Raw genomic sequence first — 57671 nt, forward strand, 5'->3', positions numbered from 1 at the left:
TTATCGGTACATCCCTATCTATTCTCCCCTCCACGTTTTACTAACTTGCCTTACATAACAATGCGATAATCGTCACTCATCACAGCATCCTTACATGTCGATAAAGTAAGAATTTTATCCTCTGGACTTAAATCAACATCCATCTGAATAGCAGACCGCTCCTGTTCATAGCCCTCATATAAGGTATCGAGGTATAGGATTGGATGTTTATCCACATAGCCTTGCTTAAAGTAATTTTTAAGATTACCAAACATTGTATTATTCTTCATAGCATGTCCATATAAAACCGTGTTTTTGTCCATACTCAGTATATTATTTCGGTAATCCATAAACACACTTCCAGCCCGACTCTCCTGATCTTTAAAGTTTTAAATAATAGTCATTGGTATCAGCTTGTAATATCGGATTATTAAGTTTTGTCCCATCCACTAAAATCCACCCAACAATATGAGGGTGCGAAACGTTTCCCTATAAATGCGTACGCATGAAATGGGAGGGCTGTCATAACAGTCACAACTGATTAACTGAAATTCGGAATGAAAGCCGTCATGTTGAGCTGAAACGAATTATCTGATACTCCTACATGCATGAACTGGTAATAGACAAGACATGTATGAAGCTAGGTGAAGTCGACTGAAGATTACCTAAGTTGCTCAGAAAGAATAGGGTTCTTGATAGGTCGGGATGCTACAAAATGTCTAAGGTGAGAATGCCCTTCAGGGCTGACAAACTTGCGAACGTACGGGTCTAAAATTGTATTATTTCTGAAAAGGATAAACTGCACAAGCAGGGTTCATTATCGAAGAGTACAAATCCTCATTAGGAAATTCGAGATACTCGACAATGAGAGTATAAATGAACAGGTTCATAGTAAGCACCTAAGGATATATGTACAGCTAGGTTAATCGGAACGTTGTAAGCAAGGAACATCCATTCAAACGCCTATTATCGGGATGGTGGACATAAGGCATATGCCGAAATTTCTTTATCCTTGTGAAAGTAGGGGTACAGTACCGATGAAGCGAGTAACGACCGTAGAGGGATAGCCCCAAGTCTTGTTCTTTGAAAACTAAAACAACTAAATGAAACTCACAAGGTCGAGTAAGATGATGGGACTTTTCTTATGAAAGGGGCGACACACCATCGGTGAGTACAACACTACGACATGCAGAATATTATGATATGCAATGTATATATGACGACCTTTACGAAAGAAGTAAGAATAATGCAACTAAAGGTTTAAATTTATACGAACATATCATATCCAAAAATAATATTCTATTAGCCTATCGCAATATCAAGGCTAACACAGGCTCAAAAACTTCTGGTACAGATGGTATCACCATTGAGCAATATAAAATAGAAGATGTTGAAACTTTTGTTGATGAAATAAGAAAAGCATTAAAAAACTATAAACCTCAAACGGTTAAAAGAGTAGAAATACCAAAACCAAATGGGAAAACTAGACCATTAGGTATCCCAACCATGAGAGATAGATTAATACAACAAATGTTTAAACAAATACTAGAACCCATCTGTGAGGCTAGGTTCTATAATCATTCGTATGGTTTTAGACCAAATAGGTCAACTCATCATGCAATGGCAAGATGCCAACACCTTGCTAATCTTACAAACAATCATCACGTAGTAGACATAGATATTCAAGGTTTCTTTGACAATGTAAGCCACTCAAAGCTGTTAAAACAAATGTACAGTATAGGAATTTGTGACAAAAGGGTACTAAATGTAGTGTCAAAAATGCTTAAAGCCCCAATAAAAGGTATAGGAATACCAACCAAGGGGACTCCGCAAGGAGGGATTCTTTCACCTCTCCTATCCAATATTGTATTAAATGAATTAGATTGGTGGATTAGTAACCAATGGGAAAATATGAAGACCAAATTCAAATATAAAGAAAAAAAAATCAAAGTTAGAATGATTAAGAAAACAACCACCTTAAAGGAAATGTATATTGTGAGATATGCAGATGACTTCAAGATATTCACAAATTCCCATAAAAACGCCATCAAAATCTATCATGCAGTTAAGGGTTATCTCAAGTATCAATTACATCTTGACATATCAAATGAAAAATCACAGATTACTAATTTAAGAAAAAAGGCATCCGATTTCCTAGGATTCTCCATCAAAGTAGTAAGGAAGCGAAAGAAATATGTAGCTAACACGCATGTTATGGATAATAAAATGAAAACAATTCTACAAAAAGCTAGAAAGTTAATTCATGAAATCCAAAAAAGTCCAACAGCTAAAACGGCTACAAGTTATAACGTATATATTCTCGGTATTAAAAACTATTACAAGTTTGCAACGCATGTGAACATTGACTTTACAAAGATAGCCTATCGGCTCTCTCGAACCTTATACAATCGAATCAAATCTATTGGAAAATACGGAATACCTATACGACCGTCAGAAACATTTAAAAGGTTTAACAAAGGTAATTTCAAGACATTTGAAATTGCTGGTATCCACCTTTTTCCTTTAGCGGACATAAAATCTGTGAACTGTAAAAATTTTAGTCAAGATTTATGCAACTATACGAAAGAAGGAAGGTTAAAGCTACATAAACAGTTAAAGAACGATGTAGTTATTCAAATAAATAGACTGTTAAAAACAATCTTCTATAACGATAACCTTGAATACGCTGATAACCGAATTTCAAGATACTCCATGCAATCAGGGAAATGTGCGATAACAGGAGAATTCTTAGTAGCTGAAGAAGTCCATTGTCATCACAGAATCCCTCGCCATATGGGAGGTTCAGATGAATTCAAGAATCTCGTAATAGTGCATAGGAATGTTCATAAACTAATCCATGCTACAGAAACAGAAACGATTGAACGATATAAGAGCCTTCTCCAATTGGATGGTAAACAATTGGAGAAATTAAACCAATTTCGTAAGAAATGTAATTTAGTTGCTTTAGTCTAAAAGGATAAGATGGAACGCCTAATGCGGTGAAAGCTGCACGTTGGGTGTGGAGCAGGGGAAAAGATGGAGATAACTTCAAAATTTTACCTATTGCTATATTAATCGCTAATAAATCATGAAATTGTGGTCGTATAGGTTCCTCTACCAGTGTATGTCAACACTAATCCAAATTCGACCTCAATATGTCAAATTTCCCTCCTAACAAAAAGAATATCACCAAAATTTGGTGATATTTAGCACAGCATATATTATTTTGCAAAAATCTCAAAAATACCAATCATAATTAGTAGCCATCCTGATATTGCAGTAGAATGCCTGCCAATAAACGTTTTTCCTAGTAAAGAGCCACATCTACTTCCCACCCCAACTGTGATAAAGGAAAATACCCCGATGGAAATAACTGTCCAAAGGGCCGAGATGCCATTTGCGCCTATTGCAATACCCCCTGCTAAACAGTTCGCTGACAATACGAAGCCTAGTGCCATTGCTTCTCTTGTTGAAATCACTAGATTTTTATCTTCATCAAATAATTCAGGATTTCTTGCTATCCGCTGATTAGAAAGATTATTGGACATCAAAGTCCATAGACCAATTACACACAGTAGTAAACTCCCTAATAAATTGGCAGTATGCGGTGAAATATACTCAACAACTGTGCTACCTGCTGTTACTGCGACATATGTGACAATCATCGACATAATCGCAATCACAGCATTCGATAAAATCGGGATTTTAACTTGTTTGACGCCATAAGCTAGGCCAATCCCCAAGTTATCTAAATTCGCAGCAATTCCTATTAGAATAATTGTAATCCAATGCATACTAAGCCTCCTCAAATCTCCATCTCTCCATTTTCACCTATCGTATGTCACCAATAAAAAAATTTATGGGCACAGGAAAGTTTAGTTGACTATTTACCATCTTTTTCGACTGTTTGAATAAACCATCAATTTGACAAAAGTAACAACTTGTTTATAAAATTAAGTTGTTACTTGTAAATATATTTACTTATATGTAAGAAATAATAGAAAGGAGATGTAATATGAGAATCATAAAATTATTGAAAATAGGTATAGTATTTATATGCATTTTAGTGTTAACTGCATGTGGTTCAGAAAAAGAGGATACAAAGAATAATGATAAAGGTGAAATCAATTTAGCATATGTTGAATGGGATACTGAGGTTGCTTCTACACATGTAGTAGGACAAGTATTAGAGGAATTAGGATATAAGGTAACATTGACGCCTTTAGACAATGGGATCATGTGGGAGGCACTTGCAAACGGAGAGGTAGACGGTATGGTATCTGCCTGGTTACCGCAAACACATGCCCCACAAGTAGAGAAATACAAAGATAAAATAGAGAATTTAGGTGAAAATCTAACGGGTGCTAAGATTGGTTTAGTCGTTCCAAGTTATATGGATGTCGATTCTATTGAAGATTTAACAAACCAAGCTAATCAAACCATTACTGGGATAGAACCAGGAGCCAATATGATGGCTACGACTGAAAATGCCTATAAGGAATATAAGAATCTGGAAGGTTGGAATGTATTGACCTCGTCTGCTGGTGCAATGACCGCAGCCCTTAGCCAAGCCATTTCCAATAATGAAGAAATCATCATTACAGGCTGGTCACCACACTGGATCTTTAATGCCTATGATTTAAAGTATTTAGATGACCCGAAAGGCTTATATGGAGCAGAAGAATATATTGGCACTTTTGCGCGAAATGGTTTAAAAGAGGATGCCCCTGAAGCCTATCGTGTCCTTGACCGTTTCAACTGGAGTGCCGACGATATAGAAAGTGTAATGTTTGATATTATGGAAGGTATGAGTGCCACAGAAGCTGCGAAAAAATGGATTGATAACAATCCAGATAAAGTAGCCGAATGGACGAAAGATGTGGATGCATAAAAAGAGAATCCATTTACTACTCATTAGTAAATGGATTCAGACTGTAGACGGCTCATTCTATAATAGAATGAGCCGTCTACAATTTTTAACGTTCCCAAAAATGAGGAGGTTCAGGAGCGTAATTATGAACTAGCACCCCAACATTAGATTTTTAATTCCAATATTTTGAGTGTACGGCTTATCGGACGCCCTCTCACCTTGTCAAAAGTTTCTGCGAATGAAATCGTCATATTTCAACATAGAAGCTACTGCCTAGCAGCTATTAAAAAATTATCCTTTAAAAAGCGTATAGTAAAGGGGTAGATTATTGAACTACTTCAGGATGGAAACCATCGTTTTGGAAGTAGTCATCATGTGACCAAATATTTAATTTTGCATTCTGAGCTTTTTGTTGAATAGCTCTAAAGGCATCTTCGAATGTGTTGTTTGGCTTATGAATATAACGTACAACTGCAAGTCCTTCGTTTAATAAAGATTCTTGCAATAATACATCATCTACAAACACATAGGCTAGAAGACGATCATAATTGTCTGTTTCTGGTCCAACATCATAGACCGCTTCAATTTTTTTAGCCTTTTCCATTAAATTGATCGTATACTCTTTTGCTTGTTCAGCATATGGTTGGGCGCCACCTTTGTTGTAATTCATTTCAGGTGTATCCACCATTAACAGACGAATTTTTCGTTTCTCACCATTAATTGTCGCCTGAATCGTATCTCCATCATATGCTTTAATATAGTCTAGCTCAAAGCGTTTATTTCCTGTTTTTTCTTCCACCTGTTCAATGGATATAGTACCTTGCTGATCTGTAACTGATTTAGTATCTTGATCTTCCGCAGGTGATCTGCCAAATATCATGTACAATGCTACAGCCAAAATAATCGTACCACTTGTTATTAATGTTTTTATATCTTGCATTTTCATGTAGTAGGCCCCTCACAACTAATCATCATTTCTTATACGAGCGGTTCGTATAAGGTGTGTACCTCATTATCACGAAGATAACAAGTTACACGATGTTTCTATTGTAAAATATCAAGCTACTACATTCAAGCTATCATCGAGTCACAGCTACCCAATGATTAGGAGAAACCTCTACTAGTTGACTATTTTCTACCTCATAACGTATTTTCACATCTTCTGCATGTTCAGCCTCACTATACTTCTGTTTCTCTATTGCAGGATCTGGAATAGGAATGGAGCGTAATAATGCACGTGTATATGGATGTTGTGGGTTAGCATATAGCTCTTCACTTTCTGCCAGTTCTACAATTTTCCCACCATACATGACGGCTACACGATCGCTGATATGCTTCACCATGGATAAATCATGAGCAATAAATAAATACGTCAATCCAAGCTTTTGTTGTAATTCTTTTAATAAATCAACAATCTGCCTTTGAATGGAAACATCCAGTGCTGATAATGGTTCATCACAAACAATAAAGTTTGGCTCAACTGCTAACGCTCTCGCAATACCTATTCGTTGACGCTGACCTCCTGAAAATTCATGAGGATACCGCATGGCATGCTCTTTCTTCAAACCGACAAGTTCAAGCAATTCCTCTACCCGTTGTCGCCTCTCTTCATGTGTCTTCACCAGACCATGAATATCAAGAGCCTCGCCAATAATGTCTAAGATTTTTTTGCGAGGATTTAACGATGAATAGGGATCTTGGAAAATAATTTGCATATGGCGACGCATTGCCTTTAGCTGTTTTTTCGATAACCTTGTTACAGGTATTCCTTGATATAGTACCTCTCCATTTGTAGGCTGATGAAGCTGAAGAATCGTCCTACCTGTAGTCGATTTACCTGAACCAGATTCACCAACCAAGCCCAATGTTTCACCAGGATATATATAGAATGATAAATCGTTCACTGCTTTCAACGTTTGACCACGGCCTAATGGAAATTCTTTGGACAGATTGGTTACTTCGATTAACGGCTTATGTCGATCGATACCTGGCTGAATTGTAGCAATCTCTTTTGGTTGCTTTTTCTCATGCAGCTTTGGTAACGCATTTAATAATTTCTTGGTATACGGATGCTGGGCATTTGCAAAAATTTCTTCTGTTGTGCCCTGTTCAACTATTTCTCCTTCTTTCATCACGATGATGCGATCACACATACCTGCAACTACACCTAAATCGTGTGTAATTAAAATAATAGACGTTCCCATTTTCTTTTGCATATCGCGCATTAATTTTAGGATTTGAGCTTGAATCGTAACGTCCAATGCTGTTGTTGGTTCATCTGCAATAAGCAGCGAGGGATTACAAGCAAGCGCCATTGCAATCATTACGCGTTGACGCATACCACCTGAAAATTCATGAGGGTATTGTCGATACCGTTCTTCTGCGTCTCTAATACCTACCAGTTTTAATAATTCTATTGTTTGTTGATAAGCCTCAGTTTTTGACATTGACTGATGCTTGATTAAACTTTCAGCCACTTGATCACCTATTCGTATAGTAGGGTTTGTGGATGTCATTGGATCTTGGAAAATCATACTAATATCTTGTCCACGTATCCCTTCCATTTGTTTTTCACTAAATTCAGTGAGTTCTTGCCCTTTAAACACAATAGTGCCAGATTTCAAAAATGAAGGTGGCGATGGTAATAAACGCATAATGGAGCGAGCCGTTACACTTTTCCCGCTACCAGACTCTCCTACAATTCCGAGTGTTTCACCTTTATTTAGATGGAAGCTAACGTCCTTAACTGCTTCAAATTCTGTCTCCCCTGTGATAAAGGATACGCGAAGATTATTGATTTCTAAAAGCTTTTCACTCATTCGACCCATCCTTTTTAAAATTTGTGATTGACTTACTTTCAAGTATAATCCATACTTTACAATACTGATAGGAATTATACAATATGATGCTGAATATTTTATTTACGTTTGGAGGAAATGCATGGTTACTTCAAAAATTTATTTAAAACCCGAGAAATTTATTTTCTTTTCTACGGTTTATCAAAAACTAGTGCATCAAAAGCCTTATCATCTACTTCTTTTTCTTTTTAGTATTTTAGTCCACCCTTTTACATACTTTATCTATCGGAAAAGAAATCATTCAAACACTTATGATCAGGCTTTTGCATTGCGTAGTCAGTACTATATAGAGCATGGATTGGTAGCCCAATGGCAAAAGGAATTTGGGCAACAAGAAATTGCAAAAGCTACATTTTTTAAAGAGGCTGTATTGGAGTCACAAATTCAGTCCACAGCCAAGCAATTAGCTCAAAGAAAACTCCAACAGCAAGTGGATCAGGATTTACAAAAAGAGGGCATACAACAACTATCCTATGACCAATTTTTTAATCAGCAATTAACTAACAAACGTTTTGTGGCTCTTACCTTTCTACCAGCTGTTTTATTTTATGTAGTACTTATCTTATTTGCGAATCCATTTCTGCAATTTATCATTGAACGTATTTTACAAAGCTTTATTGTGATTGTTGGTGTGGCTACATTAGTGTTTACCATTTTATATTTATCACCATTTGATCCAGCAAGAAATCTACTCGGAGTTGAAGCAACACCCGAGCAAATAGTGAACTTTAATCGCATTCATGGTTTAGATCAACCTTATTTATCACAACTATGGAACGCATTATCTGGCCTATTTACATTTGATTTAGGTACATCCTTTGCAGGTAAAGAAGATATCACACACAGCATTGCTACTAAATTTCCTGTCACTCTTGAAATCGCCGTATTGTCGTTGCTAATGGCTATTGCTATTGCCATTCCAGTCGGTATTATTTCAGCTGTTCGTCCAAATTCATATTTGGATTATACATTTATGTTTATTGCTTTAATCGGTTTATCCATTCCGAGCTTTTGGCAAGGTTTAATTTTTATTTTGACATTTGCTTTAAAGCTACAATGGTTTCCAGCTACCTATAACCCTCATAATTGGCTATCGCTCATCATGCCAATTGTCGTTTTGGGAACATCCATTACGGCATCTATTGCTAGGATGACAAGGTCAAGTATGCTTGAGGTGATTCATGAGGATTACATTATTACAGCAAAAGCAAAGGGCTTAAATGAATTCAAAGTGATTTCAAAACATGCCATTCGCAATGCTATGATTCCGATTATTACGGTGATTGGACTTCTTTTTGGAGGTATGTTGGGAGGCGCATCTGTAACAGAAAAGGTATTCAACATTAGTGGGATAGGTAGCTATATCGTCGATAAACAATTTATCCCTGATATTCCGGCCATTCTTGGGGGCGTTGTTTATATCGCCATCACCATTTCAATTGTCAATTTATTCATTGATATCATGTATGCCTTTTTTGATCCACGCATTCGCTCGAAAATGAAGAAGTCTTAAAGGAGGATCGCCTGTGAAAAACATCTTACATGTCAAACTACTCTTGAAGATTACACAGGAATATGTCAATTCTCATTTTACCTTTGTCTTTTCCTTACTGTTTTCTTTACTATTTCTAGCCTATAGCTATAATTTTTCCAGCAATAGCTGGCGACCTGTTGTTCTGCTCTTTTTTATTATTTATGCCATTACCACGGCATATGTTGCCTTCGTGAATTTGCGAATTAAAAAGGATTTAGCCAAGTATGGTGACATTCAAAAAAGCACTCGAATGTTTGGCTATCCCCTTTTAATAACGATACTGTCAGGCAATATTTTTTCGACATCCTTTGCATTTATGCTTGTGTCAAAAAGAAAGACTGCAGAATATACTTTTGCTGCCTATGCCTTTATAACACAACTATTCATCTTAGGTATTGCAGCATTAAATTTATTTAAGCCATATGTAACAGATACCTTTTTACTGGCAATGGGCGTTTTCTTAGTACTCTCACTTCTTTATATCGTGATGGCCATTTTATGTACAAAATACGTCACAGCAACTGAGGCACCTAAATGGATGCTCATTCCAGGTATTGTCCTACTATTGGCGACTTTCACTGGTAATCTATTTGCGACTTTACTAGGATATAGCCTTATTCAAAAGGCTCGAAAGGCAAATCCATCTTCTATTGAGAAATGGCAAAAAATATGGGAGAAGATTTTACGCAATACGATGGCTGTATTCGGTTTATTCTTTATCATTTTCATGTTCTCATTGTCCGTTACAAGCTCTTGGACTTTCGACTATGATTTCGCTACGGAAAATAATTATGGAGCATTGCTACAAACACCGACATTAGAATACCCATTAGGTACAGATAATTATGGCCGAGACTTATTTTCTCGTATAGTATTCGGGGCACAAATATCGTTAATCGTCGGATTTTTCTCCACGATTATCCCCGCAGTTATTGGCGGGGCATTAGGAGCTTTTTCAGGCTATTACGGTAAGTCCACTGATAATATCATCATGCGAAGTCTCGATATTTTATATGCCATTCCTGGAATATTGTTAGCCATTGCTATTATCGCCGCATTTGGTGCTAATACTGTGAATCTTATTATTGCACTTAGTGTTGGAGCAATTCCAACCTATGCCCGTACAATGCGGGCAAATGTTATGCAGCTTGCTAATTATGAGTTTGTAGAATCGGCTAGAGCTTTAGGTGCATCTGATGCAGCTATTATTTTCAAGCACATTGTCCCCAATTCTTTAGCACCAATGATTGTGAAAGCAACATTAACGATTGGTGGAGCTGTTATTTCAACGAGTAGTTTAAGTTTTTTAGGGCTTGGTATTGAGCCGCATATTCCCGAATGGGGCAATATTTTAAAAGTTGGTAGTACGTACCTGGAAACACATTCATATGTCGCAATTTTCCCAGGTCTTTGTATTATGCTTCTTGTCCTCTCCTTTAACTTCTTAGGAGATGGTTTACGAGATGCTTTAGATCCAAAAACAAATTAATCGGAGGTAACTATGAAGAAATTACTTGTATTTTTATTCGTTGCAGTACTAGCTTTGGCTGGCTGTGTACAAACAAAAACTGACGTAGAAGGCAGTAAAGATTCAAAAGATAGTGACAAGAGCAATGGCAAGATTGCCATTGAAGTATTAGGCATGGCAGCTTCTGAAGAAGACATGAACATTGTACGTGACCAATTAGTGAAAAATGGTTTTGATGTAAAACTTAACATTCAACCAGATTACGGTTCTTTCTCTGCTCAAAAAGAAGCAGGTAACTATGATCTTGCTCTTTCAAGTTGGACGACAGTTACAGGGAACCCTGACTATGCTGTTCGTGGTTTATTTAAAACTGGCGGTGACTACAGTGTGGTGGCAGATTCAAAACTAGATGCGTTGATTGATGAAGCGAGCACATTGACTGGTGAAGAAGCTGCAGCTAAATATAAAGATTTAGAGCAATTATTAGTATTCGATCAGGCTTATATTGCGCCTTTATATATTTCCAATAAGTATCAAGGTATCTACTCTGAACTTGTTAACCCTAAAACAGTTCTTTTACCAAAATCTCGTGCACAAGTATGGGAAAAAATCGAATTTAATGATCCATCTAAAAATGCAACAGAACCTTTAATTTTGCACCAAACAATCAATTCTCTTACTTCACTTGATCCGATTAAAGGGAATGATGGTTCAATCAACACATTAAACACGAATATGTATGTTCGTCTTGTTAACTTAACAGACACAGATGAAGTTGTGTCAGATGGTTCATTATCTTATAACCATGTAATGGCTGAAGGTAATCAAGAATATTACTTCATTTTACGCGATGATATCAATTTTGCTGCTGTGAAAGATGGTGCAGCTGTTGATACAGGTGAATTAGTATCGGCTGAGGATGTAGTCTTCTCACTAAACCGTGCAAAAGATGCTAATTCAGTACCGGATCATCGTACTTACAGCATTCATGAAAATATTGAAACAGTCGAAATCGTTTCTGATTTATCCGAATTACAAAATAAAAAAGTAGCAGGCTCTGAGCAATCCGTTTTAGAAGCATTATCACAAAACCTACCTGCTTCTGTAGCGCAATTAGCAAAAGATAAAGGTGCTGTTAATAATGCATCAGGTGCATACCAAGTTGTTAAAATTACAACACCTACACCTTTCCCACAAGTATTAAATTACTTAGCACACCAATCTGGTGGTATCGTATCTGAAAAACAAGTAACAAGTATTAATACGTATGATGTAGCTAGTTATAATCCTGACAAAGACATTGCCTATGGTGATCAAGCTACTGTAACGGAAGGTTCAGCAACATTCAATAACCAGCTATATGCAAGTGGTCCTTACATTTTGGTGAAAAAAAATGATTATGAAGCACAGTTTGTGAAAAACCCTGCATATCGTTCTGGCAGCGAATACGAGCCGAAAATTGCTAAAATCAATGTTCGTTTTATCTCTGATGTTGATAGTGCCCTATCTGCATTACGTAATGGTGAAATTCATGTTCTTCAAACAGTACCAGAAACGAAACTGGATATTGTCAAATCAGATACGAAATTAACATTAAATACGGCAGATAGTAATGCTGTGTCCTACCTACAAATGAATACATCTGGCCGTGCAGTTTCTGATTCAGCAGATTTACGTAAAGCAATTCTATACTCTATTAACCAAGATGAATTCATTAGCTATTATCAAGGCAATAAAAAACCAGCTGTATCTACAGTCTCTCCATTAATTGATACTGGTTTAAAACTTCAAGCAGATAGCGAAAAAGTAAAAGAATTTGTAAAAGCATATAACGATAAAAAGTAAAATAAATTAGAGCCTTCTCAAAATTTGAGAAGGCTCTATTAGTATTGAAAAACAAAACATTCAATTGAAAGAATTGGATTTCCGTTGCAGGCTACTTGCTTTCCTGTGGGCTAGCTATTCCATGAGAGTCAAGTAGCCTTCTACTCCAACCTACAAAAGTGTTACCTTTTTAGCAAAGGTCTTCACTACTTTTTATGGAGAGGTGTTGTCACGCATCACTTCTCCATATTGAAAATAAAAATCCCATCCCCCTAAGAATACAGATATTGGACTATTTGATTGCTATGCTAGCATGAGAAAAGTAAAGACATTTTGGTTGGAGTGGAGTTAGGTCACTCCAAGGGGATTTAGCGTCACAGATGAGACCCTGGAGCGAACGGAAGTGAGTGAAGCGGCTCATCGGACGCCCCCTGGAAAGGACGCTGGCGGAACGGAAATCAACCCCTCACCTTGCAAAGTTGCTTTTTCTTCCTTTGACATTATCTTTTTTCAACAACATGAGAGCCTTCTCAAAATTTGAGAAGGCTCTTTTTAATAGAAGAAACTCATTTTATATTTCATTATGTGATTTTGGTTTTGGTCCTAGCTCTTCAGGTTCGATATCAGCGAATGTTTCGCCTTCTTCTTCTAGGTCACGCATACGATGTGCAATACGTGAAGCCGCTGAAGCTGCTATACTACCAACCAAATCATCTAAGAACGTGTTGACATGATGTCCGGGTTCCGTATCCAGTTTTTTTATAATCCCTATTTTTTGCTTGTCTAAGTGACCAAAAGTAGTAACGGCAATGCTGCCATATGTAAATACAGATCCTAGTGCGATTGTTTCGTCTACGCCGAATAAACCTTCATCTGATTCGATAATTTGTTGTAGTGGTGAAGATAATAATTTTTTCTCTGCTAATTCATCTAATTCAATTCCTACTAATAAAGCATGTTGCACTTCTCGCTTACGCAATACACGTTCAACAGAATGAACACAATGCTCTAGTGTCAAACCTTCATTATAGGTTTTTTGCATTTCGTAAACAATTTGCGCGATATCCTCTATCGCTACACCTCTACGAATTAACGCGGCTTGAGCTGCCTTTGCTACTTCGTCAGAGTGCACACGAATACTTTTATTATGCATAATTAACCCTCATTTCGATTTTTATTGCTAGTATAATGCTAGCCCAACCTATTATACCTTTACTTACGTAATATGGTACAATTTTGTTACAAACACAAGAAGGAGTGTCATCATTGGATAAGGGAACAGTACAGGATTTAACATTTTACAGTGAGTCATTACAGGAAGAATTACAGCTTTATATTTATGTTCCTGCAAATTATTCTCCACTATATAAATACAACATTTTGATCGCATCAGATGGTAAAGATTATTTCCAACTTGGCGGTATTACAAAGCTAGCTGATGAACTGATTGATGATTATGAAATCGAAAATTTAATTATTGCATTTGTTCCTTACAAAGACATAAAAGATCGACGTCATAAATATATTCCGAGCGGTGAGCAACATGAAGCCTATCTTCGCTTTTTAGCACATGAGCTAGTACCGTATTTAGATCGTGAGTATGCCACTTACCAAATGGGTATGAGTCGTGGGGTAATTGGTGACTCTATGGCTGCTACTGCTTCCTTAATGGCTGCTTTAAAGTACCCAAGCATCTTTGGCAAAGTCATTCTACAATCACCTTATGTAGATGCTGATGTATTAAAGGCCGTGGAAAATTTTAAAGATCCAGGATCTATTTCTATTTACCATATCGTAGGCAAAGGCGAGGATCGGGTTGTGACAATGGATAAAACCATCAAAGATTTTTTAACACCTAATCGTCAATTGCATGATCTCATGATAAATAAAGGGTTTACTACATTTTATGACGAGTTCGATGGTAATCATACATGGAAATATTGGAAACCAGACCTTCGACGTGCATTAATTGAAAATTTCAATTAATATGAAGCGATTCAAATTACGAAAACTGAAATTTCTGTTATACTTAATTAGAAAAATTGTTTATTTTCGGGAGGTAATGGACTATGAAGTACGGTATTGTGGCATTTCCATCAAAAAAATTGCAAGATTTAGCGAATACTTATCGTAAACGATACGATCCTCATTATGCAAAGATTACACCGCATATGACATTAAAGGACAGCTTCGATGCGTCTGAAGAAGAGATTCAAACCATCGTCAAGCAATTAGATGAACTTGCTGCCAAATATGCACCTTTAAACATTCATGCATCTCGCATTAGTTCGTTTTTCCCTACAACAAATGCGATTTACTTCCGCATTGAACCAACAGAACAATTAGCAGCATTCCAACATGAGCTTCAAGAAAAAATCCCTCATGGGGAAATGAAACATGTATTTGTTCCACATATTACAATCGCTCAAAAAATGACAGACTCAGAGCATGATGACATTTTTGGTCAATTACGCATGACGGGCGTTGATGAAAAAGATACAATTGATCGCATTCATCTTTTATATCAATTAGAAGATGGTTCATGGACAACATACGAAACATTCCGTTTGTCTGGAGCTGAGTGATTGTTGTATACCGTTAAAATTGTTGAAACAAAGCAAGAACACGATGATGCCTTTGCCATTCGCAAAAAAGTATTTGTTGAAGAGCAAGGTGTTCCGCTTCATCTAGAATGTGATGCTGAAGATGCAACTGCAACACATTTTATTATGTATGATAACGATGAGCCTGTTGGAGCAGCACGTTTACGCAGTATTGACAACAATACAGCTAAAATTGAGCGTGTTTGTATTTTACAATCCCAACGTGGCAAAAAGTTAGGCGCATTAATCATGAAGGAAATGGAGAAGCACGCTATTTCCATTAATAAAAAAACCTTAAAACTTCATGCACAAAGCTATGCTATTCCCTTCTACGAAAAGCTAGGCTTTACAGTTACCTCACCCGAGTTTATGGATGCAGGTATTCCACACCGTGCTATGGAGAAGAACATTTAATGAAAGGGTGTTACGATATTTATAATGTCGTAACACCCCTTTTTTATGAGACGAATTCGCTTGCCACCATTTATCTACTCTATCGTAACAAGCTGCATTGCCAAGTAGATATGCCATGCGCTACTTCATCATTCTAGTGATTTTATCGAAATCTAGTGATGCTCCATCTTGAATAATAGATTGTACTAATTTATCTTCTAACTCTTGCGTAATCGATCTGTTAGATATTTTAGCAACTCGTCGTACAATTTTTCTTACTTGCTTTTCACTGGTAAAATCCGCATGTTGAATGGCATTGGCTAATGCGAAGATTTCATCCATCGATACACCTGTTTTTTGCTCAATCGAATTAAAAAACGAGCGATGCATGTTTTCCCTCCTATCATTAAAACTCAAAATGACCTTGCGTCTTGCACGAAACATTTCGCAAATGGTGGAGGCCTTAACTTTATTTAGATTTTCCTAAATAAAAGCTAAAGCCTTTATTATGTTCATCAAATTAGATGTAAGTAGCGCCAACAATAATTAATAAAATGAATAGTACAACAATTAGAACAAATGTAGAACCATAACCATAGTTGTTGCCTCCAGAGTAACCTCCGCAGTAGCTATTGTTCCACCCACCAACGTTATTTCCATACGGTTGTGAGCCCCAGCCTTGGTATCCCATAAAAGCACCCCTCCCTTCTACAACCTATAATATGTTTCGGTCGTAAAAATGGGAGGGGTATTCGTCTAGTCAATATTTCCTTTTGGTCTAAATATTAATGCACCAATAAAGCCGAACACAATAGCAGCACTGATTCCTGAGCTTGTTACCTCGAACATGCCTGTTAATACGCCTACAAGTCCATGTTTTTCTGCCTCTGCCAGAGCACCATGTGTTAATGAATTCCCGAAGGATGTAATGGGTACTGTCGCACCTGCTCCAGCAAAATTAATTAATGGCTCATATAAGCCCATACCATCCAATATAGCGCCTACAACTACTAACGTACTTAATGTATGTGCTGGTGTTAAATTGCCAACGTCCATTAATAATTGGCCTATGACGCAAATAATGCCTCCAACAATAAATGCAAATATAAAAGTCATAACCATGTTTTTTGCCTCATTTCATCGTAATTTCTATTGCATGTGCCGTACATGGAATCGTCTCGCCTTGCTGATAGGATAGCGGGGATAATAGCGCCCCCGTTGCTACTAGTAATACTCGCTTATAGCTCCCTGCACGCATTTGTTGAATAACATAACTAAAAAAAACAGCTGCCGAACAGCCTGCTCCACTTGCACCAGATTGGAATGCTTCATCCTGTCCATAAAATTCAGCACCTGCATCACGTAATAACGTGAGCTCTTCATTTTTCACGCCATTTTCTACAAGCATTCCTTTTAATAGCTTTAAGCCAAGCTGGCCCAAATCGCCTGTTAAAATTAAATCATAATGATAAATTTTTTGGTTTCTCTGTTGTAAATGAGATTGAATCGTCTGAAAAGCTGCAGGTGCCATTGCAGCACCCATATGGAAAGGATCATCCATACCATAGTCAACGGACTTCCCAATTGTTGCTGCTTCTATAGATGGATACTCCTCGCGATGTTTCCCAATTAGCGCATAACCAGCAGCAGTTACAGTCCATTGAGCTGTTTGTGGTTTTTGTGCTCCATAATTGATCGGGTAACGAAACTGGCGTTCAATTGCATTATGTTGACTAGAGGCACCTGCTAATGAAAAATTAGCAGCACCTAACTCTGTTAATAGGCATGCAATAATTACTGAAGAAACGGAAGTGGCACATGCAGAAAATAGTCCAATAAAAGGAATTTCTAAATCTCTAGCAGCAAAATTAGTCGGTGTCATTTGATTGACTAAATCTCCGCCCATCAAATAATCGATATCACCTTTTTGTACACCCATTTTTTTCATAGCATATTCACAGGCCTCTTCAATCATTTTGCGATGACCCTGTTCATTTGTTTTCATTTGCCAACGTTCATCATCATAAACGGAGTCAAAATACTGACTAAAAACACTCCGATTCTCTAAAGGACCCGCTACCACTCCACCAGCTAAAAGAGAGGGCTTCGTTTGAAATAAAATTACCATGAAACCACTCCTATCGTTACGAGGATATACTTAATGAGTGCTACAAAAAACGCAGACACTACACCAAATAATACAACCGATCCTGCTAATTTAAATAAATTTCCGCCGACTCCCAATACTAACCCTTCAGAACGATGCTCAATAGCTGCCGAAACAACAGCATTACCAAAGCCTGTTACTGGTACTGCCGATCCAGCCCCAGCAAATTGACCAATTCTTTTATAAAGGCCAAGACCTGTTAAAATCATGGAAAAAAACACCACTGTTGCAACAGTTGGATTTCCTGCTGTCGCCTCTGTAAAATTGAAGAAAATAATATAAAAAAGAGACACAGCTTGACCAATTGCACAAATAAAACCACCAACGAAAAAGGCCTTTGCTACATTCTTTAAATAAGGGGGCTTTGGTGTAACATTTTGCTCTAACTGTTGATATTGCTCTTTTTCCATTTATGTCTCCTCCTTTGCAAGTTCTTTTAGTTCTGTAATTTTATCGCTTAATTTAGTATCTTCCATCTGATCCTTTTTTATTTTATTGGCTTCATAAAAAATTTTGTAATCAGCGGAGACAAACACATCCTTGTTTGGATATTTCTTTTCAAATTTCTGTTGCAACTTTTTCTCTAACTTAGTTTTTTTCCACTTCTCCCATGGTTTAATTTGTACTGCAACAAGCATACTATCGTCATATTGGATAACCGTTGAACGATCAACATAGTCTTCTTCTTTTATAAGGGCTTCGACTTCACTTTCATTTTGTGTAGACCCATAGACGATAAATTTTTCCTTTTCAGCACAACCATTTAACAGCGATAAAACAACTAAGAGAGGTAACGTCATTCCTAATAGCCTCAAGTTTTACCCTCCTTTTCTTTACAGTTTCTCCACACATAAAAAAACTATTCATTCAAAGAAATACACAAAAGCCCGAGTCCAGTTTTCTAAAGTACATATTGTAGAAGTAGTAACAAGGAAAGGGGGTGACAATATGGGTTGTGGTAAGCCAACAAATCCTATTGGACCAATCCATTCAGCAGGCTGCGTTTGTGACGTAGTTCGCGCTATTTTAGATATTCAAAATCAAGCGGTGCGAGATGAGTGTTCTCCATGTACAGCAAACTGTTTCTTAGAACCACTAGGCGGGATTGTTAGTCCTGCACGCTCACAAGCAGATACACGTGTCTTCATGTTAATTACAAAAGATGGTACTCCTTTCAAAGCATTCTTTAACTCTCCAACAGCAGATCCTTGTATTTGTACATCCGTATTCTTCCGTGTAGAAGATATGTTTGATGAATGCTGTGCTACTTTACGTGTTTTAGAGCCATTATGTACATTTGACTCTAGTGAAAGTACAGTAGACTTACTAAGCAAAGATGGTTGTTGTATCAACATGAAGAAAATCTGTAAAGTAGATGACTGGAGCTCAACAGATAGCTGTATTACTGTGGATTTATCTTGCTTCTGCGCTGTACAATGTATCGCTGATGTTGACTTAGGGATTTGTGACTAATTCTTTCACCTTTGACACACACACATAAAAAAAGTGTACAGCATCCTCTGCTGTACACTTTTTTTATAATGTTGGCAATTTTCTTCCACGCCAAAGTATTTGCTGTATATCTTCAAAATGAATAGTTTCCTGTATTTTTAATTCTAATGATGTAAGCATTAAGGAATCACTCTGTACGTCTGAAGCTGTCCCAGTTAATTTTCTACCATCCTTTAAACAAACTAATAGTGGCTGATAGGCTCTCTGACGAAATGGTTTTTCTAAAAATTGGAGCTGTTTCAGTAAATAAGGATCTATTTGTACATCATCTATTGGATCATTTTTTTCTTCAGCTATTTGCTCATCGAACATATTGTCCTTTACATAGACAGATGTACTTTCATCCAAATCAAGTTCATGTAACACCTTAGAAATATTTAAAAAATAAGATGGTGATTTTATAAACAAGCGTGGTTCTTGATCCACTTTACTCACTTCCCTTTTTTCCATACAATATGCGAAAGTAAGCAAATTGGTTCTTAGCCTATTTGGCTTAAGAAAACTGTCGCTAAGCCCAAATAAATTAAAATACTTGTAATATCATTTAATGTAGTAATAAAGGGTCCTGATGCAACAGCAGGGTCAATTTTTAGTCGATGCATTAACAATGGAATAAATGAACCAGCTAATGTTGCCACTAAAATAGAACCACAAAGCGCTGCCCCTACTAACATACCTAGGACAAGTTCATGTTTCCAAAAATAAACGATCCCAATAACAATTAATCCACAAACAATGCCTGACATTAAGCCAGTACCTGCTTCACGTAATAGTAACTTGAATTTACTATGTTCTTCTACATCGCCTGTTGCAATCCCTCGAATCGCCACGGCTAATGCCTGTGTTCCACTATTCCCTGACGTTCCAGAAATTAATGGAATAAAGACGGCTAGTAAGGCTACCTTATCTAAAGTATCTTCAAATTGCCCCATTAGGTTAGCTGTTAACATACCTAAAAACAGTAGAACCACTAGCCAAGGCAAACGTTTTCTAGCCGCTTGGAATGGTGTTACATCAAATTTATCCATATCCGAAATACCAGCTAATTTAGAGTAATCCTCAGAAGCCTCTTCATCAATAACATCAATAATATCGTCAACCGTGATAATACCAAGTAATTCTCCTTTATCATCAATAACAGGTGTCGCTAAGAAATTATAATCCTTCATAATTTGTGCGACTTCTTCTTGGTCATCCCCTACATGTACCATCACGACACGTTCATTCATAATTGAACGAATAAGTGTATCCTCGTCAGCAATGATTAAATCTCGTAAAGATATAACACCCGTCAGACGATGTTCTTCATCCACTACAAAAATATAATAAACAGTTTCTGCATCTGGTGCCTCTTTACGCAAAATGGCCATTGCTGAACGTACTGTTGAATTTTCTGGTATAGCGACATATTCAGTTGTCATGATAGAACCGGCTGTATATTCATCGTATCTTAGTAGCTCATTAATATCTTCAGCCGCTTCTTCATCCATCATTTCTAAATAGCTTTCACGCTGTGCCGTATCCAGTTCATTTAAGACATCTGCCGCATCATCCGCATACATATGAGAAAGCATTTCTGCACCATATGATGGATCCATTTCAGCAAGATATGCTTTATATTCATCATCTTCAATATCGATTGCCTCAAAAATATCAGCCATTTCTGTCGGAGACAAGAACGAATAGATGATTTTCCTTATATCAGGTTCCACCTTTTCATAAAACGTTGCCTGATCATATGGATGAAGTTCTAAAAACTCATCACGGAATGCGTCAATATTATGTGCTTCTAGCATTTCTCGTAGATGTGCCTCATCAAATTGCACATCATCCTTTTCATTTCTTTCCTCTATCATGCTTGTCCCCTCCTTCCGAGCTTTCAATCATTTTACGGGCAATGCCGTAAATCTACCTTCTATATAATAGAGTGTATTGTACCTTTTCTGCAAACTCTTTTTTAAGTTATTTTTATGAGTAGTTGAGCAGATTTTTATAAAATTCAATATTACGCCTAAAATCATGACGATTCTATTTTACTATACCTTACCTTTGTCACTTTGTTATGAATAAGGTGTAAAAATAATCTACTTCTCTAACATACCCCCTGGTTAATGGTCGTTAACGCGCAGAAAAACAATACGTTTTCATGCATACGATCTGGAATAGCTGTTAACAATCGCCCTCCAGAAGAATTCGCCAGTTTAACCTTAATCAAAAAATGATAAGGAGATGCTCGTTTGTGCGAACATCTCCTTCTAAAATTTATGCAGAAGATTCCTTCAGTAACCTTTGCATGTCTTCATTTAGCATACTTGTAAAATGTAATGGCACACTTGTTAAAGGATGTTCCATACTTAAAGATACACAATGGAGTGCTTGTCGATCAATCTGAAGACGGCTACCCCCATAAAGGTCATCACCAACAAGTGGATGTCCGAGATGCGACATGTGCACACGAATTTGATGTGTACGCCCTGTATGCAGTTGAAGTCGTACATGTGTCATTGGTTCAGCACCTAGTAAAAAGCGCTTCAGAACCTTTACATCTGTATGTGCATATTGCCCATCTTCTCGTACTTCTCTTTCAATAATACTAGCTTCTTTACGACCAATCGGCGCTATAATCGATTGAAAATTTTGTTCGATATGTCCATGTACAATGGCTTCATATTGTCTTGAAATCTCCCTACTACGCTGAGCAAGCCCTGTTAAATGATGAATATGAGCATGCTTAGCTATACAGAGTAAACCTGATGTATCACGGTCCAGCCTTGTAACAATATGAGCCGTAGAATCCAATCCTTGTTGCTGGAAATAGCCACAAACTAAATTAGCAATGCTGTTCGTTGGATGCTCTCGTGAGGGGATCGTGCTTTGGTGAGCTGGTTTGTTGAGCACTAAGATGGCATCGTCTTCGTAGACAATGGTCAAATCGCCATGCTCGATAGCAAGCCCTTCACTTTTTTCTTCAGGAGGAAACGTTACTTTCACACAATCACCAGCTTGCAGGATATGCCTTACATTACGTTCGACATCATTCACAGTCAACATACCACCATCGAATTTAATAGCGGTTAGAGCTCGCTTAGAAATACGCCACTCTTGAAGGGCTTCTCGTAATAGTTGGCCATTTTTCTTCGCCACAAATTGCAATGTAAATCGTGTATCCATATTATTCATTTGCAACAAAGGATTCATGCACTCGCTCCCAAAATGGGAATGGTCGGAAACGGGCAAAACGTACTTTTTCATTTGCTACATTAAACGCTATCGCTTTGACATCACCTTGTGTAATTTGCAAGTGATCAACAGTCATATTAAAATTTTGTTCATTTACAGGACGCAATACACAATGATGGTGCGCTGGCAAAATTAATGGTGATCCTACTGTTCTGAACACACGGTTATTAATTGAGGCAATTTCAGTAACTTGAAGTGCTGCAAGTGTAGGATGTATGATGGCCCCACCTAGTGCTTTATTATAAGCCGTACTACCCGACGGAGTGGATACACAGAGGCCATCTCCACGGAAACGTTCAAACTGATTGCCATTTAACTCAACATCCATTACAAGTGTAACATCTGGCGATTTGACTGTTGCTTCATTTAAAGCTAGATACGTATTTGATTCTGCATTATGATGCTCTACCTTTACTTCCAGCAGTGGATATTCCACAACATTAAAATCCTTTTTAGCAATGGATAAAACTAATTTTTCTAATTCAGATGGTTTCCAATCCGCATAAAATCCTAAATGCCCAGTATGGATACCAACGAATGCTACTTGGTCTAATAAATGAGCGTATCGATGAAAGGCATGCAATAGCGTGCCATCTCCTCCAATTGAAACAACAATTTCTGGCGTCTCTTCATCATAGGTTAAGCCAAAATCCTGTAAATAGGTTTTTGCAAGTTCCATCAGCTCATTGGATTGTGCATCTCTACGTGATTGAATCGAAAATTTCATTGTGCGTCACGCTCCTTCTCCGTTAGTAAATTAGGATTCGATGCTTCTTTATATTCGCTAAAGTAGGCCTGTGCCTCTTGAATTTCACTACGAATGGATGACATTTCCTCATCCAACCGAAATGCCGCCTCGGCAGCACTTTGCAAGCGATTCTTAATTTCTTCTGGGAACATGCCTTTATATTTATAATTTAAAGAATGCTCTATTGAAGCCCAGAAATTCATGGCCAGTGTACGGATTTGTATTTCCGCTAATACTACTTTTTTTCCTTGAATAGTTTCAACAGGATACTCCACAATCATATGGTAGGAGCGATAACCACTAGGCTTATTATGTGTAATATAATCGCGTTCTTCCACTACACGCATATCTTTTCGCTGTCGAATAAGCTCAGTTACCGTTGAGATATCATCAACAAATTGACACATAATCCGAAGGCCAGCAATATCGCCAAGTTCATCACCAAGTTGTTTAGAAGGCTCAAAAGCTAATCCTTTTTCTAACGTTTTGTCATATATACTTGCTAAAGGCTTGACACGTCCTGTGACAAATTCAATTGGCGAATTGGCATTTACAATACCAAATTGCGAACGCATGCCCTTTAATTTTACTTTTAATTCGTCTACTGCTTGTTTATAAGGACTTAAAAATATTTCCCATTGTCCCATTGTAAAAACCTCCCGACAATCGGTATCGAACACCACCGTCTGTTCGTTTTGTCTTTCTATTCAGCGAGAATAGCCTTGAAGTGTTGCTCCACTGCTTGGACAAATTCTGCCCCATAATTGTAATTTCCTTCAATATTATACACGAGCATTTCCAATTCCTCGTAGAAATTTGTCAGCTCAATCACTTCTTCACCTATTCGTAGCAATGGATTTTTCCCTTTTTGTAAAATATGTACAAGATTCTCCCAACTACTCGGTGGAAAACGCAAGTAATGATAGTCGTCACCTGCATCAAGTAAATAAATAAATGCAAAATCATCTGAATCTGCAATGAGTTGTCCAGCAGGTTTTAACTGTAAATTTACTTCATTGTCGTTTAAACTAAAATGAAGTTGATCTTGTTCAAAATTCGATGTATCTATTGTATAAATTTTACGCACATGCGGTTCCCCTTTTCGTTGTACTCTTCCTCTTATTTTAGCACACAGGGTAAATAGTTGCAGTGTGTAAATATTAATTCGAGCGAAACAACGGATGAAAAATAAAAAATAATTAGGTGATAATAAATGACACAAGAAATTGAGATTGAATTTAAAAATCTATTAACAAAACAACAATACGAGCAATTATTACAAGAGTTCCACATTAGCCAAAATGCTATTCATCGTCAAACAAATCATTATTTTGACACACCTAATCAAGCAATTCGCAAACTACAAAGTGGTCTTCGTATTAGACAAATTGGTAATTATTACGAATGTACGCTCAAAGAGAAAAATGCTGAGCATGCTCACCTTGAAACAACGGATAAGATAACAGCAATAGAGGCGCAACAAATGTTAGATGGCAAAGGATTTTATGCCCAAGAGGTAGCTAAAAGATTAGCTCTCCATCATATTCCTTTAGAACAATTGCATGTATTTGGTTCGCTCACTACAGATCGTGTCGAAATTCCATACAAAGAGGGACTTCTTGTTTTCGATCATTCTTTCTATTTGCAGTGCGACGATTATGAGGTAGAATATGAAGCAAAAGATGCAATAAAAGGAAATATAATATTCGACAGTTTTTTACAACAATATGGTATTGATAAGCGACCAACTGATAAAAAAATCGCCCGTTTTATGAAAGCACTAAAAGCACAAAATTTATAAAATTATAAAAAGGAAGGTGTCTGACTCCTTGGATATTCAATCAATAAAATCTTTACTAGAAATTCAGGCATTGCAAACACTTGGATCTAGCGAAAGTTCATCCACAGACAATGAGTCTATTTTTTCAGACATGATTAACGAATTATTAGGAGAAACGTCGACAGCAAGGAATGCTAAATTATCAAGCTTGCTTGCTACAGGCACATCAAATAATTCAAATTTCATCAATCAGCTGGCTACTTCTGAGCAAAGTCCATTAGAATCATTTCTTTACAAAGGCTCTAATGCCGTGTTCATACCTGAATCAGTCAAACAAGCTTTAGCAAACACATATGCTACTAACAAACTTGAATCCTATGTTTCAGACGATGTAATAGGTTCTACAGCATATGCCAATTCACTAGCAGGAGCAAATGAATATACGGCCATTATTGAAAAAGCGGCCGCTACTTATCAGATACCTGCAAAGCTTATTGCAGCAGTTATTAAACAAGAATCTAATTTTAATCCAACTGTAGTAAGCCATGCAGGGGCGCAAGGTTTAATGCAACTTATGCCCACAACAGCACAATATTTAGGTGTGACTAACGCTTTTGATCCAGAGCAGAATATTATGGCTGGAGCAAAATATTTGCGTCAAATGCTGGATAAGTTTAATAATGACCCTACATTAGCATTAGCAGCCTATAATGCTGGCGCATCTCGTGTTACAAAATATGGAGGAATTCCTCCTTTTAAAGAAACACAGAATTATGTCAAAAAAGTGATGAATTACTTTACAGTGTAATCGCATTTTTCCCGTTTTCTATGTCATTTCCAACAAATTTCACCCATAGTGGTGAAATTTGTGCTTTTATAGCGAACAGCAATTCGAAAGAGCTCTTTGTTTGTGTTAACGAAAAGACGTTGATAGAATGAAGGTAGTCACAAGAATTTCACATTTTGATGAGGATGAAGTATACAATATGGTACTTTACGATATAAAGAATTAAAGGAGCATATAACTTATGAGTCGAAAATACACTGTTCCTTATGAGGAGCTGGGAGCTGAAAAACTGTCAGAACTCATTCATGCGTTCTATAAAAGAGTTGCTCAGCATCCTGATCTTATTCCAATCTTTCCAAAGGATTTAACAGAAACAGCCCGTAAACAAATTCAATTTCAAACACAGTATTTAGGGGGTCCAAATCTTTTTACTGAAGAACATGGTCATCCAATGATGCGTGCACGTCACATGAATTTTCCTATTACACCTGACCGCGCTCAAGCTTGGCTAGAGTGTATGTCAGAAGCAATGGATGAGGTAGGTTTGGAAGGGAAGTTCCGTGAAACTTATTATCAACGTTTAGTATTAACAGCTCATCACATGGTTAATACGCCAAATGACGATGAGGGGGAATTGTTACGTGAATAATATTCAAATGTTGCAAGAGCCAACGCCAACGATTTCTACTGCAAACAAGCCAATTGAATTGTATATTTTCGTAGATCCACTTTGCCCTGAAGCTTTCAGCATGCAAGCAACTCTTCGTAAATTACAGCTTGAATACAACCATTACTTCACATGGCGCTTTGTTTTAAGCACAGAACTTACTTCTTTAAACTGCTTAAGTAAACGTGTCAAAGGTTGTATTTCAGGAATCGAACTTGATATTAATCACCCTGTTTTACCTTCTATCGCTATTAAAGCCGCTGAATTACAGGGGAAGCGTGCAGGTGCACGTTATTTATCAAAACTACAAGAATATGTATTATTAAGTCATCAAGATGTAAACTCCTATGCAACGCTTTTAAAAATAGCTGAGGATGTTCAACTCGATATGAATGAGTTTACTGTTGACTTTGGTTCTAAGGAGGCAGCACGTGCTTTCCAATGCGATTTATATATTAAACGCGAAATGGAAGTGGAAGAAGTACCAAGTATCGTATTTTTCAATGAATGTATTGAAGATGAGGGACTAAAAGTTAGTGGTAGCTATTCCTATGAAGTTTATGAACATATTTTACAAGAAATGCTGAATGAACAGCTTGTTCGTCAGCCATTACCATCAATAGAGGACTTATTTTCTAAATTCCATACTCTTTCTACTAATGAAATAGCTTTTATCTATTCATTAACAGAGCAAGCAGCAGAGCGTGAACTAAAGAAACGTATGCTGCAACAAAAGATCGAACGAATCCAGACTACTCACGCTACGTTATGGCGTCTTAAATAATACAATAAACCAAAGGGACTCCAGTCATCATGATGGAGTCCCTTTTTAAGATAACGCAAAATACAAAGAAGCGCCTCTATCCTCGACCGATAGAGACGCTTCTTTTTCACAAAGGGGATGGGAGAAATGTTCACGTTCAAACAAAGGGGTGTATGTTTGTTTTGTGATTTATTTCACAAGAATTACTCTATCACGGAATAATATATTTAGCAATGAAACCAATACTAGATTCACAAATTTGTCAAATAGAAAGCGATTACAAACAGTATTTTTCCAAGATGCACACTTTAAACCTATTTATAAATCAAAAAAAATCATTATTCTTTCCTTTTCAATTATGCTGTTATAAAAAAAACGGGCTATAGGAACATTCCTATAGCCCAATCAATTAGTTATTCAACAATAATTTCTCCAGTTCGTTTAAACGTTCTTCAAATACTTTACATGCATCTTCGATTGGCTTAGCCTCGTTCATATCAACGCCTGCTGCCTTTAATACTTCAATAGGGAAATCAGAGCATCCTGCTTTTAAGAAGTTATTAATATAACGTTCTACAGCTGGTGCACCCTCCTCTAAAATTTGTTTACTCAATGCTGTAGCGGCGGATTTACCCGTCGCATACTGATAAACATAGTAATTATAGTAGAAGTGTGGGATACGAGCCCATTCTAAGCCAATTTCCTCATCCACTACCATATCATCACCGAAGTACTTTTTGTTTAATTCATAATAAACTTCTGTTAAACGATCTGCTGTCAACGACTCACCGTTCTTATCCATTTCATGAATAAGATGTTCAAACTCTGCAAACATTGTTTGTCTGAATACCGTACTTCTAAAACCATCTAACCAATGATTTAATAAGTAGATCTTTTGTTGTGGGTCATCAATTGTTTTCAGTAAATAGTCATTTAATAACTCTTCATTACAAGTAGACGCTACCTCTGCCACAAAAATAGAATAATCTCCATAAACAAATGGCTGGTTGTTTCGTGAATAATAACTATGAACACTGTGGCCGAATTCATGTGCTAATGTAAATAAATTGTTCACATTGTCTTGCCAATTCATTAAAATATACGGATTCGTACCATATGCGCCTGATGAATAGGCTCCACTACGCTTCCCTTTATTTTCTAAAACATCGACCCAACGGTTATCCAGTCCGTTTTGAACGATGCTTTGATATTCCTCCCCTAATGGAGCTAAAGCTTTTACTAAAATATCTTTCGCCTCATCATAGGAAACCTTCATTTCCACCTCTTTAACAAGTGGCGCAAATAAATCCCACATATGCAATTCGTCTACGCCCAATAATTTCTTACGCAACGAAATATAACGTTGCATAGCTGGTAAATACTTATGAATTGTTTCCACAAGTTGATCATAGACAGTTTCCGGGATGAAGTTATTAGACATGGCAGCGTGGCGTGCAGATTCATAATGACGAATTCGAGCACTTACATTATGCTTCTTCACATTACCAGTTAGCGTAGCCGAGAACGTATTTTTAAACTTGCCATACGTTTCGTACATCGCTTTAAATGCGCCTTCACGTACAGAGCGATCCTTGCTCTCTAAAAACTTGATATAGTTACCATGTGTAAGTTGTACTTCTTCCCCCTCTTCATTTTTCACATGAGGGAATACCATGTCGGCATTATTTAACATGCTAAACGTATTAGATGCTGAACCCGTTACCTCAGACATTTGTGCTAGTAATGCCTCCTGTTCAGCTGGTAACACATGTGGACGTGCCATCGTAATTTCTTTTAAAGATTGCTTATATAGTTGTAGGTCTTGATTTTCTGCTAAGTAGCCCTCAATCGTTTCTTCATTTAATGACAGGATTTCTGGCGTTAAATAGGAAAGGCCAGCTGAGATACTCGTTGCCAATGTTTGTATACGGCTGTTCATATCTTGATAAAAGCTATTAGTCGTATCTTGATCATAACGCATATGAGCATATGTGTAGAGCTTCATTGCACGTTCATATATATGATCATGATACTGCAAAGCTGCTAATAATGCTTCTGCCCCATTATTTAAAGTACCTGCATAGCTAGGTGCTTGTTTAGCAAGCTCTGCAACCTCCTTCAATTCTTCTTCCCAAGCTGCATCTGTTGCAAAGATATCCTCTAAGCGCCATGTTAATTCTTCTGGTACTTCTTTTCTAACCAAAACCTGATTACTGTTACTAGCCATTATGCCAGCCCCCTTTATATGTGCTTTTTTCCTTTTACTCTCATATTTTCTCAGTATATTGTGGCAATTGCAAATAAATGTACATAGACTTGCTCACAATTATCTAGTAAATCATCTTCATGGTTCATACGCTTAAGTAGATGCCCATAATTTTGAATAGCCCTTACTGCTTGTTCGGTTACTTCTAGCTGATGCTGACATAAAAAATTTTCCATCTGTCCCCTTGTTAATTCAAATGGTTGACGTCCTAATTGTTTACTAAAATATACTAGCATCGTTTGCCATTCACTCGTGAACAAAGAGATAGATGCTCCTTCTCTCACTGGAATCCCAATGTAAGGCGGCATCGCAGTAAGAGAAAGATTTAATTCATAGCAATTACGTAAAAATGGATCTTGTGCTCCCTTCTTGCTATGTAAAAGACGATTAGACGCAAATTGCCTACAACTCTGTTTATAGAGCTGCCAATAGCGTTGAAATTCTTCTTGAGTAATACGTTGAGGTATATAAAAAGGAAAAAGTTGTTGATCGATCGGAATTTTCTGTACTTTACCTATGAAAGTATGCCCGTGAACATGAAGAAGATTCGTCCAATAAATAAATTGGGCTGTCCCCGCGTTGTATGTTAGTAAATAAGGCAAGCCTGTTGTCGTTGTTATAAACGCTTTTTGAAGCAATGGAGAGATTCTAATTTTTCTGATGCCGTTGGTGGATTCTTTGCTTTGTGGAGTTTGAAATAGCCAAATTGCTTGTATATCGTTTCTTTCATAGCCCATTGTTCGTTGTCGCCATTTTTCATGAGAGATTGAACTACATTGAAATTCAACTGCGAACTGCTCCTCATCTATCGTAACGAGCAAATCAGGTCGCTGAGAAAGCTCTTTTAAATAGGGCTCTAATTTCACCTGATGTCCATGCTTTTTGAGCCATTCATATAATTGTATTTTACCTTGTAAATGTAATGTAGATTCACCTTCTGCGAATAGCTGTGAACATTGGTTTTTTGTGAAGTGCGCAAAATGAGGAATGTTATAGTTACCTATTTTCAATTGAACTTGTTCTAAACATTGAGGGCAAAAAAATTTCATCTGCCGCCTATATCGCTGCAAAGCTTTCCTCGTATATTGATATGGGAGAAATAGTTGCTGTTGATTGTTATAGGCAATAAGCATATAATCAGCTCCTTTTTTAACAACTATAATGGAATGGATTTTCACTAACAAAAATAAAGCAGTTTTTTCTTGAAATTTTAAAAATGCGATGTTATTTCTGTGATGTTGAAAGCATAAAAAAAGGACTGTAGTGAACTCGATTCATCTACGAGTTTCACTACAGTCTAAAATAATTAGTGGTTCATTGCCTATGCAAAGTATTTTCGCACTGTTTCAAAGCAATTGAATTCCATAATCTTTTCACCGTACTCCTCTAGACGATGAATTGTAAAATTGGATGGTGTTAAAAATTCCTTGATAACTGCATTTCTATCATGACGATTTAAATCCTCATCTGCGTTTCCGAAATCAACAACTAGATAGTACCAATTTTCATATTTGAATAATGAGGAATCCACTAATTCATCTGTCATTCGTTTTGCGACAGGGATTAACTCATCAATATCTTTAAATTTATAAACATAAATGTCTGTATCCATAAATAATTCTGACTCATCCATGTCACCAAATTGAGTTAGTTGGCTAAGAAGATCCTCTCCAACTTCATCGAATGGCGCAAACATATCTTTGTGTTCATCAAAATTCGAATGACCATCTAATGTTTCACCGTCTTTTAAAATATGTGCACGTGTGACAATGATTTCTAAGCCTACTTCAGAAGCATTGATATGAATCCAAATCGGACCCTCTACATCAAAATAATCCTCCGTGTTTACTTCATCAATCATATCCCAAAAAAGTTGTTCACCCTTTGCTCGATTGTACCAAATTTCTTCACGACTATAGCCGCGATCCTCTATATCATTGTACGTAATAAAGAGCTTGAGTGTATTTTCATTTACACGTTCGATGTCCACTAGACCTCATCTCCCTTCACTGTCATATGTCGAAAAACAGTTTTGTTTCATTAGTATGCTTTTATTCTTTGTTTTTAACCTTCATACTGCATTTGTTTTTCAACCTTTGACCACACTACAGTAAAACCATCGAGTAACCATAAACATGAGTTTTTGTGTTCACAGTTGTCTCTAACTCTATTGTATGCTGTTCTGTCATAAAATGAAAAGGATATACACCGTTTCACAGAAGATATTTGAATTATTGAAATTGTAGTAAACTATTTAACTTAAATCAAGTTTAACATACTTTTACGGAAATATATGACTTTTCCCTATTAATTATTATACTTCATATAGAAGGTTTTACAGAAGTAAAACATAAAAAAAAGATGTCACAACATGTATTCCACATTTGTAACATCTATTACATATATTATTCAGAAAAGAAAGGTTTAATTCACCATTCGTTGCGCTTCTTGTAATTGATATGCTCGAACTTTTCGAGGTAAGAAACGACGAATTTCATCTTCATTGTAGCCAACCTGCAGACGTTTTTCATCTAAAATGATTGGTCTACGTAATAATCCAGGATATTCCTGAATTAATTCATATAAACGCTGTAATGGTAAACTTTCAACGTCCACATTTAATTTTTGGAATATTTTCGAACGAGTAGAAATAATTTCATCTGTTCCGTCTTCTGTCATACGTAAAATTTTTTTTATTTCACTAATGCTGAGTGGTTCAGAAAATATATTACGTTCTGTATATGGAATTTCGTGCTCCTCTAACCAAGCTTTCGCTTTACGACAAGAGGTACAACTTGGTGATGTAAATAGGGTTACGATCATTCTGACACATCCTTTCATTTCAAAATCATTATCTATAAACCAGAACCAGTGTGTTAAATTAGAATTAATGTAATGTAAAATACACAGTACCATTATACAGTACTCTGCTGTATTTGAATATAGTTCCAATAAAAAAAGTCTGAACCTATCCCTAAATATTCTGTCTATTTATACAGCTTTTTAATGTAGTGTATTTTCTTCAAGCTTATGTGCTACTACTACCATTCCCACTTTTAGAGCATTTTAAACATCCAAACATCTATCTTAGTTGTTCTCATTTAAGAAAAATAAACGAGAAAATTGTCATTCCGACGTGTACACCTCAATAATTTTTTAATAAAAAAATATAAATTTATAACAAAATTACATAACAAAAAAAGCATATAATTTTTTCTCGAAAAAAAACACCGTCAAAAGTCTGACTTTACACAAAGGAATCTTTATAATATAATTTTTTGCAATCAAATCAATTTGAACAATTTAAATTGAGAAAAACGCTGACGAAGAGTAGTACATATGCTAATTCACGTATAGAGAGTCTGTGGTTGCTGCAAACAGATCGTGGATGCATGTGGAATGGACTTCCGAGTTAGCTTTGTGAACGCTACTTGAAGCTATTAGCAAAGCTCGTCCCTTCACGTTACGAAGCTGAGTGGCCTTTTTAGGCAAGCTGGGTGGTACCGCGGATTCAAACATCATTCGTCCCTTCATTAGAAAAAATCTAATGAGGACGCATGATGTTTTTTTGTCTTCATCACCAAGTTGAAAGGTGAAGACAACGCTGTGACACAAGTTACAGCAATTGAATTCGAGGAGGAATTTTTTAATGACAACTATTTTTTCTGGCGTACAGCCTACAGGTATCGTAACATTAGGGAACTATTTAGGAGCATTCAAGCAGTTCCCGGCACTACAAGATGAAGGAAACGCTATTTATTGTATCGTTGATCAACATGCCATCACTGTTGCACAAGATCCTAAAGAATTACGAGAAAGTATTCGTAAGCTTGCTGCTACCTACATTGCTACTGGCATTGACCCTAAAAAATCGACATTATTTATTCAATCAGAGGTGCCAGCGCATGCTCAGGCAGGATGGATGTTACAATGTGTTGCGTCTATCGGTGAGCTAGAACGTATGACACAATTCAAAGATAAATCACATGGTAAGGAAAGCGTATCTGCTGCTCTTTTAACATATCCACCGCTAATGGCTGCAGACATTCTACTTTATAACACAAATATTGTCCCTGTCGGCGATGATCAGAAGCAGCATATTGAGCTAACTCGTGACCTTGCAGAACGCTTTAACAAACGCTTTGGCGATGTTTTAACGATTCCAGAAATTCAATTACCAAAAGCAGGTGCACGCATTAAATCCTTACAAGAGCCAACAAAGAAAATGAGTAAATCAGATCCAAATACGAAAGCGACAATTCGCTTATTAGATACTGCGAAAGACATTGAGAAAAAAATTAAATCAGCTGTAACTGACTCTGACGGCATCGTTGCATTTGATGTGGAAAATAAACCAGGTGTTTCAAATTTATTGACAATCGAATCAGCTATTTCAGGGGTAGCCGTTGAAGATTTAGTCAAAAAATATGAGGGAATTGGTTATGGTGGATTCAAGCAGGGTGTAGCAACAGCAGTAATTGAACACCTAACACCTATTCAAGAGAAATTCTATCATCTAGTAGAATCATCAGAATTAGATGTCATTCTAGATGAAGGTGCTGAAAAGGCGAATGCGATTGCTAGTACTACATTAAAACGTATGGAAGATGCTATGGGTCTTGGTCGCGCACGTAGCTAAACTTACGGCTTGTCTGAGGATCGATCAAAGCCCAAATCAAGCACAACTGCGCAGATGATGATACAGGCTCCTACCGCCATATAAAATTCTGTTGTTTGAAAAATAAATTTGAAAACAACCTTCCATGAATAACCTAGTGTGCGGTAATTTAAATACAATATGAGATTCCCTACAGAGAGGATCATTAAGCCATAACTTACTAAAAATAAAAAGAGACGAAACATAGTAATGGCATCCTTTCTATTTCTTCTTACTTATCATTTATTCACAAAACTATAAAAAAAGACGTCAGCCATTTAAATTTGGCTGACGTTTTTTTATGTTTATCTATTATGCTTCATATTTTTTGAATAGGAGACTTGCATTATGACCACCAAAACCAAGAGAATTACTCATTGCATATTGAATATTTGCTTCTCTTGCTTCGTTTGGAACATAATCTAAATCACATTCAGGATCAGGATCTTTTAAATTGATTGTAGGTGGTAAAATCCCTTCTTTAAGGGCTAATGCTGTGAAAATAGCTTCCACACCACCTGCTGCTCCTAATAAGTGACCCGTCATAGATTTTGTTGAGCTCATTGCAAGGTTATACGCATGATCACCAAAAGCAGTTTTCACAGCTTGTGTTTCGAATAAATCGTTATATGGCGTACTTGTACCATGGGCATTAATATAATCAACTTGTGATGGCTCTACGCCACCATCTGTTAATGCTTGCGTCATCGCACGTGCTGCACCTTCACCCTCTGGAGCTGGAGCCGTAATGTGATGCGCATCCCCAGTTGCACCATAACCTAAAACTTCAGCATAGATTTTGGCACCACGAGCTTTTGCATGTTCATATTCTTCTAAAATGACAATACCCGCTCCTTCTCCGATAATAAAGCCATCTCGGTTTTTATCGAATGGGCGACATGCAGCTTGTGGATCTTGATTTAATGATAGTGCTGTATTGGCACAAAAACCTGCAACCGCCATTGTTACGATTGGTGATTCAGCACCACCAGAAATCATAACATCAGCATCTCCACGCTCAATTACTTTAAAGGCATCACCAATAGAGTTTGTGCCTGAAGCACATGCCGTTACAGAACAAGAATTAATCCCCTTTGCACCAAAGTGAATAGAGACTTGGCCCGATGCCATATCAGGAATCATCATTGGGATAAAGAAAGGACTAACACGTCTTGCGCCACGCTCTTGGAATGTTAAAAATTGTTGTTCATATGTTTCCATCCCACCGATACCAGAACCAATCCATACACCTGCACGTGGAGCTAGCTCTTCATCAATTGTTAGCTGTGCATCTTCCATTGCCATAATAGAAGCCGCTAATGCGTATTGTGTGAAGCGATCCATTTTACGTGCTTCCTTACGATCAATGTATTTTTCAATATCAAAGTCCTTTACTTCTGCGGCGATTTTTGCGGCAAAAAGATCTTTATTTAAACGTGTCAGCTCACCAATGCCAGATTTACCAGCTTTAATGTTTGCCCATGTTTCTTCGATGCTATTTCCTAGTGGTGTAACTGCGCCAATTCCTGTAATTACTACTCGTCTTTTACTCATTGTCTTACTCCCCTCAAGCATTTTTCCTACTTATTTTCCCCATCTCATGGCTACGGCACCCCATGTTAAGCCGCCACCAAAACCTACAAGGACTAATAAATCATCCTCTTTAATCTTACCTGCTTCGAGCTCATCTACCAAGGAAATACCAATAGATGCTGCTGAAGTATTTCCGTATTTATGAATCGTTTTTGACATTTTTTCTGGTGGTAGCTCTAAACGCTCACGTGCAGATTCCATAATACGTATATTTGCCTGATGTGGCACTAGGAAATCAACGTCTTCTTTTGTTAATCCCGCTTTCTCTAATACATTAACAGCCGATTCACCCATTTGTCGAACAGCAAATTTAAACACTTCACGACCATTCATCGCAATTGTATCTTGCTTTGTTAAATAAAGATTCTTTCCGCCTGTACCATCTGCACCAAGTTCAAAGGATAGAATACCTCTACCTTCAGAGACTTGCCCAATGATAGCTGCACTGGCACCATCGCCAAATAATACAGCTGTATTGCGATCTTCCCAATCAACGACTTTAGACAGCTTTTCAACACCTACTACTAAGACATATTTATAAGCATTTGCCTCAACAAAGTGCTTTGCTGTCACTAAACTATATATAAATCCTGCACATGCTGCTGCTTGATCCATTGCTGCAGCATTTACTGCTCCGATTTGTTCCTGAATCATACAAGCTACACTTGGAAAAGTTTGATCCTGTGTGACAGTTGCTACAAGAATTAAACCAATTTCCTCAGGCGTAATACCCGCATTTGCAATAGCTTCTTTTGCAGCAGCTACTGCCAAATCTGAAGTTTCCTGATCATCTGCCGCAAAATGACGTTCTTCAATGCCTGTTCGAGTACGAATCCATTCATCAGAAGTATCCATGATTTTTTCCAAATCAAAATTTGTAACGACCTTCTCAGGAACATATTTGCCTATTCCTATAATACCTGCGTTCATATAGCAACCCCTCAGCTTTCTTACTATCAATTATTAGTAACTGGTCATAATTATAACGCATATAAAAGGAATGACGCAAGATGATTTAAAATTTATGCGGCTGAGGGTAGTGTTCTTTGAATATAGAAGTGAAGAATTTTATGGAATGAGGTTTTTCTGTTTAGAGCTTTATCTATCGTACTTTGTTGAGCTTGTTCATTATTTTTCAAAGCACCTTGCATCATGTATGAGCGGTGTTCTTCCCTTTTGGAGCACTTTTCACCCGCTTAGGAGCGCATTCCCCTATTTCAGAGCTGTTCCTAAATACTTTACATTACCAAACATAAAATACTAAATCTCATATTTGTTGTGACAAAATCGCCATGTTTCACATAAATCGTTCATTTTTTTTTGATTTATGTTATGATATGATAATGAATATGAGTAAAACCTTATGATGAAAAAAGTTCGGTTGAGGTGAAATTAATGCAATATATCGTAACGTTCATATGGTCATTCCTACTAGTTTCTATGTTAAACTACGTAGTCAGCTCTGTACTTGGTGTACCATTTGATTTCAAAACTGGAGCAATCGTTTCTGTTGTATTCTCCATCCTTATCTTTATTATTGGAGCAATCATTCCAAACGACCCTACACCAGAAGCTGCAGACCATCATTAATTCAGCTAGAAAAAACCTGTTCAGCTTCATGCCGAACAGGTTTTTTCTGTTATTTTTCCACAACACATTGACCCTCATGCATTTTCACATGCAACGTCTCCCCTGGTAAAACTTCTCCGCGTAATAGTTCTTTAGCAACGGCTGTTTCGATATGTCGCTGTACAAAGCGTTTTAGTGGTCTTGCCCCAAATTGGGCATCTGCACCTTGCTCTACTACCCAATCAATGACATCTTGCTCGACAGATAAAGTAATTTCTTGCTCTGCTACACGTTTAATCAATTGCTCCACATACTTCCAGGCAATCGCAGTAAAATGTTTAGTAGATAATGCATGGAAGAAGATGATATCATCCATTCTGTTTAATAGCTCAGGTTTAAAATGTTGTCGTAGGGCTGACATGACTAAGTCCTCCACAGCCTCATCATTTTCCTTTGCCTCCATTAAATAACTTGATCCGATATTCGAAGTTAAAATGACTACTGTATTTGTAAAATTCACCATTCGTCCCTGACTATCTGTAATGCGCCCATCATCTAAAATTTGCAATAAAATGTTCGCCACATCAGGATGAGCTTTTTCAATCTCGTCTAGTAGCACCACAGAATAAGGATTTCGGCGAACTGCTTCCGTTAGTTGTCCACCTTCCTCATAGCCCACATAGCCTGGAGGAGCCCCAACAAGTCGAGACACACTATGTTTCTCCATGTATTCACTCATATCAATCCGAATAAAGTGATCTTCTGAATCAAATAACTGTGCAGCAAGTGCCTTGGCAAGTTCTGTTTTACCTACACCAGTTGGACCTAAAAATAAAAAGCTACCAATAGGTCGGTGTGGATCTTTGATACCTGCACGTGCACGCCATACCGCTTCTGTCACTAATTGAACTGCTGTATCTTGTCCAACCACACGTTCATGTAATGTATCCTTTAAACGTAATAGTTTTTCACGCTCACCCTCTACTAATTTTGTTACAGGGATTCCTGTCCAACGTGAAACAATTGCAGCGATTTCATCTGCTGTTACCTCTTCACGTAAAATACGAGATTCTGCACCGTTCTCTAATTCCTTTTCAAGTACCTGAATGTCTTTTTCAAGTGTTGGAATTTTACCATGACGTAATTCAGCAGCTTTATTTAGATCATATTTACTTTCTGCCTCATCTAGATCACGACGATATTTATCCAATGTTTCACGTTTTTTCTGAATATCGTGTAGTTTTTCTTTTTCTGCTTCCCATTGTTGTCGCATGCCCTTAGATGATTCTTTTAACTTAGTTAATTCTTCGCGTAATTGCTCCAGACGTTTTTTACTTGCCTCGTCCTTTTCCTTACGCAATGCCTGTTCCTCAATTTCAAGCTGCATAATACGACGTGTGACTGCGTCTAATTCCTGTGGCATTGAATCAATTTCTGTACGAATCATTGCACAAGCCTCATCAATTAAATCAATGGCCTTATCAGGTAAAAATCGTTCTGTAATATAGCGATTGGATAGTTCTGCTGCCGCAACAATTGCTCTGTCATGAATACGTACTGCGTGATGTAATTCAAAGCGTTCCTTTAAACCACGTAAAATGGATACCGTATCCTCTATAGATGGCTCACGTACTAGTACTTGCTGGAATCGACGTTCTAAGGCAGGATCCTTTTCAATGTAAATACGATATTCGTCTAAGGTAGTAGCACCAATACAGTGTAATTCACCACGTGCTAGCATAGGTTTTAGCATATTTCCTGCATCCATAGCGCCATCTGTTTTTCCTGCACCTACGATCGTATGAATTTCATCAATAAATAGAATGATTTGTCCTTCTGATTCTTTTACTTCTTTTAGCACACCTTTTAAGCGTTCTTCAAATTGTCCACGATAACTTGCACCAGCGATTAACGCACTCATATCTAATTCATATAATACACATTCTTTCAAGCCTTCTGGTACATCACCTTTAACAATACGCTGTGCTAAACCTTCCACAATTGCCGTTTTACCAACTCCTGGTTCACCGATTAATACAGGATTATTTTTTGTTTTACGTGTTAGAATACGAATTACATTTCGAATTTCTTCATCACGCCCGATAACAGGATCCATCTTGCCATTTTTTACTTCTTCAATTAAATTGCGTCCAAATTGTTCTAATGGTTTTTTATTGTCTGTTTGTTGAAATTGCATAGCTAGCACTCCTTTTATTCATATTTCTCATTATTTATATACCCATTCTTATTCATTAGAAAAAAAGTTTGACCTTTTTTGACTAACTTTATTTTACATCACTCGACAATGCTTAGCAAAGAAATCGCCCTAAAATTTTTTCACTAATTATGGAAGTTTACGTTATAATAATGGTATGTTTCTATGTTTTAGTATCGAAATCCACTATCCTTTTGTAATAATCGCCATTTATTACAAAAAGAAAGCGATGTGTTGGAGATATGGTTTTAATGGATAATATGTTTGAAAAAATTAAAGATCTTTTTCAAAACCACGGTGTTTTTATCAAAGTGAATAAAGGAAATAAAATTTTTCTAGAGGGTGAACGGGCAAAAGAAATTTATTACATCCAATCAGGTGTTATTTCGATTAGCCAAGAATCCGAGACGGGTAAGGAATTAACCATTCGTATTTGTGGCCCTGACAGCATAATAGGAGAAGGTTCGTTATTTTGTAATCTCGTCTATAATTCGATGACTGCCAAAGTTTTAGAACCCTCTACGTTGTATGTTTTGAGTCGTAAATCTTTGGAGCATTTACTAGAAGAGCAGCCGACAGTTATGGTGGAATACATGAAGTGGCTACAAACAGAAAACTTAAAGCATCAGAGTCGTTTGCGCGATTTAGTGTTAAACGGAAAAAAAGGTGCTCTATTTTCAACGCTCATTCGGCTGTCCAATACGTATGGTAAACCTGTAGAAAATGACTCGATTTTTATTGATTTTCAGCTAACAAATACAGAAATTGCAAATCTGTGTGCGACAAGTCGGGAAATGATTAATCGTATGCTGAATGATTTAAAAAAACATGAGATTATCACTTTTGATAAAGGATTTATTACCATTCATGATTTACAATTTTTAAAAAATGAAATTGCCTGTGAAAATTGTCCATTACAAATATGCCGTATCGATTAGTTTCGTTACAAGCAAAAACCCTGCTTATTTTTCAATAAGCAGGGTTTTAAATAAGCCATTTTAACGTACGCCCAATGCCATTTTGGCATAGCGTGACATTTTATCTTTCGACCAAGGTGGATTCCATACAATATTAACATTTGTACTTTTCACTTCTGGAAGTTCACCTAACGCCGTATTCACTTGATCCACAATGACTGGACCAAGTGGGCAGCCCATAGATGTTAGTGTCATCGTAACAGTTGCAACACCTTCATCATCTAAATCCACATCATATACTAAACCTAAGTTGACAATATCAATGCCAAGCTCAGGATCAATTACGTTTTCTAAAGCACCTAACATGCTATCTTTCATATCCTGATCCATTCGTATTTCTCCTTCCATCATAGTGTTAACCTTATCATAGCAGATGCACCCTATTATGCCAAATGCTGTGCAAGCCATGCTGTAGCTGCTAGCATACCGTCACGTGGTACAGCATGTCCAGCCCGTTTGTTAACCATGAACTTTAAATATTCAGGGTTTGCTTCATAGTATTCCCGTAATGTTTCATAAAATTTATACGTTTCATGAAAAGGAACTGTTTTATCTAATTCTCCATGCCAAAAGAATACAGGGCGGCCCGCGAATTTTTCTGGTGTTAAACTGACATCATATTTAGCAAGGGCTTCATTAATTTTTTCAACGTCTTCCTCTGACATCGGCCAGTTAACTCCGCTTTTAGCAAATTGTTGCAATTGGTATTCACCCAATTTTATAAAACCAGGTGCACCCATGCATATTGCAGCTGTTTGTATCCAATCATAAAGTTTCAGACAGCCTGATGTCACGATGCCACCCATTGAAGTGCCTCCTATGCCAATTTTATGACTAGCTAATAAATTTTTATTCTTTAATTCATCATATAATTGTTGTACTTCATGAATAGAATTTAAAACAATGTCCCAAAAATTTAAATTCATTTGCATTTCCGTTAGGCCTTCGCTACGCTCACCATGAAATTTTGCATCTGGCAATAGGACACGCACCCCTTTATGCACCAATTGGTATGCATAGTGTAAGTTATGTTCTTTTGCACTCATAAAGCCATGCAAAAAAATGACTACCGGGGTTTCTTCATTCATATTGTCTGTATGTATATGTAATAAAGGAATATTTCCCCACACTTCTTTTTCTACAAACATTATTGTCACTCCCAACTATTCTCTCATCTTTATGTTAGCAAACTTTTTTCACTGTGACAAAATTTTGACGAATGTAAGACAAAGAGATACTATTCAAACTATAGGAAAGGGGCAACGAGCTATGAAACCGCATTTAATCGTATTAGACTTAGATGGAACTTTATTAACAGATCAACAGCAAATTTCTGCAAAAACGAAAAAAACATTATTGCAGGCTAAGGAACAAGGGCATCAAGTGATGATTGCGACAGGACGTCCTTACCGAGCAAGTACTTTTTATTATCAAGAACTTGGGCTCACTACACCCATTGTTAATTTTAATGGCGCATATGTGCATCATCCTAAAAATGTCTCTTGGCAACATATGCACACACCAATTGATTTAAGTGTCGTACATGATGTCGTTGATTCTATTAACAGTTATGAATACGAAAATATTATCGCTGAGGTAAAAGATGAAGTTTATGTTCACACAGAGGACGATCGTATCTTAAATATCTTTAATATGGGTAACCCAAAAATTACACTTGGCGATTTATACACACACCTCTTGGAAAATCCTACAAGTTTGCTGATTCAGGCAAATGAAGCCAATTCGGTTATTATACGTGATCATTTACAGGCAGTGCATGCTGAAGTCATTGAACATCGTCGATGGGGCGCGCCACTTCATATTATTGAAATTGTGCGTCGCGGCTTAAATAAAGCTGTGGGTATTGCACATGTGGCAAAAGATTTAGGTATTCCTCGTGAGCGCATCATCGCATTTGGTGATGAAGACAATGATTTAGAAATGATCGAATATGCTGGACTTGGTGTAGCGATGGGGAACGGTATTTCAAGTCTTAAAAACATTGCCAATGAAATTACGACAACGAATAATGATGATGGAATTGCAAAAATACTCATTGAACGCTTGAAATTATCATAGTTAAGTAGTAAGTTCAAGTTAACATTCCATTTTTACCAGTTTAACTTTATTCAGTGGTACCCCTTCCATTTATCTAAAGTGAGTATCTACTGAATAAAGTTAAAAAGCTTTAAAAGTAAGTTGAAATTAGGGGGACAAGAGAATGAAGATTTTTACGGATAGTGGATGTGATCTACCAAAATCTTACTATGAAGAAAATGATGTCGTGCTACTCCCTTTACGAGTGCAATTGAACAACAAAGAATATGAAGATGTGATTTCAATTGATTCCAAAGAGATCTATGATGCAATACGCCAAGGTGGTCAGCCAAAAACATCACAAGTGTCACCTGAGCTCTTTTTGAAGCATTTTGAGGAGCTAGCCAAAAATGATGAAGAAGGTATTTATATCGCTTTTTCATCAGAATTATCAGGCACATATAGTACTGCTCAAATGATTCGCAATCAGGTACTTGAGCAGTATCCTTCCTTAAAACTAGTCATTATCGACTCTAAATGCGCATCACTAGGCCATGGCCTTGTCGTGGAAGAAGCTGTACGACTGCGAAATATAGGAGTATCCTTAGAAGACATGGCCTCTAAAATAAACACCCTTGCACCTCAGGTCGAGCATTTATTTACTGTAGAAGACTTAGATTACCTTGCAAAAGGTGGTCGTGTATCAAAAGCTAGTGCATTTTTAGGTGGCCTTCTTAGTATTAAGCCTATTTTAAATGTAGAAGATGGCAAACTTGTACCGATTGAAAAGTCACGCGGTCGAAAAAAAGCACTTAATCGTATGTTAGATTTAATGCAGGAGCGTGGTGGCAGCTTTACAAATAAAATCGTAGGTATTAGCCATAGTGACGACGCTGCCTTTGCGAATGAAGCAAAAGCCTCTATCCAGGAGCGTTTTTCACCTCAAGCTGTGCAAATTACCATGATAGGTTCCGCGATCGGCTCACATGTCGGACCTGGGACTATTGCAATTTTCTTCACAAATAAAAGCTTTGAAGGCTAATAAAAAGCATGCTAGGATGGCTCCTGGCATGCTTTTTTGTCGTGTTATTATTATTGGACGTCTTGCTCCTGACGACGAACTTTCCCTCGTTTAATGATGATGACAACAAAGCCAATAAAGATCACCCATACTAAGCCAAGAGCCACCATATAAGGAGTGTTTAAGCCTTCATCATTGCGAACTTGATAAATTTCAACCATTTCTCGGTCTAAAATAACAGGATAGACTTCTTTTTCATTTATGCGAACTTTTTCCTCATGTAAAATACCGTTCAGCATTTTCCCTTCACCAAGTTGTTCAGGTGTTAAGTCGACGCGTTGTGTTTTACCAGTATTATTAACCATGATTACCCACTTTTCTTCGTCAGAAGAACGTGTAAAGACAAGAAGGCCATTTTCATTTGTAATGACTTCAAAATCACCATTACGTAAAGTAGCTGATTGATTACGTAAAGATTGAACATTTTTAATATAATCTATCAGTTCCTCGTCTGTTTTAAAGTTATAAAGCTGGTGTGTATCTGGTTTTGCTTCCCCATTCATAGCAATTTCTGTCCCGTATTGTACGACAGGAATTCCTGGTAGCATAAATAAAGCACCCATCGCCATTTTTAAGCGGGTAGGTGGGAACATATTTTCATTAGCAGAGTCAAATGTAAAACGATGAGTTTCAAGTGAATCCACCATAATTTGTGTCGGTTTTTCTCCTGCGAAGGGTTCCATTAATTTAGAAGAATCCATATCCACGTTTTTAAATATATTACGATACATATCTGCCGTTACAGGTGAGAAAGTTGCATCAAAGTCAGCATCGCTTTCTTCATTTGCTATCACATAAAGTGATGTTTTTGTCTCTTTTAATGCAGCTATTACTGCATTGATAAACGCTGTATCAGCCCCTGCGATATTTGTTAAACGAATACCACCGATGTCATATGTAGAAACAAATTCAGTTACTGCTTGAATAAGTGCTTCTTGCACATCCTTATTCGATAAATCCCACTGTACTTGTCCATTATTGGTAGATGCAATCCAATCCGCTTTCGATGCATCCTTTGCCCACTCATGATTTGGACTCACATTTGTAAGTGGAAAATCCACCATAATGGACATATTTTTAGCTTTGTAGGCCTCTACAGTACTTTGGAATTCTTCCGTTGTTCCAAAATGACGTTCTATTGTAGTATAGCTTGTGGGCATTGATCCATCATACTTCTCTGTAGAAAAAATAGGCCCAATGGAAACAATTGTATAGCCCATCTCACCGATAAATTTCAGTTTATCCTGTAAACCTGTAAAATCGCCCCCCGCAAATTTCGAAGGGTCCTGCGTATTTGTATCAAAATCGTTTGTGCCCGAGCCATTAAAGAAACGGTCAACGAGTAAATCATAGATGCTTTCTTCTGCTATTGTTCTAGTCGCTGATTCATCCGCATGTGCTACTGGTATAGTACTTACTAATGAAGTTGCTAATAAAAGTGATGCAGCCGTCGCACTTATCCACTTCTTAAATTTCACTGTTATTCCCTCTCTTTCAAACCAATCAACGTCATTTTACCAAATAACTCTGTCACGTCGCTATCTTTTCCAAAGATTTTGCGTAAAAGCGAAATGAATTACGACAAAAAGGTGTCAATTCCGTCTTCCGTTTTCGTTTACAAAATAAAAGCCGTGAAGCAACTACTTCACGACTTTTAAATCATTATGCTAAGAAATCTTGACCCATTGGCAGTTTAAATCCTAGGAACAAAGTGATTAATAGGAATACTGCAAATAAAATCCAAAACATAGCTGTTGGTTTATTTTTCTTTTGACGTACTAATACCATTTCCATCATGCCAATTACAAGTATGCCACCTAAGAACTTAAATCCGTAAAGCATACCTTTACCATAGTCCATTGCCTCGATAAATAATGCCCCACCTGTGATGATTATTAGTACATAAAACAGACGTAATGTCATATGTAAGCCTTTTGATTGCTTGCCCATTAGTGCCGCAATTAAAAAGATGACAATACCTACTACCCACGTAGTAATATGCAAATGCGTTTGGCTAGTTAAAAAACTCATGTTTGTCCCCCTCATTCTTTTTCTATCAAACTCTATCCTACCATGCGATGGAAAGGGTTTCAAATATTACAATAGTGTTCACATAATTTACATCATTTAAAACTTGGAATCCTTGCATTTCATAGTTTTTACATCTGTTACTATGCCTTAAAGCAGTAAAAAATCCGCGGAGTATAGACTCACGCGGATTGATATCATCATTATTCAAAATGGTTGACTAAAGTACCAATTCCTTGAATAGAAACTTTTACTGTATCTCCAGCTTTTAAGAATTGTGGCGGGTTCATCCCTTTGCCAACACCAGCTGGCGTACCTGTTAAAATCACATCTCCTGGCTCTAATGTTACATGCTGAGATAGGATGGATACTAACGTTTCAACAGAGAACATCATATCTTTCGTAGAGCCATTTTGACGTACTTCATCATTGACCTTTGTGACTACTGTTAAGTCTTGTGGATTTGGGATCTCATCCTTTGTCACAAGGTATGGTCCAAGAGGGCAAGTACCGTCCAAGCTTTTACCCAAGAAGAATTGTTTATGTTTCTCTTGTAAATCACGAGCTGTTACATCATTGGCAATAGTATAACCAAATACATAATCAAACGCTAAGTTTTTAGGAATGTTTTTGCCACGTTTACCAATAACGATAGCTAGCTCACCTTCATAATCCATTTTTGAAGAAAGATCTGCATGTATGGAAATTGTTTGTCCATCTGCAGCAATTGCAGTTGGTGATTTTGTGAATACCATTAAATCCGTTGGTGCTGCCTCTGCACCCATTTCCTTTGCATGTTCATCATAGTTTTTACCAATACACATAATATTTTTAGGTGTACGTGGAATTGGTGAAAGCCATTCGATCTCTGTAAATTCACGTTTAAAACTATTAGCATTATCTGATTTTTCTGCTGCTTCTACTAATTTACGAATCTGTTCCACAAAATCAAAGCCTAAAGCAATGCCATCCACGATTGAACTTGAAAAAGAAGGGAGAACTTGAAGTTCACTTTGAATAGCGAGTACATCCCATACCGCTTCTTCTTTTTTTACTTTTGGTCCAAAGCTTACATGTCCACCTAATTTGAATGATAAAATTTTCATGATTGAAAGAGCTCCTTCTTTTTTCTACATAATACAACAATATGATAGAAATTACCTCATTTTTGCGACAACATTTTTATAAGTTGTTATATCTTCATAAAATATGCATGTGAAGAGGAATATATTAACGCACTTCTACTTTTTGCTTATATGTTAATTTACGCCATATTGTTTCTAACGGTCCTTGTTTCCACTTAGATAACCAGATTTCTGCTATGATCATTTGCACAACAATAATGCCGACAGCAATTAATACCCCTGTTTCTACACTTACTTTACCATACCAGCCAAAGCCAAATTGGTAGAATAAACAAGTACCTATAATAGATTGAAGAATATACATCGTTAATGACATGCGTCCGATTTTAGCAAAAGGACTAAGTAGTTTTGGCATTATTGGCACTAAGCAAAGTAACACAATGACCCCAATATAGCCCACCGATAGAACTGGGCCCCCTATGTATACCTTTAAATAATCTAGTAAATATGTTCTTGTAAACATAATAGATAAGCTTTTTATACCAATACCGATGACCAATCCAGCAATTGCAAACGTCAGCCAGAGCCACTTCAATTCTTTAGCCCGTTCTACTAAACGCCATTTAGAGGCAGCGGCACCTATTAACATATACGGTAAAATCGTGAACAGTGCGACAAACCACATCTCGATGCCTGCCTGCGTCGATAAATCTGTTAAGCGTTGCAAAAAGGCATCTACCCAGTTTCCTGTCCCATAAGCCGTGATGGCCTTCTCTACTGAAACGATATCTAAGTAATCATCTACTTTTGTATTAAAATTTACAATCCCTACTACAAAGAGCATAAAAGCTTGCATCAAGCCATTAATAATCAAAGCACTCGCTAATAGCCAGATGGGACTCAATCGTAGTAAAAGCACTAAGAAAACGCCACAAAATGCATACATCATTAATATGTCGCCCCACCAAATTAGCACAGCATGGATAAAACCAAAAGCAAACAGGATGGACAGTCTACGAAGCCCCAGCGTATAAAAGTTTTGTTGACGACTTTGAGCCTTTTGCCACTGCATGGCTAGCCCATAACCAAATAGCATGGCAAAAAGCGGGTAAAAGCTGCCTTGCACATAAATATCTATATTTTTCTGCCAAACAATATCTGATGGGGTTGTAAACCATGATGCCAAATCAATATGCGGCATTGGCAAATAAAAGGTATACATATTTACAAGTAAGATCCCTACTAAACTAATACCTCGTAAAATATCTAATGTTGCTATTCGTTCATGCAACATTGTTGGTTTTAACTCCACAAAATAGCCTCCTCTTGACTAGCAGCTATGGTGAAAGCAGGGCAAGAAAAAACTTTGCCCCACTTTGCCCGTAACAAGTTCTTTATGCGTGTATGGTCTGTTCATTATCGAATAAAAATAATACTTTATCGTTCACCTTGATGTGTAAGATGGATTCAATGGCTTCGCTATAAACACGAAGCTGTACGGCATAACGACCTAGTATTTCCTTTGACAAGGCTGGCTCCTGCGCAAAATGAGATTGTATACGATCCGTTTTATAATCCAACAAGACCCAATTACCGTATTCATCCTCAAATAGGCAGTCAATGATCCCTTGCACAATTTGAGCATCACCATCTTCATCGATTCTACTAATTGTAAACGGCATTTCTCTACGTATCTGCCTTGCGCGTTGAAAGCGTTGCCCTATTTCTGTCTCAAAAAAACGATAAATTTTCGCTTGCGGAACTACTTTGCCCTCCGCCTCTGTTAAAAGCTGTCTTGCCATTAAATCCTCCACAAAGTCCCTTACAGCATCGATATGACTAAAGCCATATTGAGGAACATGCTGCATCACTGTGTGCACAGCTGTACCAATTTCAGCACCAGTTAGCTGTTGCTCCTGTAAAAAAGCGGGTCGAGGTGCAATGGACGAAGCCTTTTGCGTGATAGGAGAGGCAAAATAAAATTCAGGTTCCTCCTGGCGCTGTAAATTTTCTAATCGCTTTATTTCACTAACAGATGTTTTGGAGCGCTTTCTTGTAGATTTTTGATAGACATACTGCGCTTGAAAGCGGGTAGTGATTTCAGCCAGCAAGTCCTCATCCTCTTGCATCGCAAGCACTTGCTGTACTTCATCGCCCATCGCCTCTATCTCATATGAATAATGCTTTGTATCGATGGCTTGAACCCACCAATGTGATTGATCCTCCACTTCTTTATAAGATGTGCTTGCTACTACTGCAAAATCTGCATGTCTTGCTACTGCTGGGCCAACCCAGTCCAAATAGCTGTTAGCTCTTGCACGTAAATATTCTTGAAGCGGTGCATCCATTGGTAAACTTTGTGCGTCCTGCCAGTTGTCGCGTGTTTTCTCCCAGTTCTTCACTGAGCCTACTAAAATCAAACGCTCCTTCGCACGAGTCATCGCAACATATAAGACACGCATTTCTTCTGCACGCATCTCCAGTTCTTTTTTCTCCTTCAATGCTAAAAACGGTAACGATGTATAGGTGATACGATTTTCGGGATCAATGGCCTTAACAGCTAGTCCAAAATCTTGATCAAACAAATAGGGTTGATGAAAATCCATTTTATTAAACGGACGTCCCATTCCTGCAACAAAGACGACTGGATATTCTAACCCCTTGGAAGAGTGTATTGTCACCAGACGTACTACATCATCCTTTTCGCCAATTGATTTGGCCGTACCTAAATCATCGCCACGCGTACGCATACGATCAATAAAGCGTAAAAAACGGAATAGCCCACGAAATGCTGTTTTTTCATACATTAATGCACGATCATGTAATACGCGTAGATTTGCTTGACGCTGTTTGCCATTCGGCATTGCCCCAACCATTTCATAATAATGTGTATCTAAATAAATTTTCCAAATTAAATTTGATAATGATCCACGACGTGCTAAATCACGCCAATTTTCAAAGGCTAGCATAAAGCGTTGCAACTTCTCAAATGTAGTGGTTTGCACACCATGTCCTTCACTACGAATAAATTGTCGTAAAGCATCATAAAAAGGTACCTTTTGATCGGCTAAACGAATTTTCGCCAGCTCATTTTCCGTTAAACCAACAAACGGTGCGCGCAGTACAGAGGCTAAGGGGATATCCTGATAGGGATTATCGACTACCTTCAGGACATTTAACATAATCATTACTTCGAGTGCGTCAAAATAGCCTTTAGATGATTCTGCATAGAGTGGAATCCCTGCCAGCTTAAATTCCTCTACTAAGTCTGTTGACCATGTCATCGAGCGCATTAAAATCACAATATCACTATACTTTAATGGTCGCTCTGTTTTTGTTTTCGTATCGTATACGGTTGTTCCATCTTCCATCATTTGACGTATACGATCGATAATAAATCGTGCCTCGTATTGTGATTTTTTTAATTCCTCTAGCTCCGTTGCCTCATTGCTTAGTTCTTCCAGTTCTTCTGGTGTTTCCTCTTCCTGTGGTGGATGCAGTACGACCAGCTCAACAGGTATTTCTTTATCATCATAGGGCGCAGCAGGCTTTAGTGACGCATTGTCATCATACGAAATCTCACCGACACGCTCACCCATAATTTGTGCAAAAACATAATTTGTAGCATTTAATACTTCTTTTCGACTTCGGAAGTTAGCGTTTAAATCAATTCGCATCCCCGTTACATCAGGTGACTCCAAGTATTCACTATATTTTCTCATAAAAAGCTTTGGCTCAGCTAATCGGAAACGGTATATACTTTGTTTAACATCCCCAACCATAAAAAGGTTGCCGTCTTGTTCTTCACCCGTTTTGACAAGCTGTAAGATGGTTTCCTGTAGCATATTGGTATCCTGATATTCATCCACAAGTACTTCTTTAAAACGCTTTTTCATATCTAGTGCAACCGGTGATGGATGAAGTGCACCATCTATCTCTACCGTTAAAATTTGAAGTGCATAATGCTCTAAATCTGAAAAGTCAATGATTCCCCGTTCTAACTTGGCTAGTCGAAATTGTTCACTAAATGTAGTGGTCAATTCAACTAGCGTAGTAATGGTCGGTGCCATTAACCTTATTTCCTCAAGTAGCCGTGCAGGCGTACGAACAAAATATGTCTCCTTGATTTTATTCATCATTTTTTTGGCTGCTTCTCGTTTTTTCTTCGCAAGCTCCTGTAGCTCTACATTAACTAGTGCATCCTTCGATACCCGCTTTAAGGTAGACCATTTAACCGTTGCAAAATAATCAAATAGCTCCTGCCATGTCCCACTTTGACTAATGCGTATCCCTTCCTGAATCATAGCAAAATCTACCTCTGCCGTTTCTGCATAGGGTGCAGGTCCATCTGGCTGTAATGTAATTGTGCGCATTTCAGAAATTAGCATAAACGCCTCTTCCAGGCTATGACGTACGGTTAATTTGACGTATTGAGATAGCTCTAAATCATCGATTGTCACTTCCTCAGCTAATTCATATGCTTTCGGCAGGCTCCAAAGCCATTTTTGAGGCTCTGCATGGACACGAGACGTATCATAAAGTTTACTAATCAGCGTTTCGATGGCTTGATCATCACGATCTGAGGTAAAGCTATCGACAAGACGATAGATGGCTTGTACGTGAGCCTCATCCTCAGCATCGTATGCATCTTCTAAAACTTCTGCTAAAACATCATCTCGCAATAATGCTATTTCTGCTTCATTGGCAATACGGAAGCCTGGGTCTATATCAAGTAAGTACGCATATTGCTTCACAATTGCTAAACAGAATGAATGTAGCGTAGAAATTTGTGCTTTATTCACAAGACTTAGCTGCCGTCTTAAATGATTAGATGTTGGATTTTCTGCTATCGCCTTTTCTAATGCCTCAGACATACGATGGCGCATTTCAGCGGCTGAGGCATTTGTAAAGGTCACTACCAATAGTTCATCTACATTGATCGGGTTTTCAGTAGCAATGACTTTTTCAATCATACGATTGATCAGAACCGCTGTTTTCCCCGACCCTGCTGCAGCCGAAACGAGTGTATCTTGACCGCTAGCATAAATGGCCTTCCACTGATCGTCTGTCCATGTGACATCTACTGGCTTAACAGGAATTGTTTGTACCATGCTATTCTATCTCCTTCCGAATTTTATCGACAATATCATTCGGCTTTGCTTGCATTAATTGACGATAGTTTTGTTTACCATCTGATGGATCAAATTGGCAAACCGCAGCAAATTGACAATAATCACATGCCGTTTTGGCTTTTAATTTATAGGGGCTAATGGCCGTATCACCAGATAAGATACCATTCCCTGCCTCCTGATGTTTACGACGAACAAAATGCTGCAACTTTTTCATATCATTGACAGGAACTATACGCGATTGTGACTCAGACGGTGTCCCATCTTTTTTCATATAGACAGGAATGATTTTTGAATGTCCGCTACTTTCTTCCAATTGCTCGTCCATCGATAAAATCGCTTCAGCATTTTCAGATAGCAAACCTTTCATTTTATACTGCTTTAAACGATCCTCTTCTATTTCACTGTCCGTCAAATCTTTATCCAGCTTCAGCATCGGATTATGGACATGGACATACAGTACCCCTGCTGGCTCTGCTTCACCTGATAGCCAGTATGAACTATTTTCCATTGCCACATCTAAATACGTTAGGACCTGTAAGGATAATCCATAATAAACCTCATTTAAATCAAGGTCACGAGCTGAGGATTTATAGTCGACAATCCGCAAATAAGAGCGGTCATCTATCGTTGCACTATCCACTCTATCAATACGTCCACGCATAAACATTTTCTTACCACCAGTCAAATCAATCTCTAATGGTGGTAGCTGTTCATGTTGTCCAGGACCAAACGATGCCTCAATTGCAATTGGTTTGAAGTGTGATACATTTGCATGCTGTGTCAGTGCTGTCATTGTACGCTCAACAATTCGAATTAGCTTACGCTGAATATAGCGATAGCGGGCACTGGATAATAGGATTTGATGGGAAAAGACTGGAACAATTTGTTCTACTGCTTGACGTGCTAATTGTTTAATTTGCTTTGTTGTTAAACGAATCCAAGATAATTGCTGACGATGTGTTTCCTCTGTAATCCACTTTAATGCCTCATGGAATAAGTCACCCATTGCAAACGTTTCTAGCCGATACTCAGCTCGTTCTTCAAGACGTAGACCATACGTAGTGAAATGAGAAAAAGGACATCTGAAGTATTTCTCAATTCGCGACACACTGGATGTTAGCTTCTGACCATATAATTCCTGTGTAATATAGGTTTCAAGTGGCTCAGCCTCATTTTTATGGGTAATTGGATAAAGTACGCGGTCGAAAATGAGTGCCCAATACGGATCTTGTGTATAAAATCTTTGTAAAGCTAGCCATTCTGGCGCTAGTTCACGGCTATGTTCAGCTTGACGTAGCTGTACCATTAGATGTGCCAATGCAGTCCTTGGATGGCGTAAATATGGTAAAACATCCCTATCTAATAATTCAATTGGATCGACTACCACTCGTTCTATCGAAACACCACTTAATAAGCCAGCCTTTTTGTCATTTCCTATTATTTTCTTAATATAAAGTGAGGCTAGAAGTGCCTTGCCTTCCTCATCCGCCGTAGGATAGGTCATATACAATTTGTTAGATGGCGTTGTAATAGCGCGATAGAACAAGAAATTTTCCTGTAATAAACGATTAGTAGAGGTAGGAGCAAGCTCATAGCCAATTTGACTAAACCATTCACGTTCGATATCTGACAACAAGCCCTCATACTCCATCCGAGTTGGATAAACACCATCATTCATTCCTATTACAAAAGCGACTTTGATATTGGATAAACGAGCTAAATCAACAGTAGCCACCATTACTTCATCAAGGGTTGGCGGAATTCTTGAAAATTCTAATGTATCAAAGCCTTCATCAAGAATTTTGGCTGCTTGCTCTACAGACATCTCCTGCTCTCCAAACATATAAACGAATTGGTCAAGAACAGCAATCCATTCATTCCAAGCTTGTTCATGTTCACTTGCAGCTAATGCGTCACCTCGCTCTAGCTCACGATCTTTCATGGCTTGCAGTTTATCATATACCTGTAATGACTCTATAAGTTCAAATAAAGCAGTCGCAATATCTCTGCCATTCTTGGCGCTATCAAGCTTGTCTTGTAAAAGTTTTAGAGGTTGGCGAATTTCATCTCGAATGGCCTCGATTTCTGCCTGCATTGCACGCTCTTCATCTGTTTGTACACGCGAATGGAATTCTAGACCTCGATATTTTTTATAAAACCAACGTGCCTCCTCAAACCATCGTTCACCATAGATGCCTTGTGCCAAGCAATAATTTTCTAATCGATCTGCTCGCTCACGCCAAATTGTTAGCTCAGCTTGTAATGGGAAAAACAAATCGGTTTTGACACTACGAAAAACTGGCTCATATTTCCAATTCGAGGTCATAACCTCCAAGGCTGAACGACTTAGCTCTATTAATGGATGATGTAGCATTGTCTTTTTTGTATTTGTAAAAATAGGAATTTCATATTGTTGGAAAATACTTGTAATAAGTGGATCGTAGAGATCTGCTTGTCTGTACAAAAGTACGATATCCTGATAGCGAAAACCGTCTTCTCTTGTCAGTTTTGTTATTTCCCGGGCAATCGCATGTATCTCTGCTCGACGATTTGATGCTTCAAGCACGGTTACATCTCCTGAGGTTTTTATCGTTTGAGGCTCCAAATCAGCAAACTTTGCCTCCACATGCTGTAAATCTTTAGAATGAAATCTTTGAGTCTTATAAAAATGTAATGGTAATTCAACATCAATGCCCTCTTCTTTTGCTATATCATGAAGACGTTGATTCGTTAACGCTGCTTCATGGAATAAAGCTTGTTCATCAAAGGCTTCATCCATATGATCAAAGGGAAGGACGACAGTTACTTGCTTCGTCACCTTTAACAATTCACGAACCAGTTCTAACTCTCGCACAGTGAAGGCGGTGAAACCATCAATATAGATGGTCGCTTGCTTCATCGTTTCTGCATACTTCAGTTGCTCCGTTAAAATCGGATAATAGCCCTCGCTGTCAACATAGGTCGTACCAAGTCGTTCCTCCAATGCCTGCAAAACGACATGTAAATCATTCGCTTTCGCCTGCAATGTATTAGGTGCATCTATTGCCTTTAACGATTCCGTTACCTCTGCCAAGACTGAGCTATTGACGCTATAGCGACTAAATTCTCTTAAAAGGGTTTCAATTTCCTCCGTAAAGCCACGTTTTCCTGCTGCTTGTCGAAATAAGGAAAACTCGCTTTTTTGTTCCTCCAAAAGTTTACGTATAAGCATTCGATAGCCATAGCCATTCACTTCTTTACGAGCAATACCTCCTGTTTCCTGTAAAACCAACCATGCTAAACGTTTAAACGTCATCACCTGTGCTCGAATCAAGCCTTGTAAACCATGCTTATTTGTCAGCTCATATTCCGTAGAATAAGACATTTGGTCAGGCACTATAATGAAAATTGGATGTCCCAATGGATCTGTCTTTAATTGCTCAACAATTTCCTGATGAATAAATGCTGATTTTCCTGTTCCCGAACGTCCTGAAACAATACGCAATGTCATTTACTTTCCCCCTCCTCATTAACTTGCTGTTGCGGGTGTCTCTTTTAATGAAATAAAAATTTGTACTTTTATTTGAGCGATTCTTTCACTGAATTGATTACTTCTCATCTATTTTGGAGCGGCTTCTCCAGACTATTGATTGCTTCTCATCTATGGTGGAGCAGTTTTCTCAGCCTACTAAAAACAACATAAATCATCTATCTTAAATTCTATCGAAAAAAACTAGTAAATACTATCTATCAACCTTCACCTACCTATAAAAAGGTTAATTTATTACACAAAAAAGCAGCCTCTTCACATAATGAAAGAGGCTACAGTTTATTTACTTAACTGGCATGGTGGTCCTGCTTTTTCGTCAAATTTCGCGCTTGCTTTAAATCTCTTTCTACACGGGCATTCAAACGCTTCTCTATCAACTTCCCAACCCACCATAAAATAACAATGGCCACAGCTGCAATTATCAATCTCACTGGGCTTGTCAAGAGCGATTTTAAATCATAGCCCAATACACTCATACCTAAAATCATGACAAACTTTCCTGCAAGCAAAACGATTAAGTAAAATTTTTTATGGATATGTGACAATCCCGCTACAATATTGACAATCACAGATGGTGTAAAAGGGAAGCAGAGGAGGACAAAAAGAGGGCTGATGCCATTCATATCCACCCATTTAATAAGCTTCTGTACTTTTTTACTACCTGTTAAAAATTGTAATCTTGGATGTTTGCCAAAATGACGCACAAGTAAGAAAACCGCATAGGAGCCAGCTACAGAGCCTAGCCAAGATAATAGAAATCCTAGCCATAAGCCGAATGCACTGGCATTCGCCACAACGAATACGACTAATGGTAGGAATGGTAAAAACGCCTCTAAAAACGGGAGCAGTAAACCAATGATTGGGCCGAACGTTCGATACTGTGCCGCAACCTGTTCAATATTTTCTACAGTAAACCATTCATTCAATATCGACACCTCTATTTATACTGTAAAATTAAATGAAAAATTGTTAACCCTTCTGAAGTATTGCGATATTCATGGGGTTGATGCCCTGAGAATACTAGTGTATCCCCTTCATCTAGTAATTCATGCATGTCTCCAGCAGAAATAACTGCTTGTCCTTTAATAACCATTACAGTTTCCTCTACCCCTTCTGTATGGGCTTCACTCCTACTAACTGCCCCTGGCTCCATTTCAACCTTATAAAACTCCCAGCCTCGCTCTGGATTATACGGAATTATGGAGTAAACACGATAGCGTCCCTCATCCTCATCGACATGTGGTACATCTTTACTGCTATAACGCATGTAATGGGCAGTTGGTGGCTGTAATAATGAAGAGAATGACATACGCATACCCGCTGCAATTTTCCAAATTGTTGAAACAGTTGGATTGGCCTCTCCTTTTTCGATTTGTGCAAGCTGTGCTTTACTGACACCTGTCGCTTTGGCCACATCATCGAGACTTAAATGACGTTGCTGTCTAATTTTCTTTAATTGAAATGCTAAATTTCGACTCATTTGTTCCATCTTTACTCACCAATTTCTATTGTTTATTTTATCAGACATATGTATACTTTAATAAACATCAAGAACTATCAAACAATTCCATCAATAGTATACATGGAAATTATCAAGAAAGGATGACCTATTTATGACAAGTACAACAGAGCTTCAACATGATGACACAACAAGCTCTTCCAATGACAGTTTTTTACAAGGCGTGAAAGATTGCGTGCCTACATTACTCGGTTATATTAGTATAGGACTTGCATTTGGGGTTGTAGGTTCCGCTTCAGGGTTATCTGTCCTTGAAATTGCGCTATTAACAATACTGATTTACGCAGGTTCTGCACAATTTATTTTTTGTGCACTTCTTTTAACAAGTAGCCCTGCCTCTGCTATCATTGTAACCATTTTCGTAGTGAATCTACGTCATTTATTAATGAGTTTAACATTAGCACCTCACTTTACGCGCTACTCCATGCTTAGAAATGTTGGCTTTGGTACATTATTAACGGATGAAACCTTTGGTGTAGCAGTCACAAAGCAAATGCAAACAGGTAAATTATATGGTAAATGGATGGATGGGTTAAATATAACAGCCTATATCTTCTGGATTCTTTCCTGTGTTACGGGTGCCTTTTTAGGACAGTGGGTAGCAAATCCTGAAAAATGGGGTTTAGATTTTGCCTTGGTTGCCATGTTTGTTGCACTTTTAGTTTTGCAATTGAGCAGTGTTGGTAAAAGTAAAATCATGCATTATATCAAGTTAATTGGCTATATGGCGGTTATTATGTACGGTCTTTCTTATGTAGTCCCTTCACATGTGGCTGTGCTACTGGCAACC

Annotated in this window: 54 protein-coding genes and 1 other annotated feature (1 of these 55 running past the window's edge); of the genes, 19 read left to right on the forward strand and 35 right to left on the reverse strand. The window is 37.6% G+C overall.

Annotation, left to right across the window (positions count from 1 at the left end):
* Positions 1 to 50: 50 nt before the first annotated feature.
* A complete protein-coding gene (locus V1L66_RS18945; protein WP_016995480.1) occupies positions 51 to 329 on the reverse strand; it encodes a class B sortase in 279 nt (92 codons plus the stop codon).
* A gap of 817 nt (positions 330 to 1146) precedes the next feature.
* On the opposite strand from V1L66_RS18945, the gene ltrA reads away from it, so the two are divergent.
* Complete coding sequence (gene ltrA, locus V1L66_RS18950; protein ID WP_333006239.1) at positions 1147 to 2952, forward strand: group II intron reverse transcriptase/maturase; 1806 nt, start codon at positions 1147 to 1149, stop codon at positions 2950 to 2952.
* A 248-nt stretch (positions 2953 to 3200) separates the two neighbouring features.
* Here ltrA and V1L66_RS18955 read toward each other — a convergent pair whose 3' ends face one another.
* Positions 3201 to 3773 carry a manganese efflux pump gene (locus V1L66_RS18955; protein WP_016995481.1) on the reverse strand — a complete coding sequence of 191 codons (573 nt, stop codon included), beginning with the start codon at positions 3771 to 3773 and terminating at the stop codon, positions 3201 to 3203.
* A gap of 221 nt (positions 3774 to 3994) precedes the next feature.
* Between V1L66_RS18955 and V1L66_RS18960 the strand changes: the two genes are divergently transcribed.
* Positions 3995 to 4870: a glycine betaine ABC transporter substrate-binding protein gene (locus tag V1L66_RS18960; protein ID WP_016995482.1), complete on the forward strand. Its 876-nt coding sequence runs from the start codon at positions 3995 to 3997 to the stop codon at positions 4868 to 4870.
* A gap of 304 nt (positions 4871 to 5174) precedes the next feature.
* Here V1L66_RS18960 and V1L66_RS18965 read toward each other — a convergent pair whose 3' ends face one another.
* Together V1L66_RS18965 and V1L66_RS18970 are read right to left on the reverse strand one after the other, a co-directional pair.
* Positions 5175 to 5795, reverse strand: coding sequence for a thermonuclease family protein (locus V1L66_RS18965; RefSeq protein WP_016995589.1), 621 nt, complete (start codon positions 5793 to 5795; stop codon positions 5175 to 5177).
* 133 nt (positions 5796 to 5928) lie between these two features.
* A complete protein-coding gene (locus V1L66_RS18970) occupies positions 5929 to 7668 on the reverse strand; it encodes an ABC transporter ATP-binding protein (RefSeq protein WP_333006245.1) in 1740 nt (579 codons plus the stop codon).
* Between the two features lie 121 nt (positions 7669 to 7789).
* Here V1L66_RS18970 and V1L66_RS18975 point away from each other — a divergent pair, with 121 nt between their 5' ends.
* From V1L66_RS18975 to V1L66_RS18985, 3 genes are read left to right on the forward strand one after another with little or no spacing between them, the layout of a single operon-like run.
* Positions 7790 to 9220 carry an ABC transporter permease gene (locus V1L66_RS18975; protein WP_036075250.1) on the forward strand — a complete coding sequence of 477 codons (1431 nt, stop codon included), beginning with the start codon at positions 7790 to 7792 and terminating at the stop codon, positions 9218 to 9220.
* Between the two features lie 13 nt (positions 9221 to 9233).
* The gene (locus V1L66_RS18980) at positions 9234 to 10730 is read left to right on the forward strand and encodes an ABC transporter permease (protein ID WP_036075252.1); all 1497 of its coding nucleotides are present in this window, start codon (positions 9234 to 9236) and stop codon (positions 10728 to 10730) included.
* Between the two features lie 12 nt (positions 10731 to 10742).
* Complete coding sequence (locus V1L66_RS18985; RefSeq protein ID WP_333006249.1) at positions 10743 to 12554, forward strand: ABC transporter substrate-binding protein; 1812 nt, start codon at positions 10743 to 10745, stop codon at positions 12552 to 12554.
* Positions 12555 to 13104: 550 nt separating this feature from the next.
* Here the strand turns inward: V1L66_RS18985 and V1L66_RS18990 are convergent.
* Entirely contained in the window at positions 13105 to 13686 is a 582-nt protein-coding gene (locus V1L66_RS18990; RefSeq protein WP_054549790.1) for a phosphatidylglycerophosphatase A, read from the reverse strand.
* A gap of 113 nt (positions 13687 to 13799) precedes the next feature.
* Here V1L66_RS18990 and V1L66_RS18995 point away from each other — a divergent pair, with 113 nt between their 5' ends.
* From V1L66_RS18995 to V1L66_RS19005, 3 genes are all read left to right on the forward strand, one after another.
* Positions 13800 to 14519: an esterase family protein gene (locus V1L66_RS18995; protein ID WP_016992695.1), complete on the forward strand. Its 720-nt coding sequence runs from the start codon at positions 13800 to 13802 to the stop codon at positions 14517 to 14519.
* An 83-nt stretch (positions 14520 to 14602) separates the two neighbouring features.
* On the forward strand, positions 14603 to 15118 hold the full coding sequence (locus V1L66_RS19000) for a YjcG family protein (RefSeq protein ID WP_036076666.1): 516 nt from the start codon (positions 14603 to 14605) through the stop codon (positions 15116 to 15118).
* A 3-nt stretch (positions 15119 to 15121) separates the two neighbouring features.
* Positions 15122 to 15550, forward strand: coding sequence for a GNAT family N-acetyltransferase (locus tag V1L66_RS19005; protein ID WP_026023480.1), 429 nt, complete (start codon positions 15122 to 15124; stop codon positions 15548 to 15550).
* A 120-nt stretch (positions 15551 to 15670) separates the two neighbouring features.
* Here V1L66_RS19005 and V1L66_RS19010 read toward each other — a convergent pair whose 3' ends face one another.
* The 6 genes from V1L66_RS19010 to V1L66_RS19035 all read right to left on the reverse strand — a co-directional run bounded on the left by V1L66_RS19010 (position 15671) and on the right by V1L66_RS19035 (position 18511).
* Positions 15671 to 15919, reverse strand: a complete 249-nt coding sequence (locus V1L66_RS19010) for a stage VI sporulation protein F (RefSeq protein WP_004230969.1) — start codon at positions 15917 to 15919, stop codon at positions 15671 to 15673.
* Between the two features lie 130 nt (positions 15920 to 16049).
* The gene (locus V1L66_RS19015) at positions 16050 to 16220 is read right to left on the reverse strand and encodes a YjcZ family sporulation protein (protein WP_009374137.1); all 171 of its coding nucleotides are present in this window, start codon (positions 16218 to 16220) and stop codon (positions 16050 to 16052) included.
* A gap of 65 nt (positions 16221 to 16285) precedes the next feature.
* Positions 16286 to 16645: a stage V sporulation protein AE gene (gene spoVAE / locus V1L66_RS19020; protein WP_369823981.1), complete on the reverse strand. Its 360-nt coding sequence runs from the start codon at positions 16643 to 16645 to the stop codon at positions 16286 to 16288.
* Positions 16646 to 16661: 16 nt separating this feature from the next.
* On the reverse strand, positions 16662 to 17657 hold the full coding sequence (locus V1L66_RS19025; RefSeq protein ID WP_036076668.1) for a stage V sporulation protein AD: 996 nt from the start codon (positions 17655 to 17657) through the stop codon (positions 16662 to 16664).
* On the reverse strand, positions 17651 to 18106 hold the full coding sequence (spoVAC, locus tag V1L66_RS19030; protein WP_016994343.1) for a stage V sporulation protein AC: 456 nt from the start codon (positions 18104 to 18106) through the stop codon (positions 17651 to 17653). Before spoVAC ends, V1L66_RS19025 begins: the two co-directional genes overlap by 7 nt.
* A complete protein-coding gene (locus tag V1L66_RS19035) occupies positions 18107 to 18511 on the reverse strand; it encodes a YhcN/YlaJ family sporulation lipoprotein (RefSeq protein ID WP_333006252.1) in 405 nt (134 codons plus the stop codon).
* 133 nt (positions 18512 to 18644) lie between these two features.
* On the opposite strand from V1L66_RS19035, the gene V1L66_RS19040 reads away from it, so the two are divergent.
* Positions 18645 to 19169, forward strand: coding sequence for a CotY/CotZ family spore coat protein (locus V1L66_RS19040; protein ID WP_004230953.1), 525 nt, complete (start codon positions 18645 to 18647; stop codon positions 19167 to 19169).
* A gap of 63 nt (positions 19170 to 19232) precedes the next feature.
* On the opposite strand, the gene V1L66_RS19045 is transcribed toward V1L66_RS19040, so the two are convergent.
* The 6 genes from V1L66_RS19045 to V1L66_RS19070 all read right to left on the reverse strand — a co-directional run bounded on the left by V1L66_RS19045 (position 19233) and on the right by V1L66_RS19070 (position 24283).
* On the reverse strand, positions 19233 to 19634 hold the full coding sequence (locus tag V1L66_RS19045) for a hypothetical protein (RefSeq protein ID WP_244905056.1): 402 nt from the start codon (positions 19632 to 19634) through the stop codon (positions 19233 to 19235).
* Positions 19635 to 19687: 53 nt separating this feature from the next.
* Complete coding sequence (mgtE, locus tag V1L66_RS19050; protein WP_036076671.1) at positions 19688 to 21064, reverse strand: magnesium transporter; 1377 nt, start codon at positions 21062 to 21064, stop codon at positions 19688 to 19690.
* 406 nt (positions 21065 to 21470) lie between these two features.
* Entirely contained in the window at positions 21471 to 22379 is a 909-nt protein-coding gene (locus V1L66_RS19055; protein ID WP_036076821.1) for an RluA family pseudouridine synthase, read from the reverse strand.
* A gap of 1 nt (position 22380) precedes the next feature.
* On the reverse strand, positions 22381 to 23175 hold the full coding sequence (locus V1L66_RS19060; RefSeq protein WP_016994338.1) for an NAD kinase: 795 nt from the start codon (positions 23173 to 23175) through the stop codon (positions 22381 to 22383).
* Positions 23172 to 23843, reverse strand: a complete 672-nt coding sequence (locus tag V1L66_RS19065) for a GTP pyrophosphokinase family protein (RefSeq protein ID WP_004227437.1) — start codon at positions 23841 to 23843, stop codon at positions 23172 to 23174. The genes V1L66_RS19060 and V1L66_RS19065 overlap by 4 nt, the downstream gene beginning before the upstream one ends.
* 56 nt (positions 23844 to 23899) lie before the next feature.
* Positions 23900 to 24283, reverse strand: coding sequence for a hypothetical protein (locus tag V1L66_RS19070; protein ID WP_016994337.1), 384 nt, complete (start codon positions 24281 to 24283; stop codon positions 23900 to 23902).
* Between the two features lie 126 nt (positions 24284 to 24409).
* On the opposite strand from V1L66_RS19070, the gene V1L66_RS19075 reads away from it, so the two are divergent.
* From V1L66_RS19075 to V1L66_RS19090, 4 genes are all read left to right on the forward strand, one after another.
* Positions 24410 to 24997, forward strand: coding sequence for a CYTH domain-containing protein (locus tag V1L66_RS19075; RefSeq protein ID WP_258860673.1), 588 nt, complete (start codon positions 24410 to 24412; stop codon positions 24995 to 24997).
* A gap of 28 nt (positions 24998 to 25025) precedes the next feature.
* Positions 25026 to 25784, forward strand: a complete 759-nt coding sequence (locus tag V1L66_RS19080; protein WP_312123781.1) for a lytic transglycosylase domain-containing protein — start codon at positions 25026 to 25028, stop codon at positions 25782 to 25784.
* A gap of 220 nt (positions 25785 to 26004) precedes the next feature.
* Complete coding sequence (locus tag V1L66_RS19085) at positions 26005 to 26412, forward strand: hemoglobin (protein ID WP_004227447.1); 408 nt, start codon at positions 26005 to 26007, stop codon at positions 26410 to 26412.
* Positions 26405 to 27214 carry a DsbA family protein gene (locus tag V1L66_RS19090; protein WP_036076678.1) on the forward strand — a complete coding sequence of 270 codons (810 nt, stop codon included), beginning with the start codon at positions 26405 to 26407 and terminating at the stop codon, positions 27212 to 27214. Before V1L66_RS19085 ends, V1L66_RS19090 begins: the two co-directional genes overlap by 8 nt.
* A gap of 388 nt (positions 27215 to 27602) precedes the next feature.
* Here V1L66_RS19090 and pepF read toward each other — a convergent pair whose 3' ends face one another.
* The 4 genes from pepF to spxA form a co-directional block, all read right to left on the reverse strand.
* Positions 27603 to 29420 carry an oligoendopeptidase F gene (gene pepF, locus V1L66_RS19095; RefSeq protein WP_036076680.1) on the reverse strand — a complete coding sequence of 606 codons (1818 nt, stop codon included), beginning with the start codon at positions 29418 to 29420 and terminating at the stop codon, positions 27603 to 27605.
* A 50-nt stretch (positions 29421 to 29470) separates the two neighbouring features.
* A complete protein-coding gene (locus V1L66_RS19100; RefSeq protein ID WP_333006259.1) occupies positions 29471 to 30592 on the reverse strand; it encodes a competence protein CoiA family protein in 1122 nt (373 codons plus the stop codon).
* A 188-nt stretch (positions 30593 to 30780) separates the two neighbouring features.
* On the reverse strand, positions 30781 to 31449 hold the full coding sequence (mecA, locus tag V1L66_RS19105) for an adaptor protein MecA (protein ID WP_004227456.1): 669 nt from the start codon (positions 31447 to 31449) through the stop codon (positions 30781 to 30783).
* Positions 31450 to 31883: 434 nt separating this feature from the next.
* A complete protein-coding gene (spxA, locus tag V1L66_RS19110) occupies positions 31884 to 32279 on the reverse strand; it encodes a transcriptional regulator SpxA (protein ID WP_025116803.1) in 396 nt (131 codons plus the stop codon).
* Between the two features lie 491 nt (positions 32280 to 32770).
* Positions 32771 to 32992, forward strand: a binding site (T-box leader).
* Positions 32993 to 33108: 116 nt separating this feature from the next.
* Between spxA and trpS the strand changes: the two genes are divergently transcribed.
* Positions 33109 to 34098 carry a tryptophan--tRNA ligase gene (gene trpS / locus V1L66_RS19115; protein WP_333006260.1) on the forward strand — a complete coding sequence of 330 codons (990 nt, stop codon included), beginning with the start codon at positions 33109 to 33111 and terminating at the stop codon, positions 34096 to 34098.
* Between the two features lie 2 nt (positions 34099 to 34100).
* Here the strand turns inward: trpS and V1L66_RS19120 are convergent, their stop codons facing one another.
* The 3 genes from V1L66_RS19120 to V1L66_RS19130 form a co-directional block, all read right to left on the reverse strand.
* Positions 34101 to 34322 (reverse strand): hypothetical protein, encoded by a 222-nt coding sequence (locus V1L66_RS19120; protein ID WP_016994330.1) that lies wholly within the window; start codon positions 34320 to 34322, stop codon positions 34101 to 34103.
* Positions 34323 to 34428: 106 nt separating this feature from the next.
* Complete coding sequence (gene fabF / locus V1L66_RS19125; protein WP_048392031.1) at positions 34429 to 35670, reverse strand: beta-ketoacyl-ACP synthase II; 1242 nt, start codon at positions 35668 to 35670, stop codon at positions 34429 to 34431.
* 30 nt (positions 35671 to 35700) lie between these two features.
* Positions 35701 to 36639 (reverse strand): beta-ketoacyl-ACP synthase III, encoded by a 939-nt coding sequence (locus V1L66_RS19130; protein ID WP_048392032.1) that lies wholly within the window; start codon positions 36637 to 36639, stop codon positions 35701 to 35703.
* A 465-nt stretch (positions 36640 to 37104) separates the two neighbouring features.
* On the opposite strand from V1L66_RS19130, the gene V1L66_RS19135 reads away from it, so the two are divergent.
* Positions 37105 to 37299: a YjzD family protein gene (locus V1L66_RS19135; RefSeq protein ID WP_004227469.1), complete on the forward strand. Its 195-nt coding sequence runs from the start codon at positions 37105 to 37107 to the stop codon at positions 37297 to 37299.
* 49 nt (positions 37300 to 37348) lie between these two features.
* On the opposite strand, the gene V1L66_RS19140 is transcribed toward V1L66_RS19135, so the two are convergent.
* Entirely contained in the window at positions 37349 to 39475 is a 2127-nt protein-coding gene (locus V1L66_RS19140; protein WP_333006261.1) for an AAA family ATPase, read from the reverse strand.
* Between the two features lie 269 nt (positions 39476 to 39744).
* On the opposite strand from V1L66_RS19140, the gene V1L66_RS19145 reads away from it, so the two are divergent.
* Positions 39745 to 40431 (forward strand): Crp/Fnr family transcriptional regulator, encoded by a 687-nt coding sequence (locus tag V1L66_RS19145; protein ID WP_103117492.1) that lies wholly within the window; start codon positions 39745 to 39747, stop codon positions 40429 to 40431.
* Positions 40432 to 40491: 60 nt separating this feature from the next.
* Here the strand turns inward: V1L66_RS19145 and V1L66_RS19150 are convergent, their stop codons facing one another.
* Complete coding sequence (locus V1L66_RS19150; RefSeq protein WP_103117491.1) at positions 40492 to 40800, reverse strand: metal-sulfur cluster assembly factor; 309 nt, start codon at positions 40798 to 40800, stop codon at positions 40492 to 40494.
* Between the two features lie 53 nt (positions 40801 to 40853).
* Positions 40854 to 41618, reverse strand: a complete 765-nt coding sequence (locus V1L66_RS19155; protein ID WP_066036275.1) for a prolyl oligopeptidase family serine peptidase — start codon at positions 41616 to 41618, stop codon at positions 40854 to 40856.
* A gap of 121 nt (positions 41619 to 41739) precedes the next feature.
* On the opposite strand from V1L66_RS19155, the gene V1L66_RS19160 reads away from it, so the two are divergent.
* Together V1L66_RS19160 and V1L66_RS19165 are read left to right on the forward strand one after the other, a co-directional pair.
* Positions 41740 to 42549, forward strand: a complete 810-nt coding sequence (locus V1L66_RS19160; RefSeq protein WP_333006265.1) for a Cof-type HAD-IIB family hydrolase — start codon at positions 41740 to 41742, stop codon at positions 42547 to 42549.
* A gap of 142 nt (positions 42550 to 42691) precedes the next feature.
* Positions 42692 to 43549: a DegV family protein gene (locus V1L66_RS19165; RefSeq protein ID WP_333006266.1), complete on the forward strand. Its 858-nt coding sequence runs from the start codon at positions 42692 to 42694 to the stop codon at positions 43547 to 43549.
* Between the two features lie 50 nt (positions 43550 to 43599).
* On the opposite strand, the gene V1L66_RS19170 is transcribed toward V1L66_RS19165, so the two are convergent.
* From V1L66_RS19170 to V1L66_RS19205, 8 genes are all read right to left on the reverse strand, one after another.
* Entirely contained in the window at positions 43600 to 45066 is a 1467-nt protein-coding gene (locus V1L66_RS19170; protein WP_333006267.1) for an alpha-amylase family glycosyl hydrolase, read from the reverse strand.
* 184 nt (positions 45067 to 45250) lie between these two features.
* Positions 45251 to 45619 carry a YisL family protein gene (locus tag V1L66_RS19175; protein ID WP_004227486.1) on the reverse strand — a complete coding sequence of 123 codons (369 nt, stop codon included), beginning with the start codon at positions 45617 to 45619 and terminating at the stop codon, positions 45251 to 45253.
* Positions 45620 to 45819: 200 nt separating this feature from the next.
* Positions 45820 to 46722, reverse strand: coding sequence for a fumarylacetoacetate hydrolase family protein (locus V1L66_RS19180; RefSeq protein WP_048392038.1), 903 nt, complete (start codon positions 46720 to 46722; stop codon positions 45820 to 45822).
* A gap of 124 nt (positions 46723 to 46846) precedes the next feature.
* Positions 46847 to 48013 carry a DUF418 domain-containing protein gene (locus V1L66_RS19185; protein ID WP_333006271.1) on the reverse strand — a complete coding sequence of 389 codons (1167 nt, stop codon included), beginning with the start codon at positions 48011 to 48013 and terminating at the stop codon, positions 46847 to 46849.
* Positions 48014 to 48095: 82 nt separating this feature from the next.
* The gene (addA, locus tag V1L66_RS19190) at positions 48096 to 51812 is read right to left on the reverse strand and encodes a helicase-exonuclease AddAB subunit AddA (protein ID WP_333006273.1); all 3717 of its coding nucleotides are present in this window, start codon (positions 51810 to 51812) and stop codon (positions 48096 to 48098) included.
* A 1-nt stretch (position 51813) separates the two neighbouring features.
* Positions 51814 to 55323, reverse strand: coding sequence for a helicase-exonuclease AddAB subunit AddB (addB, locus tag V1L66_RS19195; RefSeq protein ID WP_333006275.1), 3510 nt, complete (start codon positions 55321 to 55323; stop codon positions 51814 to 51816).
* Positions 55324 to 55649: 326 nt separating this feature from the next.
* The gene (locus V1L66_RS19200; protein ID WP_004227497.1) at positions 55650 to 56288 is read right to left on the reverse strand and encodes a TVP38/TMEM64 family protein; all 639 of its coding nucleotides are present in this window, start codon (positions 56286 to 56288) and stop codon (positions 55650 to 55652) included.
* 11 nt (positions 56289 to 56299) lie between these two features.
* On the reverse strand, positions 56300 to 56851 hold the full coding sequence (locus tag V1L66_RS19205) for a helix-turn-helix domain-containing protein (protein WP_048392043.1): 552 nt from the start codon (positions 56849 to 56851) through the stop codon (positions 56300 to 56302).
* 124 nt (positions 56852 to 56975) lie between these two features.
* On the opposite strand from V1L66_RS19205, the gene V1L66_RS19210 reads away from it, so the two are divergent.
* Positions 56976 to 57671, forward strand: the 5' portion of a protein-coding gene (locus tag V1L66_RS19210) for an AzlC family ABC transporter permease (RefSeq protein WP_048392044.1). 39 nt of this gene lie beyond the right edge of the window; only the first 696 of its 735 coding nucleotides appear in the window; it begins with the start codon at positions 56976 to 56978; the stop codon falls past the right edge of the window.

It is taken from the genome of Lysinibacillus sp. IITD104 (assembly GCF_036698265.2).
GTDB classification, from domain to species: Bacteria; Bacillota; Bacilli; order Bacillales_A; family Planococcaceae; genus Lysinibacillus; species Lysinibacillus boronitolerans.

Excerpts from the sequence above, each read along its gene's own strand:
- mgtE (WP_036076671.1), bottom strand. The coding sequence starts at position 21,064 with ATGATAGAGGAAAGAAATGAAAAGGATGATGTGCAATTTGATGAGGCA.
- V1L66_RS19025 (WP_036076668.1), bottom strand. The coding sequence starts at position 17,657 with ATGGTAATTTTATTTCAAACGAAGCCCTCTCTTTTAGCTGGTGGAGTG.
- V1L66_RS18975 (WP_036075250.1), top strand. The coding sequence starts at position 7,790 with ATGGTTACTTCAAAAATTTATTTAAAACCCGAGAAATTTATTTTCTTT.
- trpS (WP_333006260.1), top strand. The coding sequence starts at position 33,109 with ATGACAACTATTTTTTCTGGCGTACAGCCTACAGGTATCGTAACATTA.
- V1L66_RS19060 (WP_016994338.1), bottom strand. The coding sequence starts at position 23,175 with ATGAAATTTTCGATTCAATCACGTAGAGATGCACAATCCAATGAGCTG.
- V1L66_RS19145 (WP_103117492.1), top strand. The coding sequence starts at position 39,745 with ATGGATAATATGTTTGAAAAAATTAAAGATCTTTTTCAAAACCACGGT.
- V1L66_RS19175 (WP_004227486.1), bottom strand. The coding sequence starts at position 45,619 with ATGAGTTTTTTAACTAGCCAAACGCATTTGCATATTACTACGTGGGTA.
- V1L66_RS19180 (WP_048392038.1), bottom strand. The coding sequence starts at position 46,722 with ATGAAAATTTTATCATTCAAATTAGGTGGACATGTAAGCTTTGGACCA.
- V1L66_RS19120 (WP_016994330.1), bottom strand. The coding sequence starts at position 34,322 with ATGTTTCGTCTCTTTTTATTTTTAGTAAGTTATGGCTTAATGATCCTC.
- V1L66_RS19160 (WP_333006265.1), top strand. The coding sequence starts at position 41,740 with ATGAAACCGCATTTAATCGTATTAGACTTAGATGGAACTTTATTAACA.
- V1L66_RS18965 (WP_016995589.1), bottom strand. The coding sequence starts at position 5,795 with ATGAAAATGCAAGATATAAAAACATTAATAACAAGTGGTACGATTATT.
- V1L66_RS19000 (WP_036076666.1), top strand. The coding sequence starts at position 14,603 with ATGAAGTACGGTATTGTGGCATTTCCATCAAAAAAATTGCAAGATTTA.
- V1L66_RS19135 (WP_004227469.1), top strand. The coding sequence starts at position 37,105 with ATGCAATATATCGTAACGTTCATATGGTCATTCCTACTAGTTTCTATG.
- V1L66_RS19065 (WP_004227437.1), bottom strand. The coding sequence starts at position 23,843 with ATGGGACAATGGGAAATATTTTTAAGTCCTTATAAACAAGCAGTAGAC.
- V1L66_RS19130 (WP_048392032.1), bottom strand. The coding sequence starts at position 36,639 with ATGAACGCAGGTATTATAGGAATAGGCAAATATGTTCCTGAGAAGGTC.
- V1L66_RS18945 (WP_016995480.1), bottom strand. The coding sequence starts at position 329 with ATGGATTACCGAAATAATATACTGAGTATGGACAAAAACACGGTTTTA.
- V1L66_RS19150 (WP_103117491.1), bottom strand. The coding sequence starts at position 40,800 with ATGGATCAGGATATGAAAGATAGCATGTTAGGTGCTTTAGAAAACGTA.
- V1L66_RS19015 (WP_009374137.1), bottom strand. The coding sequence starts at position 16,220 with ATGGGATACCAAGGCTGGGGCTCACAACCGTATGGAAATAACGTTGGT.
- V1L66_RS19055 (WP_036076821.1), bottom strand. The coding sequence starts at position 22,379 with ATGGATACACGATTTACATTGCAATTTGTGGCGAAGAAAAATGGCCAA.
- pepF (WP_036076680.1), bottom strand. The coding sequence starts at position 29,420 with ATGGCTAGTAACAGTAATCAGGTTTTGGTTAGAAAAGAAGTACCAGAA.
- addB (WP_333006275.1), bottom strand. The coding sequence starts at position 55,323 with ATGACATTGCGTATTGTTTCAGGACGTTCGGGAACAGGAAAATCAGCA.
- V1L66_RS19075 (WP_258860673.1), top strand. The coding sequence starts at position 24,410 with ATGACACAAGAAATTGAGATTGAATTTAAAAATCTATTAACAAAACAA.
- fabF (WP_048392031.1), bottom strand. The coding sequence starts at position 35,670 with ATGAGTAAAAGACGAGTAGTAATTACAGGAATTGGCGCAGTTACACCA.
- addA (WP_333006273.1), bottom strand. The coding sequence starts at position 51,812 with ATGGTACAAACAATTCCTGTTAAGCCAGTAGATGTCACATGGACAGAC.
- V1L66_RS19100 (WP_333006259.1), bottom strand. The coding sequence starts at position 30,592 with ATGCTTATTGCCTATAACAATCAACAGCAACTATTTCTCCCATATCAA.
- V1L66_RS18955 (WP_016995481.1), bottom strand. The coding sequence starts at position 3,773 with ATGCATTGGATTACAATTATTCTAATAGGAATTGCTGCGAATTTAGAT.
- V1L66_RS19085 (WP_004227447.1), top strand. The coding sequence starts at position 26,005 with ATGAGTCGAAAATACACTGTTCCTTATGAGGAGCTGGGAGCTGAAAAA.
- V1L66_RS19040 (WP_004230953.1), top strand. The coding sequence starts at position 18,645 with ATGGGTTGTGGTAAGCCAACAAATCCTATTGGACCAATCCATTCAGCA.
- spoVAC (WP_016994343.1), bottom strand. The coding sequence starts at position 18,106 with ATGGAAAAAGAGCAATATCAACAGTTAGAGCAAAATGTTACACCAAAG.
- V1L66_RS19140 (WP_333006261.1), bottom strand. The coding sequence starts at position 39,475 with ATGCAATTTCAACAAACAGACAATAAAAAACCATTAGAACAATTTGGA.
- V1L66_RS19165 (WP_333006266.1), top strand. The coding sequence starts at position 42,692 with ATGAAGATTTTTACGGATAGTGGATGTGATCTACCAAAATCTTACTAT.
- V1L66_RS18960 (WP_016995482.1), top strand. The coding sequence starts at position 3,995 with ATGAGAATCATAAAATTATTGAAAATAGGTATAGTATTTATATGCATT.
- V1L66_RS19205 (WP_048392043.1), bottom strand. The coding sequence starts at position 56,851 with ATGGAACAAATGAGTCGAAATTTAGCATTTCAATTAAAGAAAATTAGA.
- V1L66_RS18970 (WP_333006245.1), bottom strand. The coding sequence starts at position 7,668 with ATGAGTGAAAAGCTTTTAGAAATCAATAATCTTCGCGTATCCTTTATC.
- spoVAE (WP_369823981.1), bottom strand. The coding sequence starts at position 16,645 with ATGACTTTTATATTTGCATTTATTGTTGGAGGCATTATTTGCGTCATA.
- V1L66_RS19155 (WP_066036275.1), bottom strand. The coding sequence starts at position 41,618 with ATGTTTGTAGAAAAAGAAGTGTGGGGAAATATTCCTTTATTACATATA.
- V1L66_RS18990 (WP_054549790.1), bottom strand. The coding sequence starts at position 13,686 with ATGCATAATAAAAGTATTCGTGTGCACTCTGACGAAGTAGCAAAGGCA.
- V1L66_RS18985 (WP_333006249.1), top strand. The coding sequence starts at position 10,743 with ATGAAGAAATTACTTGTATTTTTATTCGTTGCAGTACTAGCTTTGGCT.
- V1L66_RS19010 (WP_004230969.1), bottom strand. The coding sequence starts at position 15,919 with ATGCATCGCTCGTTTTTTAATTCGATTGAGCAAAAAACAGGTGTATCG.